The organism is Kaistia adipata DSM 17808 (assembly GCF_000423225.1).
Lineage (GTDB): Bacteria > Pseudomonadota > Alphaproteobacteria > Rhizobiales > Kaistiaceae > Kaistia > Kaistia adipata.
In genome coordinates, this window is the sequence record NZ_AUHO01000010.1 from 340,712 (window position 1) to 395,708 (window position 54,997).

The following is a 54,997-nucleotide window of genomic DNA, read 5'->3' on the forward strand; positions in this document are numbered from 1 at the left end:
CGTAGAAGCGGATCAGCTGGCGCAGGAAGGTGATCGGCAGCAGGTTCTGCCCCTTGTTCTCCTGCTCGAAGATGATCTGCGTCAGCACCGAGCGCGTGATTTCCTCGCCCGACTTGGCGTCGAACACGACGAAATCCTCGCCCGCCTTGACCATGTTGGCCAGATCCTCGAGCGTCACATAGGTCGAGGTACCCGTATTGTAGAGGCGACGATTGGCGTATTTCTTGATCGTCGTCGGTTCTTTTTCCTTGGTCATGTCCGCTCCCCTGACCCCTCTCTCGTGATCGGCTGGCATTTCCGTCGCGCGGGCCTCTTCGCGCCCGGTCTCCGACGAGCTGTCCCTCAAGAACGTCCACGATAGGGGCATTCTTCAATTCCGCCAAACTGATTGTGCGCTGCATGCTGCGAGTCGTGCTGCGCAAACATTGCAGTGCAGCAACGGCGCTGCAACATCGTTGATTGACAGCCTTCCTGCGCCAGTCTCAGATTGCGGCACAAACCGTCGCCGAAGAGGATCGAGGAAACCCATGGCCCAAGAGAACGATATCGTCATCGCCGCCGCCACCCGCACCGCCGTCGGCTCCTTCAACGGCGCCTTCGCCAACGTGCCGGCGCATGAACTGGGCGCCGCCGTCGTCAAGGCTGTGCTCGAGCAGGGCAAGACCGAGCCCGAGGCCGTCGACGAGCTGATCTTCGGCCAGGTGCTGACGGCCGCCCAGGGCCAGAACCCGGCCCGCCAGGCCTCCATGCTCGCCGGCCTGCCGAAGGAGACGACGGCGTGGAGCCTCAACCAGGTCTGCGGCTCCGGCCTGCGCTCGGTGGCGCTCGGCATGCAGCAGATCGCCACCGGCGACGCCTCGATCATCGTCGCGGGCGGCCAGGAATCGATGTCGCTGGCGCCGCACGCCGCCTATCTTCGCGCCGGCACGAAGATGGGCGACCTCGCCATGGTCGACACCATGATCAAGGACGGCCTGTGGGATGCCTTCAATGGCTACCACATGGGCGTCACGGCCGAGAACGTCGCGCGCGAGTTCCAGATCAGCCGCGAGCAGCAGGACGCCTTCGCCACCGCCTCGCAGAACAAGGCCGAGGCGGCGCAGAAGGCTGGCAAGTTCAAGGACGAGATCACGCCCTTCACGATCTCGACCCGCAAGGGCGACATCATCGTCGACCAGGACGAATACATCCGCGCCGGCGCGACGCTGGAGGCGGCGGCCAAGCTGCGCCCGGTCTTCGCCAAGGATGGCACGGTGACCGCCGGCAACGCCTCGGGCCTCAATGATGGCGCCGCGGCGCTGCTCCTGATGACGGCGGCCGAGGCGGCGCGGCGCGGCGTCACCCCGCTCGCCCGCATCGCCTCCTGGGCGACGGCCGGCGTCGATCCGGCGGTCATGGGCACGGGCCCGATCCCGGCCTCGAAGAAGGCGCTCAAGAAGGCCGGCTGGTCGGCCGAGGATCTCGACCTGATCGAGGCGAACGAGGCCTTCGCGGCGCAGGCCTGCGCCGTCAACCAGGGCGTCGACTGGGACGCCGCCCGGGTCAACGTCAATGGCGGCGCCATCGCCATCGGCCATCCGATCGGCGCCTCGGGCGCCCGCATTCTCGTCACGCTGCTGCACGAAATGGTGCGGCGCGACGCAAGGAAGGGATTGGCAACGCTCTGCATTGGCGGTGGAATGGGAATTGCGTTGACCGTGGAGCGCTGACGCGCAGGCGGGACCAATCGGGGCGCCGGGATCAAACCGGCCGGCTGGGGAGGATGGAATGGGGAAAGTCGCCCTCGTGACCGGCGGCACGCGCGGTATCGGCGCGGCCGTCTCCAAGGGGCTGAAGGCCGCGGGCTACAGCGTCGCGGCCAGCTTCGCCGGCAATGCCGAGAAGGCCCAGGCCTTCCAGGCGGAAACCGGCATTCCGGTGTTCCAGTGGGACGTGACCGACGCCGAGGCCTGTGTCGCCGGCGTGCATGCCGTCGAGCTGGCGCTCGGCCCGGTCGACGTCCTCGTGAACAATGCCGGCATCACGCGCGACGGGTGGTTCCACAAGATGGACCAGGCGCAGTGGTCGAGCGTGATTCGAACCAATCTCGATTCGATGTTCACCATGACGCGGCCCGTGATCGAGGGCATGCGCGAGCGCGGCTTCGGCCGCATCGTCAACATCTCCTCGATCAACGCGCAGAAGGGGCAGCTCGGCCAGGTCAACTACGCCACCGCCAAGGCCGGCGTGATCGGCTTCACCAAGGCGCTGGCGCTCGAGAACGCCCGCAAGGGCATCACGGTGAACTGCGTCTGCCCTGGCTATATCGACACCGACATGGTGATGGCGGTGCCGCCCAAGGTGATGGAGGGGATCCTCGGCGCCATTCCCGTCGGCCGCATCGGCAAGGCCGACGAGGTCGCGGCGCTGGTCACCTATCTCGCCTCCGACGCTTCGGCCTTCATGACCGGCGCGGTGCTGTCGATCAATGGCGGCCAGTACATGGCGAACGGCTGAGGCCGGTCGCCGTCAGTTCCATATCCGACGGGAGCGCGGCAGCCAGGGCGTTTCATCGCGATCGATCAAGCGCCCTAACTCTTTGTCTGGTCGCGTTTTCTTCCCGCGAACCGGCATCCGCTTCGCTCGAAAGCGCGCTAGCGGCCGGGCTCTTTGCGATTCTGGCTGTAGGCCGCGAGGATGCGCTGGATCTCGTCGCCGATGTCGTCGTCGGGCTCGGCCGGCTGCGGCTGCGGCGGTTCGGCCGCCGCGATGGGCTCCGGCGCGGGGGGCGGCGCCGGCGCTTTCCGGCCGTCGCCGTCGTCCACCAGCACGTCGACCGCCTGGGCGATCGCCGCCAGGATCGAATTCTCGATCGGGTCCCGGTCTCCCGTCGGCGCCGCCGAGGCGGCGGCGACGCTGCGCCGGATCGGCGGCCGGAGCGCGACGGCGGAGCCACTGCGGGGCGCCGGCGCGGATGCGCGCGGCGGCGCGGTCGGAGCCGGCATCGGGCGCTGCGGCGGTTCGGTCGGCGCCGGCTCGGGGCGCGCCGAGCGGGCGCGCGGCGGCGCGATGTTGGGGCGCGGCGCCGGCGTCTCGGGCTGGGTGTCGGCGAGCCGCGGATCGGGGTCGATCTGGACGCGCGGCGGCGGCGTGGTCGCCGGCTGCGGTGCCTCGTCGGGCGTCGACGACCGGGGCGTCGCCGGCGGGGCGGATTCCGTCGCCGTGGTTAACGGGGGGTTAACGGGTCGGGACGGCGCGGGCTGGCGAACCGGCGCCGGCTGCGGCCGCTCGGCGACGGGCTGCGGCGGCGCTTCCGGCTCGGCGGCCGGGCGAACCGGGATCGGTCGCGCCGGCTGCGGCATGGCGGCCGAGATCGGCTGCAGCGTGATCGGGCGTGCCGCGCGCGGCGCGGGGGGCGCGACCGGCATCGGCGGCGGCGCGGGGATCGGCGCCTGCCGTGGTTCGGGACGCTCGGCGGCGCGTTGAGGGGGCGGCGGCTCGATGAGGGCGGCCGGCGCCGGCGCGGGCAGCGCGCCATTGCGGCCGACGATCCAGGCGCGGATCATCGCCTCCGTGCTCTCGTCGATCTCGATGCCGGCGGCGCGGGCGAGGTAAAGCACCTGTTCCTTGAAGGCCTCGGCCAGCTTCGCCGGGCTGTCGCTCGCCGAGAAGACATGGCCCTTGAGCGCCAGGCCCTTGACGATGAAGGCGATCTGCCGGCGCGAGGCGTTGCGGCCATTGGCCGACAGGCGCGCCGCGACATTCTCGGCCGTGGTCTGGAAATGGTAGCCGTTCTCCGCGACCTCGCGGGTCAGCGTGTGGAACAGCTCGTGATAGCCGCGCGGCGAGAACAGCGGCACGTTGGTGGCCTGGTGGATGCGACGGGCGAGCCCGGCCAGTCCGTCGCGCTCGCCGGCGCCGCGGCCCTGCGCGCTCTCCTCGTCCGGGTCCTCGCTCGCCTCCGGCGCCTCGCCATCGGCCGTCGGCGCCAGCAGGGCGATCAGCGCCTGCTCGTCGAGGACGCCATCGGCGATGGCGCGGTAGCCCGCCGCCGTCGTCGGCGTCGAATAGATGGTGGTGGCGCGGTTGTAGGAGCGCAGCCGGAAGATCACCGGCGTCAGGTCGGAATCCGCCGACAGCAGGATGAATTCCTCGAAGCCGGTCTGGTGCGCCAGCGCGTCGACCGTGTCGAGGACCATGTGGATCTCGGCCGAATTGCGCTCGCGGCCGGGCAGGGGCGGGCAGTCGACGACCTGGAAACCCTGCGCGGTGAAGGCGGCGCGAGCCTTGCCGAGCAGTTTCGGATCGGCGTAGCAGCGCCGCATCAGGATCCGGCGCCGGACGGGATCGTCGCCGCGCGGATCGAGCAGCAGGCCCTGCTCGATCGCTTCGAGCCAGACGCCGGGGCGGAGCGCGAAGCGGCGCGCCATGCCGGGATCGCGGGTACGAAGACTCATATAGAGGCTGTCGTAGTCGACGAAGAGGACGCTCTTGATCGGGGCCGTCATGACCTATCCCCACGGCACATCAATGCTTCCCCCTAGCCTTCAATTGCGGAGTTTTCATGCCGCTACCCCAACGGCGACAGCACCTTAACGGGCGATCATCGATTTGGCGATTCCCGCATTCCGCCTTCTCCACGACCAAGGCGCGTCTTCCTTTGCGTCATGCACGTCGATCGTGCGGCTCCCAGTCCTGCGGGGCGAGCTCGAAGCCCTCGAAACGGAAGCCAGGCGCCACCGTGCAGCCGACCAGCGTCCAGTCGCCGAGGCTGACGGCGGCCTGCCACCAGCCGGTCGGAACGACCAGCTGCGGCCGTTCCCCGGCCCCGAGATCGGGGCCGAGGCGGTGGGTCTCGCTGCTGCGGCCATCCTCGGAAAGCGACAGCGCGATCGGCGCGCCGGCATAGAAGTGCCAGACCTCGACGGCATCGATGCGGTGCCAGTGCGACGACATGCCCCTGGCGAGCAGGTAGTAGATCGCGGTCGAGGCCGGCCGGCCGTCCGGGCCGGCCGCGTCCTCGAAGGTGCGTCGGTAGAAGCCGCCTTCCGGATGGGGCTCGAGCTCCAGCAGGCGGATGATCTCTTCCGCCGTCGTGGCCGCGCTCCCGCTCACTTGAAGTTGTCCTTGGCCGTGCGGATCGCCGCGAACACCTCGGCCGCCGGCGCGTCGGGCATCTTCATGGTGGCGCGGACCGCCGGATCGTCGGCGCGCAGATAGGGGTTGGTCGCCTTCTCGGCGGCGATGGTCGTCGGCACGGTCGGCTTGCCGGCGGCGCGAAGCTTCTTCACCTCCTCGCCGCGCGCGACGAGGGCGGGATTGGCGCCGTCGATCGTGAGGGCGAAGCGCAGGTTCGATTCGGTGTACTCGTGCCCGCAATAGACCACCGTCTCGTCCGGCAGCGCGGCGAGCTTCGTGAGCGACTGCCACATCTGCTCCAGCGTGCCCTCGAAGACGCGGCCGCAGCCGAGCGCGAACATGGTGTCGCCGGCAAAGGCGATGCCGTCTTCCGGCAGGTGGTAGGCGATGTGGCCGAGCGTGTGGCCCGGCGTCCAGATCACATGCACCGGATGGCCGGCGAAGTCGTAGACGTCGCCCTCGCGCAGCTTGCGGTCGATGCCGGGGATCTTGTCGGCCTCGTAGTCCGGGCCGGTGATGGTGCAGCCCGTCGCTGCCTTCAGCGCCAGATTGCCGTCGGTGTGGTCGGGATGGTGGTGCGTGGTCAGGATCTCGGTCAGCGTCCAGCCCTTCTCGGCGAGGGCGGCGGTGACGGCGGCTGCATCGGGCGCGTCGATCGACGCGGTGCGGCCCGTGGCCTCGTCGTGGATCAGCACGCCGTAATTGTCGGACAGGCAGGGAAACTGGAAGATTGCGAGAGCCATGACGAACTCCGATATGGGCACAAGGATGGGGGTGGCGCCGTTTCGGATCGTTACCTAACATCGTCGCGCTGATATATCGACAAGGAGATCGCGCTTGGAACAGGGCAGGACGCTGACGCCCGACGTGCTCGATCTCGCGAATTTCTACGCGGAGCGCCTGGGTGGCGTGGCGCAGGGGCTGATCGCAGCACGCCTCGCGGCGCTTTGGCCGCGCGTGGTGGGCGACCGCGTGCTCGGCCTCGGCTATGCGACGCCTTATCTCGCCCCCTTCCTGCCGCAGGCCGAGCGCGTGATCAATTTCATGCCCGCCGCGCAGGGCGTCATGAACTGGCCCTCCGACGGCGGCAACCTCGCCGCGCTCGTCATCGAGGACGAACTGCCGCTGACCGATTCGTCGATCGATCGCATCCTCGTCGTCCACTGCCTGGAGACGGCGGGCAATGCGCGCGAGACGCTGCGCGAGCTCTGGCGGGTGCTGGTGCCGGGCGGCAAGCTGATCGCCGTCGTGCCGAACCGGCGCGGCATCTGGGCGCGGGTCGAGCACACGCCGTTCGGCTATGGCCGGCCGTTCAGTCGCGGCCAGCTCTCGACGCTGCTGCGCGAGACCGACTTCAGCGAGACCGCCTGGAGCGGCGCCTTGTTCGCGCCGCCCTTCTCCAGCCGCCTGCTGATCCGCAACGGACGCGGCTGGGAGCGGACGGGGGCGGTGCTCTGGCCCGGCTTTTGCGGCGTGCAGATCGTCGAGGCCACCAAGCTGGTCTATCAGGGCCTGCCCGCCCGCAGCCTGAGCCGCCGGCGGCAGCCGGCTTTCCGGCCGGCGCTCGCGCCTCCGGCGTGATCGGGAAGGCGGCCGCGGCTCCGGCCGGCCGCAATGTTTTCTTTGATTTTGCACCGGCGCTTGCCTATGAATCGGCCGCCGTCGGCCAGCCAGGCGCGGCCTTCGATTTTCCCGCCCAGAGCCGACCGACAATGGCCCCGACCGAGACCAAGCTTTCTGCGGCCGAAGCAGACGCGGCGACCCTCGCCCGCATTCGGCAGACCATCGACGAACTCGACGCCGAGATGCATCGCAGCCTGATCGAGCGCGGCATGGCGATCGGCACGCTGATCAAGGTCAAGGGCACCAGCCGTCCCGGCGCCGCGTTCCGGCCTGGTCGCGAGGCCGACATGATGCGGCGCCTGGTGGCGCGGCATGAGGGCGCGCTGCCGCTCTGGACGGTCGAGCATATCTGGCGCGAGATCATCACCACTTTCACGCGCATGCAGGCGCCGTTCGACGTCGCCGTCGATCAGGGCGTCGCGCGCGACGCGATCCGCGATACCGCCCGCTTCCTGTTCGGCTTCACCGTCGCGCTGCATGGCCAGCCCGACGCGTCGGCGACGATCAACCACATCCGCGAGAGCGGCACGGATCTTGGCCTCGTCTCCGTGGATCAGCCCGCCGAAGCGGGCGCTTGGTGGCGGGCGCTCGGCCGTTCGACCGGGCCCCGCATCATGGCGCTCTCGCCCTATATCCGGATTGCCGGTCGGCCGGCCGACCATGCCTCCTTCGTGATCGCGCCGGAACTGGCCGACCCGACGCCGCCGGATCTGGAACTGTTCGCGGTCACCACGATCAGCGGCGATCCCCGTCCGGCGATCGCGGCCGCCGGTGGCGTCGTCCTGGCCGAGGCGGGCCAGGAGAAGCTGATCGCGCTGCCGCAGGGTACGGCCATGGCTTCGCTGGCCGCACGCGCCGGCTTCGAGGATGTGGCGCCGGTCGGCGCGCTGTCGCGCGGCATCGCGATCGGCGAGACCGGCGCCGACCCTGTTCTCTATCAGCGCCTCGACGAGGCGGGAGTTTCATCATGAGCAAGATGTCCGATCCGAAGCCCGCAGACCGGCCCGTTCCGCGGCCGGGCATCCTGGACATCGCTCCCTACGTTCCCGGCCGCTCCAAGGCGACTGGCGGGGCGAAGGTCTACAAGCTGTCCTCGAACGAGACTCCGCTGGGCCCGAGCCCGGCCGCCATCGCGGCCTATCAGGGCGTCGCGTCGAAGCTCGAGATCTATCCGGACGGCTCGGCGACCGAACTGCGCGCGGCGATCGCCGACGCCTATGGCGTCAACGCGGCGCGGGTGATCTGCGGCAATGGCTCGGATGACGTGCTGGCGCTGATCGCCCATGTCTATCTCGGCGCCGGCGACGAGGCGATCTATTCGAAGCACGGCTTCAACGTCTATCCGATCCTGATCCAGGCCGCCGGCGCGACGCCGGTGGTGGCGCCGGAAAAGGATTTCACCTCCTATGTCGACGGCATCCTGGAGCTGGTGACCGACAAGACGCGCATCGTCTTCGTCGCCAACCCCAACAACCCGACCGGGACCTATCTGCCGTTCAGCGAGATCCGCCGCCTGCATGCCGGCCTGCCGCCGCGCGTGCTGCTGGTGCTCGACGCCGCCTATTCGGAATATGTGCGGAAGAACGACTACGAGAGCGGCATCGAGCTCGCCGGCTCCGCGCCGAACGTCATCATGACGCGCACCTTCTCCAAGATTTACGGCCTGGCCGGCGCGCGGCTCGGCTGGGGCTACGGCCCGGCCGAAGTGATCGATGCGCTGAACCGTATCCGCGGACCCTTCAACGTCTCGGCGCCCGCGATGGCCGCGGGTATCGCCGCGCTGAAGGATCGCGCGCATCTCGACGCCGCCATCGCGCACAACGAGGAATGGCTGCCGCGGGTCACCGAGGGCATCCGTGCGCTCGGGCTTGAGGTGACGCCGAGCGTCGGCAATTTCGTGTTGATCCACTTCCCGGACGAAAAGGGCCGCCGCGCCAGCGACGCGGACGAGTATCTCGTCTCGCACGGCATCATCCTGCGCATGATGACGAGCTACCACCTGCCGAACGCGCTCCGGATGACGATCGGCTCCGCCGAGGCGAACGAGGCGACGATCGCGGCGCTGCGCGATTTCCTGCACCGGACCGCGCGCTGATGACCGATCCCCTGTTTCGCCAGCTGGCCCTCGTCGGCATCGGCCATATCGGCGCCTCGATCGCGCTCGCTGCCCGCCGTTCCGGCGCCGTCGAGCGCATCGCCGTCTCGACCCGCAGCCCGGCTACGCTGCAGCGCGCCGAGGAACTCGGCCTCGGCGACGCCTACTACGCCGACGCCGCCGACGCGGTCCGCGACGCTGACCTCGTCATCGTCTGCGTGCCGGTGGGCGCGTCGGGCGACGTCGCCAAGCTGATCGGGCCGCATCTGAAGGCGGGCGCCACCGTGTCGGATGTCGGCTCGGTCAAGGCGTCGGTGATGCGCGCCATGGCACCGCATCTGCCGTCGGCGGTGCATTTCATTCCCGGCCATCCGCTCGCCGGCACCGAGCATTCCGGTCCGGATGCCGGCCTCGTCGACCTGTTCCAGAACCGCTGGTGCGTGCTGACGCCGGCCGAGACCGTCGATCCCGCCGCCGTCGAGCGGCTGATGGCGTTCTGGCGTGCGCTCGGCGCCAATGTCGAGGCGATGAGCGCCGAGCACCATGACCTGGTGCTGGCCATCACCAGCCACCTGCCGCACCTGATCGCCTACAACATCGTCGGCACGGCGGCGGATCTCGAATCGGGCATCCGCTCGGAAGTACTGAAGTTCTCGGCCTCCGGCTTCCGCGACTTCACCCGCATCGCCGCCTCCGACCCGACCATGTGGCGCGACGTCTTCCTGAACAACAAGGAAGCCGTGCTCGAGATGCTCGGCCGATTCAACGAGGACCTGGCGACGTTGACCCGCGCGATCCGGCATGGCGACGGCGACACGCTGTTCGACCTGTTCACGCGCACCCGCGCCATCCGTCGCTCGATCGTGGCGATCGGCCAGGATACGGCCGCGCCCGATTTCGGCCGTCGCGACCACACCAAGCCGCAGGGCTGACTCGTTCCCTCACCATTCCCCGGAAGCGGTGAGGGGATCGACGGCCTGCGCCAGCGAAGTCGCGATCGCGACCGCCTTGCGGATCGCCGCCCGATGCGGATCGACGAGCGGCAGTTCCAGCCGCTCGGCGACCTCGGCGAGGATCGGGATCAGCCCGGCGCCGCCGAGAACGACCCGCACCGCGCCGGTGCGCTCTGCCTCTTCCGTGATCAGCGCGGCGCACAGCGCGGCATCCCCCGCGCCGGCGTCACCGATCGAGAAGAACGACACGATCCGGTCCGACAGACCCATCTGGGCCGCGAGTTCGGAAAGCATCGCGCACCAGGCCTCGCCATTCGTCGCGACCAGGAACGGTCCCGGCTCGGAGGCCGCCTCGAGCAGGCCCGCCTCGGTAAAGCCGGTGACGGGGCGGCCCGTCATCTCCCGCAGCGCCTTGAGTCCCGGATCGCCGAAGCAGCCGATCACGATGGCGTCCGCCTCACCATAGGCCTCGCGCGCCGCCTCGGCGGCATCGAGGACGGCGTGGGCGGCGACGACCGCGCTGGCGCGGTCGGAGATGTAGGGCGCGCCGAAGCGGGCGGAGATGGCGCTGACGGCGGCCGCTCCGCCGGCCTCATCCTCGGCGAGCGCCTTCAGACGCGCCGTGATCGTCTCGGACGTGTTCGGATTGATGATCAGCAGGCGCAGCGGCGCTGCGGGGAGGGCCGGGGTCGGCATGGGCTCTGTCCGTCTTTGCTTCGAATACGGACAGAGCAAGCAAGCGCCGCGCCAGCGGGCCTCAGCGCGTGGCCGGCAGTTTGATGGGCGGGATCCGGCCGAGCGGGATGAAGCCGGCCTGGACCTTGCCGTTCCGGATCGTCAGCGTCGTCTCGCGCCAGGTCTTGCCGTCGACCTCGACCGGCTTCAGGAAGGCGGAGAGCGGGCCGAGGATCTGTGCGACGCGGTCGCGGCTGCCGGGGTAGATCGTCTCGGCCAGGTCGGGCAGGCGGTCGAGCTGGTCGACGCGGATGGCGACGCGACCCGAGATCACGCCGTTGGGCGCGACAGTGAGATCGCCGCTGGCCATCGCCAGGAAGCCGCCAATGTCGATACCGAGGCGCCCGAGCTTGACCTGGCCGCCGGCCGCGAGCCAGGCCGGAAGCGGATCGACCCGGCCGTCATTCAGCTCCGGCAGCGCGCCCGGGAGCGTCGCGTAGAGCTGCGCCGTCAGTGGCGGCAGGGCCGGGGCGCCGGGGATCGTCGTGGTCAGGTTGTCGACCGTGCCGGCAAGGTCGAGCGCCGTGGCGTCGGCGCCGTTCTGCAGCAGGTGGAGTTCCGCATGCTTGGCGCCGACGGCGCTCGGCAAGACCCGACCAGCCGGGGCGGCGATGGTGCTGGAGAGGTCGTCGGCGACGGCCGAGAAGCGCTTCAGGCGCGAGGTGCCGAGCCGGAGGCTCGACTGCAGCGACGACCAGTTGGCCTCGATCCCCAGCCCGTCCGCGGCCTTGAGGCTGAGCGGGCCCTGGGCAGCCGCGAGGACATGGCCGGGATTGTAGATGAGCGCCAACGCCTCGAGACCGCCGACGCGGGCCGAGAGGCCGCGCTCCGGCCAGTCGAGCGAGGCGGGGGCGCAGTCGATCGTGAACTTGAACGGGAAGCCGCCGAGCGACTCCGCGTCGCAGCCGATGACGCCGCCGCGGGCGACGAAATCCGCCTTCAGGGCTGCGATCTTCTGGCTGGCGAGGTGATTCGCGACGAACCAGCCGCCCGTCCAGAGCGCCGCCAGAGCGATGACGACGACGAGCAGGATCTGGAAACGTCGCCGTGTCGAACGGGGACGGGCCTGCCCGGGCGCTTCTTTCCCTGCGGGTGCGTTCATCCGTTCCTCCGTTGAATTGGCGCGCTGCGGCTGTTACGCGGGTGCGTTGCCGATGAGGGGACGCCACTCATGTCTGATTTCTGGGTCTTTGGCTATGGCTCGCTGATGTGGCGACCGGGCTTCGCGTTCGAGGAAGCCGTGCCGGCCCACCTGGAAGGCGAGCGGCGCGCCTTCTGCGTCGAGTCGCAGATCTACCGTGGAACGCCGGAAAGGCCGGGCCTCGTGCTGGGCCTCGATCGCGGCGGATCCTGCCGCGGCATCGCCTTCCACGTCGCCGCGGCGGATCGCGAGACGGTGCTCGCCTATCTGCGCGAGCGCGAGTTGGTGACGCATGCCTATCTCGAGGTCGAGCGCCGGGTCCGGCTGGAGCGCCCCGGCCGGGACTATGTCCGCGCGGTGACCTACGTCGTTGACCGGTCGCATCCTCAATATGCCGGCGAATTGTCGCGCGAGGCCGTGCTGGCGCAAATCAGGGACAGCGCCGGGCAGGCTGGCAGCAACCGCGACTATGTGCTCGCCACGGCCGCGCATCTCGCCGGCCTCGGCATCGAGGATCCGCAGCTGACCTGGCTGGCGGAACAGCTCGGCGCCGATCCTGCCTGATCCGGTCGCCGTTTCGCCAGGGCGCGCTAGAGCGATTCGCTCGCGCGCAGCACGTTGAGCCGCGAGACGGTCTCGGGCGGCAGCGGCGGCGGATTGGGGCTCTCGGCGGCCTCCAGCAGCAGCTTGTCGGTCGCCGGCTCCAGCACGTTGATCAGCGTCGCCAGGAATGTCTTCGAATCGAGACCGGCCGGGATCGGCTCCAGAATGTCGATGACGATCGTGCCGGGGAAGCGCAGGAAGCTCTGCCGCGGCCAGTAGAGGCCGGAATTCATCGCGATCGGCACCACCGGCACCTTGAGCTCGCGATAGAGGTGGATGATGCCGAACTTGTAGTCGGGCGGCGAACCGGCCGTGCGGCGCGTGCCCTCGGGGAACAGGATGACCTGGCGGCCTTCCTCGACGGCCTGCTTCGAATCGGCCGCGAGCTTGCGGAGCGCCTTGGAGCCGCCGGCGCGGTCGACCGGGATCATGCCGGCCTTCCACGTGTACCAGCCGAACAGCGGGATCCACATCAGCTGCCGCTTCATCACATAGGTGGGGTCGTCGAGCAGGTGGAACAGCGCCATCGTCTCGAAGGCGGACTGGTGCTTGGGCGCGATCAGGCCGCCGCCCTTCGGCAGATTCTCGATGCCGCGGATCTCGATCTTCGTGCCGGCGAACACCCGGAGCGCCCACATCGACGCGGCCGTCCAGAACTTCACGACGGCGATCGCGGCGCGGTGCGGCAGGAAGAAGAAGAACGGGAGCGTCACGGCGAGGATGATCGCCATGATCAGGTAGAACGCGACCTGGAAGAGCAAGGAACGAAGGATCAGCATGGGGCGGCTCTACGTCGGCGTCGATGAAACGGCGTCAGCGCAGAACACCCACGTCCGTCGCGGAGGTCGTCGTGTCCGCTGCCATCGCGGTCGCGCTCTCCCCCCGCGGCGTGCCGAAGGCAGACCGCGCTCGTGCGAGCGTATACTTCACGTACTCGCGAAGGAGAAGCTTTACAGATGCGGTGTGTCGCCACCAGTGGTCGAGACCGAGCTGCTTGTTGGTGACGGGATAGGGGATCAGCGTCACGTCCGGCATGGCGCGGGTCAGCTCCACCATGCTGCGGGGCATGTGATAGTCGCTGGTCACGATGATCAGCGAGTGGATGCCCTGCTTCTCGACCCAGGCGCGGGTCTCGTCGGCATTGCCGATCGTGTCGCGCGCCATGTGGCCGAGATCGACGCGCCGGTCGAGCACCGTGTTGGGCGTCTTTTCGACGGCGCGGGCGATGTCGTGCCGGCCGACGGCCGGATTGACGCCGGAGATCAGCAGCTTTTCGGCCCGGTTGTCGCGCAGAAGCGCCAGCGCGCCGTCGATGCGCGCGGTGCCGCCCGTGAGCGCCACGATGCCGTCGGCCGTCACGTTGTGCGGCGGCGTCAGGGAGGCGACCTGCTGCGCGAAGCGGGCGAAGTCGAGACCGACGAGGGACGCCACGATGGCGAGCAGGACCAGCACGGTCACCAAGGGGCGGCGGCCGGGTCCCGGCTGCCGATGCGACTGGCCGGACGCGCGGTCATGCGACGACGCGCCGGCAAAACTCCGTCGGCCGAGATCCGAATCGGTGCGGGCCGCGTCAGTCATTGCGACACGATGACCGTGGATTGCGGCCAAGGCTTGGCATGATTCGGCGGCCATGCCGTGCCTTCCATAGGGTGACGGCAAGGTCATCGACGGCCTCATTCGATCGAGGCCAGATGGCGATAGACGGTCAGGCGCGAGGTGATCGCGGTCATGATGCCGATCAGGAGGGCGATGGCCAGCGCGCCGAGATAGCCCGTCGGCCCGATGGCGAAGCGGCCGAACAGCGCCGATACCTGGTCGCCTTCGGGCGTGGCGATCGAGCGGCTGAGGAAGAAGGAGAGGATGGCGAACAGCGCGGCGGCGCCCGAGGCGCCCAACAGGCCGCCCTTCAGGCCGAGGAACAGGAAGTGGCGCTGGAACTCGCGCGCGATGAAGCTCGCCTCCGCGCCGACATAGTGCAGCACCGAGACGATGTCGCGGTTCGACGCCATCGCGCCGCGCGTCGCGAAGATCACCGACAGCACCGTGGCGACGAAGACGAGGCCGAGGATCGAGACGCCGATGATCACGGTGGCGTTGGCCATGGTCTTCAGCCGGTCGGTCCAGCTGCGGTGATCGTCGAGGCTGGCGCCCTTCACCTCGCCGTTGAGGCGGGCGGTCAGCCCGATCAGGTCGACGGCGTCGGGATCGGCGAGCTCGACGACGATCAGATGCGGGATCGGCAGGTCGGCCATGTCGAGGCCGCTGCCGAGCCAGGGCTCCAGCAGCTTGGCGTTCTCCCAGTCCTCCAGCGCGCGGGCGCTGGCGACGCCTGGCATCGAGGCGGCGATCTCGGTCGCCTTCTTCGCCTCCGCCACGGTATCGACGCCGTCGACGGGCCGGACCTGGATGGTGATCTCGCGGACGATGTCATCCTGCCAGGCGAGCGAGGCGTCGCGCACCAGCGTCACGGCGCCGAGCGTCAGGCAGGCCAGGAAGCTCATGATCGCGATGACGATCATCAGCGAACGCCCGGCGATCGATTGCGCCGGCACGATCGGCGCCATCGCCGGCGCGTTGCGCCGACGCCCGGGAAGGACGCGGCCGAGGATGCGGCCGAGCGGGCCGGGGCGGGCGGGCATGGCGGCGCGGTCAGTCATAGATCGACAACCGCCCTTCATGGAGCACGAGACGGCGCGCGTCGAACTGGTTCATCAGCCCGATGTCGTGCGTGGCGATCACCACCGACGTCCCGAGCCGGTTCAGCTCGACGAACAGGCGCAGCAGCCGCTTGGCGAGCGGCGGGTCGACGTTGCCGGTGGGCTCGTCGGCGAGCAGGATCTCGGGCTGGCCGATCAGGGCGCGGGCGATCGCGGCGCGCTGCTTCTCGCCGCCGGAGAGGATCGGCGGCAGAGCCTGCATGCGGTCGCCGAGGCCGACCCATTTCAGGAGCTCGACGACGTCGGCGCGGTAGCTCGCCTCCTCGCGGCCGAGCACGCGCAGCGGCAGCGCGACATTCTCGAAGGTGGTCAGGTGGTCGAGCAGCCGGAAATCCTGGAAGACGACGCCGACGCGGCGGCGCAGCGCCGGCAACTCGGCCTTGGGCAGGGTGACGACGTCGCGGTCGAACACCGTGATCAGGCCGCGCGTCGGCTTCAGCGACATGCAGAGCAGGCGCAGCAGCGTCGACTTTCCCGCGCCAGACGGACCGGTGAGGAACTGGAATGATTTCGGCGCAATCTGGAAGGAGAGGTCGCGCAGCACCTCGGCTCCCATACCATATCGCAGGCCGACATTTTCGAAGCGGATCACCGTGCTCTGTCCTGTTTCCGCTCTCTTGCTTTCGTCCGCCCGGCCGGAACTGCCGTGCTTCGCGGCGCGCTTTCGACCGCTCCGGGGCGGCGGTCGATTCGCGCAGAATGTCAGGATCAGCGTTAACGATCTGTTAGCGATAGTTTCGCGATCTGAAGTCGGCGCAGCATATGACATCCGATCAAGGCAAAGCAGCGGCATCGGCGCGCAGCGGAATCGGCCTGCCGCGCCGCTTTTCGGTGACATTTTGGCGTGCGGCGACTATGACAGCGGCTTGCTGCGACCCTCGACGGTCCGATCATCGAAGGAAGATATTGATGCCAGTTGTCCGTGGCCGGTCGATCCGGGTCCTCTACGACATTCCCGAAATCGCCGCGCGCAACGCCGAGCTCGCCGCCGAGATCGCCGGCTCCGGCTATCGCGACCTGCTGGTGATCTCGATCCTGAAGGGAAGCTTCGTCTTCGCCGCCGACCTGATCCGCGCCCTGCACGGCGCCGGCATGGCGCCCGAGGTCGAGTTCATCTCGCTGTCGAGCTACGGCACCGGCACCGCCTCCTCGGGCTCGGTCCGCGTCGTCAAGGACATCGAGAGCGAGGTCGCTGGCCGCGACGTGCTGCTGATCGACGACATCCTCGAATCCGGCCGCACGCTCGACTTCGCCCGCAAGCTGATGCTGGAGCGCGGCGCCGCCCGCGTCGGCATCGCCGTGCTGCTGGACAAGCCCGGCAAGCGCGCGACCGAGATCACGGCCGAGCATGTCGGCTTCGATTGCCCCGACCTGTTCGTCGTCGGCTACGGCATGGACGTGGCGCATGCCTTCCGTGAGCTGCCCTTCGTCGGCGTCGTCGAGGAATAACGACGATCCCGCGTCGAGGTCACGATCTGTTTAGGCGTTTCGAGGATGATCCCGGTCTGATCGTTTGAATGATGATCCGGCCGGGACGCCTTCCGTTCCGGGGGATCATGCTCCGGGACGGATTTGATGGCGCGGATTCTGGTGACCGAAGACGACGACGCGGTGCGGATGTTCGTATCGCGGGCGCTCATGCTCGACGGCCATGAGGTGATGACGGCGGAGGACGGCGAGAACGCGCTCGACGTCCTCATCCAGGAGAGGGGCGAATTCGACCTGCTCCTGACGGATATCAAGATGCCGATCATGGACGGCATCGCGCTGACCCATGCGGCGGCGTCGCAATATCGCGACCTGACCATCCTGCTGATGACCGGCTTCGCCGACCAGCGCGAACGCGCCGACGGGCTGATGGAGCTCGTCTACGACGTCGTCAACAAGCCGTTCTCGCTGGCCGAGATCCGCCACGTCGTCAAATGCGCGCTGAACGCCGACATGCCGCGGGCGAAGGTGGCGTAGGCGGCCGATTCGGCCGGCCGTTTCGCAGCCGTCGCTCGCGAGCCGCCGGCGTCGCGCATCGTTCCTGTATGGACGGCGCCACGCGCCCGCCGGCGCTCAGTATTTTTCCAGAAGCCGTTCCAGATAGTCGCGCTCGATCAGCGGCCGTGCCGTGTCGCCGAGCCGCTTGCGGATCATGTCGAGGATCTCGCGGGCGCGCTGCGTGTCGATCGCGTCCGGCACCTTGACCGAGGAGCCGAGATCGGTGCCGCGGCCCTGCTGCTGGCGCCCGAGCGGATCCTGGCCGGACATCGGGCCGCCCTGACGCGTGCCCGGACCGTTCTGCCGCGCCATCTGGTCGGCCAGGTTGCGGGCGCCGTCGCGCAGCGCCTGCAGCGCCTGGCCCTGCGGGCCGACCGCCTGGCCGGGGGCGCCTTCGCCGAGTTGGTCGGCGGCGTCGCCCATGGAGCGCTCGGCCTGGCCGAGCTTGCCGTCGGGCTGCATGCCCTGCTGCTGCATCGACTGCTGCAACTCCCGCAGCATCTTCTGCAGGTCCTGCTGGCCCTGGCGCAGCGATTGCAGCGCCTTCTGCCGTTCCTCCGGCGACATGGGCTGCGCCTCGGCGCCGCTGCCGTCCGTGTCCGGATCCATCTTGAAGGTCTGGTCCATCAGCTGCTGCTGGCGGCGGATCATCTCGCCCAGCTTGTCGAGCGCCTGGTTCATCTCGCTGTTCTGGCTCTGGCCCTGCTGGGCGCGGCTCGCCTCGAGATTCTCCATCATCTGCTGCAACTGGCTCAGCATCTGCTGCGCGGCGTCGCGCGAACCCGTCTTCGCCAGGTTCTCGATCTGGTCCATCATCTTCTGCAGATCTTCCTGCCGCAGCACCTGCGTGTTCGGATCCATCGGTTGCTGGTTCGCCTGCGGATTGCGCTCGGCGTCTCGGGCGAGGGCCTCCAGATAGCGGTCCATTGCCTCGCGAAGGTCGCGCATCGCCTTTTCGAGCTCGGCGTCGGAGGCGTTCTCCGCGATCGCCTTGCGCAGCGCTTCCTGGGCGGCGCGCAGATCCTGCGCTGCCAGCGACAGGTCGCCGTCCTCGATGCCGAGCGCGATCTGCCAGAGGAAGTCGACCGTCTCGAGCAGGTCGGCGTCGCTGCGGGCGCCGGTCAGGCGGTGATAGGCCGCCCGCAGCGCCAGATAGGCGCCGTTCTGCTGGAACTTGTCGGGATCGAGCGTCAGCGCGTCGAGCGCCATGGCGACGGTGGCGGCCTGGTTGGCGTCGAGCGCCAGCACGCGGCGCTGCTCGACGACGGCGCGGGCGAGCGGATTGCTGAAGGGGCGCTGCGGCAGCATGAACTCGACCGGCGCGCTCTCGCCCTTCTGTCCGGCCTCGTCCTCGGCCGTGAGCCGCATCCTGACCATGCCGCCCGCCCAGGGATGGGCGGAGAGGTCGCGAATCGTCTCGCCGGAGCCGTCGCGCATCCGCAGGCGCGGCAGGTTGAGCGGCAGCTCGGGCGCGGCGACCAGCGGGCGGCTGCCCTCGGTCGCGTCGCCGACCGGCTCGATCGCGCCGCGGGCGGCCACGACGCCATAGTCGTCGGCGAGCGTGTAGGCGAGGGAGAGCGCGCCGCTGTTGGTCGCGCTCGGATCGCGGCTCAGGGCGATGGTCGGCGGCGTGTCGGGCTGGACCGTGAAGGTCCAGGCGAACAGGGGCGTGCCGTCGCGGGCGATGCGGAGCGCGCTGTCGCCGGCGAGGGTCAGCTTGCGTTCGTCGGGCGGCGCCCCTTCGCCGGGGCGGCGCGGCTCGGGCGCCGCCGCGTCGAAGGCGATCGATTGGCCGGTTGACGCGACCGCCTCCGCCGCGAGGTCCGGCTGGATCGGCATGCGCAGCGTGACGACGGAGCCTTCGGGAACGCCGATCGGGGCCGCCGGGTTCAGGTTGCCCGTACGGCTGCCGTCGCCGGTCAGGAAGATCGGCGGGCGGCCGGTATAGGCCGGCGGCGTGACCCAGGCGTCGATGCGCGGCGGCGCTTCCGCGACGGCCGTGCCGGGCCGGATTGCATCGAGGATTCGGTCGAGCCGGTCGGGGCCGGCCATCAGGAACGAGACGACGAGGAGCAGCGGAACCAGGAAGCGCAGCGCGTAGGGGTCGTGCCGGGTCATGCCGGGCGCCGGGAAGCCGGTGGCGAGCCGGTCGAGCTTCTCCAGCAGACGCAGCCGGTGCGCCTGCCAGAGCGAACGGGTCAGCGGATCGTCGGTCGGCTGGGAAAGGCGATCGCCGAAGGCGGCGGCCGGCCGGTGCGGCATCGCGCTCGCCGCGGCGACGCGGGCGAGCGCCTCGTCGTCGGTCGGCATCGGCAGCCGCGCCAGCCGCAGCAGCAGCCAGACATAGGCGAGGCCGAACAGGCCGAGCACGCCGTAGCGCACCGGTTCGGCGAGGCGCGGCCAGAGGCCGAGCCAGGAGATGACGAGGAAGAGGCCGGCGAGGCAGAGCAGGGGAACAAGGCGCGGCCAGACGGCTTCCCAGAGCAGCACCAGCCGCGCACGATCGGTCGCGCGGGCGATCCGCTCAGCGGCGGCCTGCTCGATCGCGCTGGGCAGATCCCGTCGGGGCTCTGCCGTGCTTCTGTCCGTGCCGCCCGCGGGCTCGGTCATCGTCGCTCCGTCTCGTCCATCACGCCCGCCGCCCAGACGACTGTAGCAAGAGAGCTGGGGCACGGCGAGCCCGCAGGCAAGTCCCGCCGGTCAAGTCTGGCTGATTGGCAGCCCTGCCGCGTTCCAGTCTTGCCGGGCAACTGCGGCGGGGTCGCGGCGAAGGAGGGCCACCAGACGCGACAGGCCTACCGGCGGCTAGTCGCCGGCGAGCCAGGGCGGCAGGCGGTCCATGCCGATCAGGTCGTCATAGGTCTGGCGCGGGCGGACGACGGCGAATTCGCTGCCGTTGACGAGCACTTCGGCGGCGAGCGGCCGGGTGTTGTAGCTGGAGCCCTGCACCGCGCCATAGGCGCCGGCCGTCATCACGGCGATCCGGTCGCCCGGCTCGACGGCCGCCATGGTGCGGTCGAGCGCCAGATAGTCGCCCGTCTCGCAGACGCCTCCGACGACGTCGGCGAAGATCTCGCGGGTGCCCGGCGCCGGCAGCTTGACCGGCTGGATGTCGTGATGCGCCTCGTAGAGGGTCGGGCGGATCAGGTCGTTCATGCCGGCGTCGACGATGACGAAAGTCTTGGCGGCGCCTTCCTTCACATAGACGACCTCGGAAACCAGGATGCCGGCATTGCCGACGATCAGCCGGCCCGGCTCGAACAGGATCCTGGCGCCGAGATTGCCGAGGCGCTTGCGCACGATTGCCGCATAGGCGGCCGGATCCGGGGGGATGGCGCCTTCGAGGTGGTAGGGGATGCCGAGGCCGCCGCCCGCATCGACATGCTCGATCTCGTGGCCGTCGGCGCGCAGGTCGCGCACGAGGTCGGCGAGCAGGCCATAGGCGGCGTCGAACGGCTCCATGTCGGTGATCTGGCTGCCGATATGCATGTCGACGCCGGAGACCTTGATCCCGGGCAGCGTCGCCGCATGCGCGTAGACCTCGCGGGCGCGCTCATAGGGGATGCCGAACTTGTTCTCGGCCTTGCCGGTGGTGATCTTGGCGTGGGTCTTGGCGTCGACATCCGGATTGATGCGCAGCGAGATGGTCGCCGTCTTGCCGCGCGCCGTCGCGATCTCGGAGATCCGCATCAGTTCCGGCTCGGATTCGACGTTGAAGCAGAGGATGCCGATGTCGAGCGCCAGCGCGATCTCGCGCGCCGTCTTGGCGACGCCGGAGAAGACGATCTTTTCCGGCGGGCAGCCGGCGGCGAGCGCGCGACGCAGCTCGCCCTCGGAGACGACGTCCATGCCGGCGCCCTCGGCGACCAGCGTCTTCAGCACGGCCTGGTTCGAATTCGCCTTCATGGCGTAGCAGACGAGCGTGTCGAGCCCGGCCATGGCCTCGCGAAAGACGCGGAAATGGCGGGTCAGCGTCGCGCTCGAGTAGCAGTAGAACGGCGTGCCCACGGCGTCCGCGATGTCGGCGATCGCCACGTCCTCGGCGTAGAGCGCGCCGTCGCGATATTCGAAATGGTTCATGGCAGGATCATACCTCGGTCGTCATCCCGGGCCCGACCCGGGATCCATGCAGCCGGGATCTTGGCCGGAGACATCTCCCCAGGCCTCGGCTGCATGGATTCCCGCTTTCGCGGGAATGACGGAAATCAAATGGTGGCTTGCAATGTCAGTATGGCTGCCGGGCTTTCCAGCCTAAAGCAGCTTGTCGATGAAGAGCGAGCGATCGGGCTTCGCCGGCTTCGAGACGTCCGGCTTCTTGCCGTCCGGGCCGGCCTGTTCGGCGGAGAGCGCCTGCGGGCCGCCCGGCGGCGGCTCCGGCGGGCCCTTCACGCCGCAACCGGCGAGCGCCAGGGCGGCGGTCAAAAGAAGGATTCGGGCAGCAAGGGCCAAGGCGGCTTCTCCTGAGGGGCATTCGGCGGCGCATCTTATCCGATCGCGCCGCCGCGTCATTGCCAAATTTGGCCGCAGGGCGACGTCAGGCCTTCATCTCGCGCGCCAGCTGGCGCTGCCAACGCTTCGCCTGCGACCGCACGTTCTTCGGCGAGGTGCCGCCATAGGAAGTGCGGCTGCGGACCGACTTGTCGACGGTGAGCACCGAATAGACGGCGTCGGTGATGGCGGGGTGCACGGACTGCATCTCGGCGAGCGTCACCTTGGTCAGGTCGACGCCGCGCTCCGAGGCGATGGCGACGATGCGGCCGGTGACGTGATGCGCCTCGCGGAACGGCATGTTGAGCGCGCGCACCAGCCAGTCGGCGAGATCGGTCGCGGTGGCGAAGCCGGAGCCTGCGGCCTTCTTCAGGTTGGCGGCTTCCGGCTCCATGTCGAGCACCATGCCGGTGGTGGCGGCGATCGCCAGTTCCAGGCTCTCGAACGCGTCGAAGGCCTGTTCCTTGTCCTCCTGCATGTCCTTCTGGTAGGCGAGCGGCAGACCCTTCATGACGATCTGCAGCGCCGTCTGGGCGCCGATGATGCGGCCCGTCTTGGCGCGCACCAGCTCGGCCGCGTCCGGATTGCGCTTCTGCGGCATGATCGACGAGCCGGTGGTGAACTTGTCGGAAAGCTTGATGAAGCGGAACTGCGCCGACGACCAGATCACGATCTCCTCGGCGAAGCGGGAGAGGTGGATGGCGCAGAGGCTGGCCGCCGCCAGCGCCTCGATGACGAAGTCGCGGTCGGAAACGCTGTCGAGCGAGTTGGCCGTCGGGCGGTCGAAGCCGAGCGCGGCGGCCGTCTGGAAGCGGTCGATCGGGAACGAGGTGCCGGCCAGCGCCGCGGCGCCGAGCGGATTCTCGTTCAGCCGCTTGCGGGCGTCCTGGAAGCGGCCGCGGTCGCGGCCGATCATCTCGACATAGGCCAGCATGTGGTGGCCGAAGGTCACCGGCTGGGCGCTCTGCAGATGCGTGAAGCCCGGCATCACCTGGCCGGCATGGGCGAAGGCCTTGTCGGCGAGCGCCACTTGCAGGTCGCGCAGCGCCGCGTCCATCGCGTCGATCGTGTCGCGGACCCACAGCTTGAAGTCGGTCGCCACCTGGTCGTTGCGCGAGCGGGCCGTGTGCAGGCGGCCGGCGGCGTCGCCGATCAGCTCCTTCAGGCGCGATTCGATGTTGAGGTGGATGTCCTCGAGGGCGCGCGAGAACTTGAACTCGCCCGCTTCGATTTCACGCAGGATGGCGTCTAGACCTGCCGTGATCTTTTCGGCATCGTCCGCGCCGATGATGCCCTGACGGGCGAGCATGGCGGCATGGGCCTTCGAGCCGGCAATGTCCTGACGGTAGAGCTTCTGGTCGAAACCGATCGACGCGTTGATCTCTTCCATGATGGCGGCCGGGCCTTCGGAGAAGCGGCCGCCCCACATCGAATTGCTCATGTACCCTCTCTTTGGAGGCAGGACGGAATGAACGAGACGCGCGGTCAATCGCGGCGCTGGACGGTAATCGGCCTTGCCGCGATCGCTGGCATCGCGACGGGAGTCGCGGCGGTATACGTGACGGAGACCCGCAATGGCAACGCCATCGTTGACGCGGCCGGCGTCGACTGCGCCCCGGCGGTCGAGGCGGCCGGTCTGCTGGCGCCGTTCGCCAAGGGCGATGTCGCCGCGTTCCGTGTCGCCACCGAGCCGGCGCGCCTGAGCGAGCTGTCGTTCCAGAACGCCGCCGGCGACAAGGTCTCGATCGCCGATTTCGCCGGCAAGACCGTGCTCCTGAACCTCTGGGCGACCTGGTGCGCGCCGTGCCGGCAGGAGATGCCGGCGCTCGACCGCCTGGACGCGGCGCATGAGGGCAAGGACTTCTCGGTCGTCGCCGTCTCGATCGATACCCAGGATCCGGCCAAGCCGAAGGCATTCCTCGACGAGATCGGTGTCAAGTCGCTCGCCTTCTATGGCGATCCGACGACCGGCATCTTCTCGGGCCTGAAGGGCAAGGGCATGGCGGTCGGCCTGCCGACCACCGTGCTGATCGACGGCAAGGGCTGCGCGCTCGGCGTCATGTCGGGCCCGGCGGAGTGGGATTCCGAGGACGCCAAGGCGCTGGTCAAGGCCGCGCTCGGCGACGCCTGAGGCGGCGGGGCAGCTGGTGGCGCGGCTAGCCGCGCCACTCCGGGCTCAGCGCGTCGGGACGGGATGCTCGCCGCGATAGTCGTAGAAGCCGCGATTGGTCTTGCGGCCGAGCCAGCCGGCCTCGACATATTTCACCAAGAGCGGGCAGGGGCGGTACTTCGAATCCGCCAGGCCCTCATAGAGCACCTGCATGATCGACAGACAGGTGTCGAGGCCGATGAAATCGGCGAGCTGCAGCGGCCCCATCGGATGGTTGGCGCCGAGCTTCATCGCCGTGTCGATCGCGTCGACCGTGCCGACGCCCTCGTAGAGCACGTAGATCGCCTCGTTGATCATCGGCAGCAGGATGCGGTTGACGATGAAGCCGGGGAAGTCCTCGGAGACGGTCGCGGTCTTGTTCAGCCGCGCCACATAGCCCTTGGCTGCCTCGAAGGTCTCGTCCTCGGTGGCGATGCCACGGATCAGCTCGACCAGCTGCATCACCGGGACCGGGTTCATGAAGTGGATGCCGATGAAGCGCTCGGGGCGGTCGGTCGCCGAGGCGAGGCGGGTGATCGAGATCGACGAGGTGTTGGTGGCGAGCATCGCCTCCGGCTTCAGCGCCGGGCAGATGCCGGCGAAGATCTTGCGCTTGGTCTGCTCGTCCTCGGTCGCCGCCTCGATGACGAGGTCGCAGGCGGCGAGCGCGTCGACATCGGTGGCGGCCTTGACGCGGGCGATGGCGGCCTTGCGGTCCTCCTCGCTGATGCGGCCGGAATGGACCTGACGGGCCAGATTGCCGTCGATGGTGGCGAGGCCCTTGCGGATGCGGTCTTCCGCGAGGTCGTGGATCAGGACCTCGTAGCCGGCAAGCGCGCTGACATGGGCGATACCATTGCCCATCTGACCGGCTCCGATGACGCCGATCGTCGTAATGGCGGTGCTCATGCCCCAAGGGCTCCTTTGCGTATCAATGTCGTTCTGAAATGGGTGCGGCCGTGCACGATGACCGAAGGGCAGTCGAGCACGGCCGGCGGGATTGTCAACCGGCGCCGGTAAACGCTTAGTTTGCGAGCGCCTTGGTCAGGGCCGGAACGACCGTGAACAGGTCGTCGACGAGGCCATAATCGGCGACCTGGAAGATCGGCGCGTCGCCGTCCTTGTTGATCGCGACGATGACTTTCGAGTCCTTCATGCCGGCGAGGTGCTGGATCGCGCCGGAAATGCCGATCGCGATGTAGAGCTCCGGCGCGACGACCTTGCCGGTCTGGCCGACCTGCAGGTCGTTGGCGGCATAGCCGGCGTCGACCGCCGCGCGCGAGGCGCCGATCGCCGCCTTGAGCTGGTCGGCAAGCGGGGCGATCACTTCCTGGAACTTGTCGGCGGAACCGAGCGCGCGACCGCCCGAGACGATGACGCGGGCCGAGGCGAGTTCCGGACGGTCGGAGACTGAGAGATCCGCGCCGACGAAGCTCGAAAGGCCCGAATCGGCCGGGGCGGCGATCGTCTCGACCGGCGCGTTGCCGCCCGTCGCGGCCGCCGCGAAGGCGGCGATGCGGACGGTGGCGACGAGGGTCTTGTCGCTCGTCTGCACCGTCTCGATGGCGTTGCCGGCATAGATCGGCCGTTCGAACGTGTCCGGCGCGACCACCTTGGTGATCTCGGAGATCTGCATCACGTCGAGCAGGGCGGCGACGCGCGGGGCGACGTTCTTGCCGGTCGAGGTCGCCGGCGCGAGGATCGCGTCATACTTGCCGGCGAGCGACAGGACGAGGTCGGCGAGCGGCTCGGCGCGACGCTCGGCCAGGCTGTCGCCGTCGGCGAGCAGCACGCTGCGCACGCCGGAAAGCTGCGCCGCCGCGTCGGCCGCGGCCTTCGCCTGCTTGCCGGCGACGAGGATGTCGACCGGCTGGCCCAGCGCCAGCGCGGCGGTGAGGGTCTTCGCCGTCGCGTCGTTCAGATGCGCGTCGTTGTGTTCCGCGATGATCAGCGTCGCCATCTCAGAGTACTCCCGCCTGCTTCAGCTTCGCGACCAGCTCGTCGACCGAGCCGAGCTTGACGCCGGCCGTCCGGGCCGCCGGCTCGACCGTCTTCAGCACGGCGAGGCGCGGCGCCGCGTCGACGCCGAGCGCTTCGGGGCTCGTCTCGTCGAGCGGCTTCTTCTTCGCCTTCATGATGTTCGGCAGCGAGGCATAGCGCGGCTCGTTCAGGCGCAGATCGGTGGTGACGATCGCCGGCAGCTGGAGCCGCAGTGTCTCGAGGCCGCCATCGACCTCGCGGGTGACGTCGACCGAACCGTCGCCGAGCACGACCTTCGAGGCGAAGGTCGCCTGCGGCCAGCCGAGCAGGGCGGCCAGCATCTGGCCGGTCTGGTTCGAATCGTCGTCGATCGCCTGCTTGCCGAGGATGACGAGGCTGGGCTGCTCGGTCGCGATGACCGCCTTGAGCAGCTTGGCGACGGCGAGCGGCTCGACGCGCGCCGCATCGGTCTTCACCAGCACGGCGCGATCGGCGCCCATGGCGAGGCCGGTGCGCAGGGTTTCGGCCGACTTGTCGGAGCCGATCGACACGACGATGACTTCCGTCGCCTTGCCGGCTTCCTTCAGGCGCAACGCTTCTTCGACGGCGATCTCGTCGAAGGGGTTCATCGACATCTTCACGTTGGCGAGGTCGACGCCGGTACCGTCCGGCTTGACGCGGATCTTGACGTTGGTGTCGACCACCCGCTTGACGGGCACGAGGATCTTCATCGCGGTGATTATCCCTTCACGGCAGCGATTTCCGGAGCGCTTGGCGCGGGACCGTACCGGCGGGTTCTCCCCGAGTCAACGCGAGCCCGGCACGCTGGAATCGCTCAAACGACGGGGTCCACCGGTAAGGCTTCGTCGGCCTGTCGGGCCAGGAGCGGCACCCCGGGCCGGCGCAGGAACAGGACCAGGATGGTCCCCATGATGAGGCCACCGAGATGCGCCGCCCAGGAGATTTCGCCGGGCGCGCCAAACACGAAATTGTAGAGCTGCAGCAGGATCCAGAAGCCGAGCACCCAGACGGTCCTGAGCCGGATCGGGATACGGAACAGCAGCAGGATCCAGATTTTTACGCGGGGGTGCAGGAGGAGATAGGCGGCGATCACGCCGGCGACCGAACCCGAGGCGCCGATCAGGGCGATGTCGGAGCCCGGTTCGACGGCGACATGGGCGAGGCCGCCGCCGATCGCGCAGAGGAAATAGAACAGCAGGAAGCGCCAGTGCCCCATCGCGTCCTCGACATTGTCGCCGAACACCCAGAGGAACAGCATGTTCCCGGCCAGGTGCCAGATGTCGCCATGCAGGAAGGACGAGGTGATGAAGGTCAGGTATTCCGGCGCGTGGAAGATGCCGGGCGTGCGGATGTGGATGCCGGCGAGCGTCGAGGGAATGAGGCCGAAGGCCATGACCGACGCCGCCTCGGCGTCCGCATCACCGGCGCGCTGGTAGATCAGGAAGATCAGGCAGTTCAGGACGACGAGGCTGCGCGTAACCCAGGGGAAGCGGATGTAGCGGAGGGGATTCTGGTCGTGGAACGGCACGAACATGTGTCGTCCTCACCGGTTCTGGCCTGGCACCCACAGGACATCCGTGGCGCCGCGATCATTCACAAAGCGCGCCGCCACGAACAGGAAATCCGAGAGGCGATTGATGTAGCGGATCGCCGAGGCGTTGACCGCCTCGCGCGCCGCGAGCTCGACCATGACGCGCTCGGCGCGACGGGCGACGGTCCTGGCGAGATGCAGATGCGCGGCGGCCGGCGAGCCGCCCGGCAGCACGAAGGAGCGCAAGGGGCTGAGCTCGGCGTTGAGCTCGTCGATCTCCGCCTCCAGGCGGTCCGTCTGCGCGTCGACGATGCGCAGCGCCTCGCGGCCCGGCTTGAGGCCGGCCTCCGGCGTCGACAGGTCGGCGCCGAGATCGAAGAGGTCGTTCTGGATCCGCGCCAGCATTGCGTCGACCTTGCCGTCGGCGTAGAGGCGGGCGGCGCCGATATGCGCGTTGGTTTCGTCGATCGTGCCGTAGCTCTCGACGCGCAGGTCCGATTTCGGTCGTCGCTCTCCCGTGACGAGGGCGGTGGTGCCGTCGTCTCCCGTGCGGGTGTAGATGCGGGTGAGCGCGACCATGCTTGCCTCAGCGCGATGCGAAATAGAGGGCGGCCATCATGATGACGATGGCCAGGAACTGCAGCATTACGCGCATGCGCATCAGCTTCTGCGATCGCTCCGCCGAGCCGCCGCGCACCATGTTGAACAGGCCGAGCAGCAGCACGAGGGCGACGGCGCCAAGCGCGATCGGGATCAGGTAGTAGAAGAAGCTGTTCATCGGACTCTGTTTCGGGAATCGGGACGATCCGATGTTATAGGCACGTTCCGTCCCGGCTCGCCACAGCGAGGGGGCGCGGTCAATTGAGCCACCACACCGCCGCGTTGAGCGCCGTCGCGAACGCGACCCAGGCCAGATAGGGCGCCAGCATCCAGGCCGCGCGGCCATCGATGCGGGCGAAGGCGCTCATCGTCGCGATGATGGCGAGGATGAGTGCGACGATATCGACCAGCGCCAGGCCGGGCGCATGCAGGCCGAAGAACGCGCCCGACCAGGCGACATTGAGGATGAGCTGGACGGCGAAGGCGAGTGCCGCCGCCTGCAGCGCCGAACCGCGCCCCAGCATCCAGACCCGCCAGAAGGCGACGGCCATCAGCGCGTAGAGCACCGTCCAGACGGGAGCGAAGATCCAGTTGGGCGGGCTGAAGAAGGGCTTCTCGAGGCCGGCATACCAGGTCGGGATGCTGGGCATCGTCATCAGCGATCCGAGCGCGGCCGCGCCGAAGCAGATGGCGAGGCTCACGACCAGTTTCAGCAGCGAGGCCGGAGAAAGCCAGGAATGCTGCGGGGCGCCGGCGTCGTGTGGAATGGAGCTCATGATCTTCCTGTCCGCATGGTCTTTCGACAGGAACGTGCGGGCCGCGGCTCGGTTCCGGGCGCCTCACGAATTGCGTGCGATCAGCCGGTCCATCAACCGCGCCGGGAGCAGGCGGGTCATCAGCGCCGCCGCCTTGGTCAGCAGCGTCACCCGGTAGCGCAGCCGCGGCCGGGGGCTTTCGAGCGCATGCAGCAGCGCCGCCGTCACGGCTTCCGGCCCGAGCTTGAAGCGCGACGGGCGCCGGCTCCCGGTCAGGCGCGCCAGCTGGGCCTGGTAGTCCGTGCGGTGGACCGAGCGTTCGACGTCGACGGTTTCGCGAAAATTGGCGAGGGCGTTCTGGGTGAAGCGGGTGGCGATCGGGCCCGGCTCGATCAGCACGACCGCGATGCCGCTGCCGGCGAGCTCGATCCGCAGCGTGTCGGTCAGCCCCTCCAGCGCGTATTTCGAGGCGACATAGGCGCCACGGTATTTGCCCGCGACGAAACCGAGGATCGACGAGCACTGGACGATCCGGCCATGTCCCTGCGCCCGCATGGCGGGGAGCAGGCGCAGCGTCAGCGTGTGCCAGCCGAACAGATTGGTCTCGAATTGCCGGCGGAGCACGGCCGTCGTCAGGTCCTCGACCGCGCCGACCTGGCCATAGGCGCCATTGTTGAACAGCGCGTCGAGCGTGCCGCCGGTCGCCGCGAGCACGGCGTCGGCGCAGGCATGGATCGACGCCTCGTCCGTATAGTCGAGGAACAGGGCTTCCAGGCCGGTCTGCCGCAGCGCCTCGATGTCCTCCGCCTTGCGCGCCGTGGCGAAGACGCGCCATCCGCGCGCCTTCAGCGTAAGCGCGGCGTCGCGGCCGATGCCGGAGGAGGCGCCGGTGACGAGGATCGATCGGGCGTTCATGCTGTTCCCTATGCTTCGGGGCGGGTCGCGCCCGGACTATAGAGCGCCAGGGCGACCAGCCAAGCGCCAATGCGTCCGGCAACCGGGTCGGCGCGGTTGACCGGCCCGGGCGCTATTCCTACTGTCGGCCGGCCTTATCACGCCATCTCCCGGTCCCGCCCCGATGCCCTGCCGTGCCTTGACCGCGCTCGTCCCGAGAGGACGCGGCGCATGCTGATGATCGGCCGTCTCGCCGAGATCGCCTTCATCGTCCTGCCGATCTTCGGCATGATCACGATCGGCTACATTGCCGGCTGGACCAAGCATCTCGGCGACCGCGCCGCCGACGGGCTGTCGGAATATGTGTTCGGCATCGCCGTGCCGGTGCTGATCTTCAAGACGTTGTCCGAGGCCAAGATGCCGGAGGGTGGCCAGCCCTGGGGCTACTGGATCGCCTATTTCGCCGGCGCCTTCATCGTGTTCGGCATCGGCTTCCTGATCGCGCGTCGGATCTTCGGCCGACCGCATGTCGAGGCCGTCATGCAGGGCTTCGCCAGCGGCCAGTCCAACACCGTCTTCGTCGGCGTGCCGGTCATCCTGAACGCGTTCGGCAGCGAAGGCGCGGTGCCGCTGTTCCTGCTGATCGCCATCCACCTGCCGGTGATGACGACGGCGGCGACGCTGTTTGCGGAAGGTTCGGAAACCGGCATTTCGCGCGCCACGCTGATGCGCCTCGCGAAGGCGCTGGCGCGCAACCCGATCCTGATCGGCATCTATGCCGGCGCCATCGGCCAGATCCTCGGCGTCCAGCCATCCGGGCCGGCGGGCGAGGTCGTGCGCATGCTGGCCGCCTCGTCGGTGCCCTGCGCGCTGATCTCGATGGGTCTGGCGTTGCGCCGCTACGGCTTCGCCGGCGACATCAACGCTTCGCTCTTCATCAGCACGCTGAAGCTGCTCGTGCATCCGCTGATCGTGCTGGCGCTGGTGCAGGTCCTGCCGATGCCGCCGGTCTGGGCCGGCGTCTGCGTCGTGTTCGCCGCCATGCCCTGCGGCGTCAACGCCTACCTGCTTGCCAATCACTACAAGGCGGGCGTCGCCAGCACGGCGAGCGCCGTGTCGCTCTCGACCATGATCAGCCTCTTCACGGTGACGATCTGGCTCTATGTGCTGGGCGTCGGCTAGGGAACTCCGGCTTCCGGCAGGCCGACCATGCGACGGATATCCGCTGGCGTCGCGCCGGCGGCACGCAGCGCCGATAGCCCGGTCGAGCCCTCGGATTTCGACAGCTTGCGGCCGGCCGGGTCGAGGATCAGGCCGTGATGGCGGTAGACCGGGGCAGGGAGGCCGAGCAGCGTCTGTAGCAGGCGGTGCACGCCGGTGGCGTGGAAGAGGTCCGCGCCGCGCACGACATGGGTGACGCCCTGGTCCGCGTCGTCGACGACGACCGAGAGATGGTAGCTGGTCGGGGTCTCCTTTCGCGCCAGCACGACGTCGCCCCAGCGGGAGGGATCGGCGAGGATCGTTCCCGTCTCGCCATCCGGTCCGCTGCCGAGTTCGGTAAATTCCAGCGGTCCGGCGCGGCCGATCGCGGCGTCCATCTTCAGCCGCCAGGCGAAGGGTGCGCCGCCGGCGACCCGCCGCGCCGCCTCGCCGGGATCGAGATCGCGGTCGAGCGCCGGATAGAGCGGCGCGCCGTCCGGATCACGTGGCCAGTCCGGAGCGGCCGTGGCGGCCTTGATCTCGGCGCGACTCATGAAGCTCGGATAGACGAGGTCCATTGCCTGCAGCCGGTCGAGCGCCGCCGTATAGGCGTCGAAATGCTCCGATTGCCGCCGCACCGGTTTTTCCCAGTCGAGCCCGAGCCAGGCGAGATCGTCGAGGATCGCCGCCTCGAATTCCGGCCGGCAGCGCGTCGGGTCGATGTCCTCGATGCGGATCAGTAGTCGCCCGCCACTCGCGCGCGCGCGGTCGCCGTTCAACAGCGCCGAATAGGCGTGGCCGAGATGCAGGTCGCCATTCGGGCTGGGGGCAAAGCGGAAGGTCGGGATCATGGCGGGGCGGCGCGACGTCGTGCGGGATGGCGGGGCAGGGTTCACCCTTGCTAGCATGCGCCAGATTCGTCCGCCTGCCTGCAATTGGGATTTTTCCATGCTCGATGGTCCGCGCCTCGCTCCGCTTTCCGGCGGCAAGCCCAAGAAACTGGTCGTCCTGCTGCATGGCGTCGGCGCCGACGGGCACGACCTGATCGATATCGGCAAGCATTGGGCCCCGGCATTTCCGGACGTCGCCTTCGTCGCCCCCGACGCGCCCGATCCGTGCGACTGGGCGCCGATGGGCCGGCAGTGGTTCCCGCTGACCGTGCGCGATGCGCATGAATACTGGCAGGGCGCCTCCGCCGCGGCGCCGAAGCTCGACGCCTTCCTCGACGCGGAACTGGAGCGGCAGGGTCTGACCGACGCCGACCTGGCGCTGGTCGGCTTCAGCCAGGGCACGATGATGGCGCTGCAGGTCGGTCCGCGCCGGCCGCGCGAAATGGCCGGTATCGTTGCCTATTCCGGCCGCATCGCCGGACCGGAGCGGCTCGCCGCGGAGGTGAAGAGCCGGCCGCCGGTGCTCCTGGTACATGGCGCGCTCGACGAGGTGATCCCGATCGCGGCGCTCCAGGAAACGGAGAAGGCGCTGCGCGACGCAGGCTTCCCCGTCGCGGCGATCGAGCGGCCGGGCCTCGGCCACGGCATCGATCCGCAGGGCCTCGCCGCCGGCGCCAGCTTCCTGGCGCGCATTTTTGCCACAGCCGAGATCTGATCGCCGCGCACGGAAACGTCAGCGTCCCATTGTCTTCACAAGGATGACACAGACCCTGTAGACTATTTCGGCAATCTCGAGGTTTCGGCGCGTCTCAACAGAGGAAGCCATGTCTTGACGATAGCCGTGTCGCCCGGCGCACATCCCGCCCTTGTTCTCAACGCCGACTATCGGCCGCTGAGCTACTACCCCTTGTCGCTCTGGTCCTGGCAGGACACGATCAAGGCTGTCTTCCTCGACCGGGTGAACATCGTCTCCGAATATGATGTCGACATCCGCAGCCCGTCCTTCCGCATGCGGCTGCCCAGCGTCGTCTCGCTGAAAAGCTATGTGACGCCGACCCGCAATCCGGCCTTCACGCGCTTCAACGTCTTCCTGCGCGACCGCTTCCAGTGCCAATACTGCACGTCGCGGGAGGAACTGACCTTCGACCACGTCATCCCGCGTGCACGCGGCGGCCAGACGACGTGGGAAAATGTCGTGGCCGCCTGCTCGCCCTGCAATCTGCGCAAGGGCAGCCTCACCTCCGCCGATGCCCGCATGTGGCCGCGGCAGAAGCCCTATCAGCCGAGCGTGTCCGACCTGCACAACAACGGCCGGCAGTTTCCGCCCAACTATCTGCACGACAGCTGGCTCGATTATCTCTACTGGGATACGGAACTGGATCCCTAGAGCGTTTTCGAGCGAAGTGGGGACCGGATCGCGTCAAGAAAACGCGACCCAACAAATCATCCGTCAGCCCCCGTCGAGCTCTTGCCGCTTCTCCTCCCCGTCACCGATCCCGCCGATCCGCGCATTTCCTGCTATCGCGACGTCCGCGAGCGCGACCTCGTCGGCCGCGACGACCACTTCATCGCCGAGGGCGAGGTGGTGCTGCAGACGCTGGTGCAGTCGCCGCGCCATCGCCTGGTCTCGCTGCTGATCGACGAAAAGCGCGCCGCCGGCCTCGCTCCTGTCACCGACCAACTGCCCGACGACGTGCCGGTCTATGTCGCCAGCCAGCAAGTGCTCGACGGCATCGTCGGTTTCCATATCCATCGCGGCATCCTGGCCCTCGGCCATCGCGCGCCGCCGCCGTCGGCGGATCAGCTGCTCGCCGGCATTGGCGGACGGGCGCTGGTCGTCGTGCTGATGGGGATCTCGAACCATGACAATCTCGGCGGCATCTTCCGCAACGCCGCCGCCTTCGGCGCCGATGCCGTGCTGCTCGACGCGCATTGCTGCGATCCGTTCTATCGCAAGGCGATCCGCGTCTCGGTCGGCAACACGCTGACCCTGCCGCAGGCCCGTCTCGCGCCCGGCGAGGACGTCGTCGATCTCTTCGCGCGGCATGGCTTCACGGCCGTTTCGCTGAGCCCGCAGGGCGCGTTCCGCCTGGCCGAACTGAAGCGCCCGCGCCGCGTCGCCGTGCTGCTCGGGACGGAGGGACCCGGTCTCGACGAGGCGGTGCTTGCCCGCACGCGGACGGTGAGCATTCCGATGGCCGCCGGTGTCGATTCGCTCAATGTCGCGACGACCAGCGGCATCGTGCTGCACCAGCTGGTCGAGGCGGCGGCCGACGAGGACGTCGGCTGAGCCCTAGGCCTTGCGGAAGGCCGCCCAGAAGGCGGCAAGCGCGATAACGACCGAGACGAGCGCGTTCCAGCCGGCGAAGGAGAGCCCGAGCACGCGCAGCGCCGCTTCCGTGCAGCTGACCACGCGGGTCTTGCCGATCTGCGCCAGCAGGTCGCCGGCATTGCTGGTGGTCGCGACGCCGCCGCCGCAATCGGCGGGGCCAGGCCAGAACTGCCATTCGGCGCCGGCGTGGTAGATGGCGAGGCCGAGGCCGGCCAGGAAGATCAGCCCGACGAGGACGAGAAGAAGCCGCGCGAAGGCTTCCGACTTGCGGAGGCCGAGCAGCAGGATGGCGACCAGCAGGACCGGCAGGCCGAGATAGTAGGGAATGCGCTGCTCGAGGCAGAGCTTGCAGGGGGCATAGCCGGCGAAGATCTGGAAGCCCCAGGCGCCGAGAATGGCCGCGAGGCCGATCACGAAGCTGAAGAGGGCGAGCGGCAGGCGGGAGGCGGAACGGTCGACCATGGAGATCTCGCTTTGATCGGGGCGACTGCTTTTAGCGCGGCGACCTCGGCCGTGTCGATGCGGCGCCGATGCGCATGGGGTGGCGGCGTGTCGCGGCTGGGAACTTCCTGCAATCGGTCGTTGCTTCTGCCGCGAGCCTGATTATAGTCGCGCCGTCGCGGGCCTCGGACCCGCGCGTTGCGGGCGTGGTGGAACTGGTAGACGCGCCGGACTCAAAAAGTGGTTTGTCTACCAATCCACAGAAAATCACGACGAGTTGAAACCGTCGTATTTTCAACGGGCTGACAGAGTGGCAAAGGCGAGTAGGAAAATCGCCGAAAATAGTCTAGGAGCCGGCTAGGAGCCGAAACCTGGGGTAGGATCGGCGGTGGTGTGCGGGCGTGGCGGAATTGGTAGACGCAGTGGATTCAAAATCCACCATCTTCACGGATATGTCGGTTCGAGTCCGACCGCCCGCACCATCTTTGATCCCGGCTCCGATTCACAACATCCAGCAGATTGGCGCGAACGGGCCGACCCAGCTCGACCGACGGCTTGTATCGGCTGAGACATTGGATCTCGCGCCATTGGGTCTCGGCCACTAAGCCAGCGAGGTGATTGACCGCGGCCGCGGCCATCATCTGGAACGAGTGATGCTGCTCGTCAGCCGAACGGCGGCATCGCCTATGAACCAGAAGCTCTTCCCGGATGAATCGTACCGCCCGTCGGGAGCCACCGTGACCATCTGAGGCATCCGGCGTTTCCTGTTAGCCCGAAGCCGCTCGATGCCATTGCGCTCCTCGCGCCAATCCTCCGGATAGCTCTCGATCTCACCAGTGAAGGCGTAGTCGGGATCCCCGTCTCCCGTAGCGGTCAGATAACCCGCGGCGTCCCCCCTCCTGATCATCGAGGGGCGCATCGTCGATGTTTCTCGGCAGAAGCAGGATGCCGTCAGCGTCCTCAGTCTTGGTGACGACGTGGACCTCATGTCCGCATTCCCGGCAGAATCTGGTCGGATATCCGAAAAAACCGGCATGGTGCCGGTGAACTGGCGCGCGATGGAAACCGAGGAGCTGGGTTCGGTCTATGAATCTCTGCTCGAACTCCAGCCGCAGCTTGGCGACGACGGCAAGACGCTCACCTTCGCCTCGGAAGCCACTGAGCAGAAGGGTAACCAGCGCAAAACCACCGGCTCCTACTACACGCCGGACAGCCTCGTGCAGGCACTCCTCGACACAGCGCTCGATCCTATTCGCGACAAGACAGAGGCGGAAGCCGCCGACCCAGCCCAAGCCTTGTTGAAGCTCAGCGTCATCGACCCCGCCTGCGGATCGGGCCACTTCCTGCTAGCCGCTGCCCGCCGAATCGCTACTCGTCTTGCCCGCATTCGAGCGGAGGGCACACCCTCGCTTGCAGATTTCCGACATGCGCTGCGTGATGTCACCCGCTGCTGCATCTATGGTGTCGATCGCAACCCGATGGCGGTTGAACTCACCAAGGTCGCTCTCTGGATCGAGACGGTGGACCCTGGCCTTCTGCTTGGCTTCTTCGATGCGCAGATCCGTTGCGGCGACTCTCTTTTTGGCGTGTTCGATTTAAAGGTGCTGGAGCAGGGTATTCCGGATGCTGCGTTCAAGGAGCTCGCCGGCGACAACAAAGAGGTAGCAAGATACTACGCCCGAAAGAACAACCTGGAGAAAGCAGAAAAAGATCGTATCGCCGAAGGCTCCGGTTTCAGCCGTGCAAGAGACGTCACGCGCGATTTCGAGGCGCTTCGCGCTATGCCGGAAAATACCGTCGACGAGATTGAAGCCAAGTCTGCAAGACTACGTGCGCTGACCAAGCAAGGTGCAGTCGCATGGCAACTTGAAACGGCATGCGATCTCAACGTGTCGGCGTTTCTGTTGCCGAAGACGAAAGGTGGGCCGTATGCGGGGCCTGACGGGGATCTCCGACCCGGCGCTGCTGCGAGCCTCGCACATCGTGCCGTGGAGCGCGTGCGAAAGCGACGCCGAGCGGCGCTGTGGGATGCTGCCTTCGACCGTGCGCTCGTCACATTTGACGACCAGGGCAGGCCCGAGTTCTCGGCCAGCCTCAGCGAGCAAGCGCGTGCCGAACTGCGCTGGCATTCCCCCATTCCGCTAACAGATGGCCATCGTCGACGGTTAGCCCGACATCGCGAGTGCATGCGAGCCGAGCAAAGCTGATTTGCGTGTTTGATGTCTTAGCCAGCCCGAGTTCACACCAAACAGCTTTGTCGACGGTCTCCGGCTCGCTACATTCCAACCCTTTGTTCGCGGCCGCCATTCAGAGGACGATCATTCGATGGTGGCGCTTTCTCCCAGAACGGACCGGTTTTCGCCTTTTCATAACCGTACTCATAAAGAGACCGCATATAGCCTGTATCAAAGTCAGGCGAGGCAGGTGACGGAACATTCCCGTCGATGTAGGTCAGGTTGAACCCAAGCTTGTTGTGCCGGGCGAAGTCAAAGGTGTCGTATAGAATAGACCGAGTTTGCCTCTTTGTGAGCGAGGCAGAACTCCGCGCAGCGATATCCGCAGTGTTGTTCCGCACCACTTGAAAATCTGGGTCAACCTTGTTGTTGATCAAGATATAGATGTCTATATGTAGATTTCGGCTGAAGTTTCCATTCCGTAAGAGGAATGCATCCGGTAACGTCAGTACGGGCGTCATCACGGCCCCATCCGCATGCATCTCCTCAAAACGACGCCCATTTGCCTCAACGTCGATTAGGATAGGTGGGAATACCACCGGGATGCTTGCCGATGCGGCAATGACGTCCCGAAACAGGTTCAAAGCCTGAGTTGATCCAATCGAAGCAATTCGCCCCATGTCCCAGATCACCGTGCGTTGCGTATCGAGATTGGTGGTTACAATGAAAAGCCTTCTGCCCCTAGCGTGCTCGGCAGAAATTGCTGCGAGCATACGCTGGTCAACATAATGAGCGACGAGCTCGCGCAGACGCGTATTTCCAAACACGCCCGATCTAAAAAGGGCATTCGTAATACTTGGCGATCCGAGAAGGCTCTCCGCTATGCCGCTGGTGTATATTTCTTTCAGCGTGGCATCGTAGGTAGACCCAAGAAATGCAAACGGCGCAATCAATGCGCCGGTACTCACCCCCGAAACAACTGAAAACTGCGGGCGAGTGCCGGCTGCGGCCCAGCCGCTCAAGACGCCGGCACCGTAGGCACCGTCGGCACCGCCTCCGGATAGCGCAAGATAGCTATGCGAGCCAGCACGAAGGGGCATGCGCGCTTCATTGGAGAACGTCGATACTGGCTCGTCCGCATATTTCCGCAGATCGTTGAGGTCGAGCACACGCGAGGATAGCGCGTCATTGGCGGTGTACTGTGTCCGCGGAAGAGAACTGCAGGCGGCAAGGATCGTCATGGCGATGACGACGAACGATAGACGGCCGAGCGCACGGAAAATGTTGCTCATTCCCACTCCTAATTGCCCGGAGCATCAAGTTGGTGTCCAGGACTGCGCACGTCGCAGGGCGCGAAGGTCGTCGCGTCCGTTGCGCGCGCGACCGGCTCCACATGAGGCAGCGCCTTGTCATTGCGATAGGTGATTGCAAGTTCCGCCCCCACCGACGAAAGACATGAGCGCAGCCGGAGGCGATGCTCTGTGCATTGGCGATGCCGATGATGAGCCCGCGTTTGCCCGAGAGGTCGACGATGGGGGACATCACAAGCGTTCTACAGCGGCGCTGTCAGGTCGCAGAACCGACAGCGCCTCGTCGGCGATGACGCTCTCTTCGTCCGTCGCGATGACCAGTATTTTGACGCGCGCGCCTGCGGCGCCAATCGACCGGGCATTGACGGCGTTTGCGGCCTCGTCCAGCTCGAGCCCGAGCCAGCTGAGACGACGCGCGACCGCGGCGCGCACCGGCGGCTGATTTTCGCCCACGCCCGCCGTGAAGACGACAGCGTCGAGCCCGCCGAGCGTGGCCGCGAGTCGGGCGATTTCGCCGGCGATGCGAAAGCAGAAGAGTTCAAGCGCCTCGGCGGCTTCGGGGGCAGCGCTTTCGATCAATTCGCGACTGTCGGCGCTGATCCCGGAGATGCCGAGGAGCCCGGAGCGACGATAGAGCAGATCCTCGACATCGGCCGGGCTCATGCCTTTCTGCATAATGAAATGTAGAACAGCGCCAGGATCCAGCGCGCCGCAGCGGGTCGCCATCGGAACCCCATCCAGGGCGGAGAAGCCCATACTGGTGTCGCAGCTGCGGCCGCCCGCCAATCCGCACAAACTGGCGCCACTGCCAAGATGGGCGACCACGACGCGCGCGCCGGCGAGTTCGGGCTCGCTTTTCGCAATTTCGCTTGCGATAAACTTGTAGGAAAGTCCATGGAAACCGTAGCGTTTCACACCTTCGTCATGCAGGGCGCGCGGGATCGCGAAGCGACGAACGAGGTCCGTCTGGGTGCGATGGAAAGCTGTGTCGAAAGAGGCCGCTTGCGGCAGCCCGGGTCGCAAGCGGCTGATCGCGCGGACGAGCCGCAACCCCTGCGGCTGATGCAGCGGCGCGAGCGGCGTCAGGGCTTGTAAGGTTTCGAACGCCGTGTCGTCGAGCCGGATCGGTCCGGCGAAGGTGTCGCCGCCATGAACGATGCGATGGCCGGCGGCGGTGATCTGATCCATATCGTAGTGCCAGGACAGCCGGCGGAAGGCCTCGCCGAGCACTTCATGCAGTTCGGCGGCAGGGTCGGATTCAAGCGCCACATCGAACCTGTCCTGTCCCTCGAGAAGACGAAACTGAAGGGGCGGCTTGTGGAAGTCGATCATTCCCTTCCCGATGCGCCGCGCCCCATCCCCTTCGAGGGCGAACAGGCCGAGCTTCACCGTGGACGATCCCGCGTTGAACGTGACAAGCATGCGCTGGCTCATGCGGGTTTTACTTCCTGAGACCGGCGAAATGCGACGAGCTTGGCAAGGGCAGCGGAGGCGATGCGGGTGCGCAAGGAATCGGCTCGGCTCGTCAGGATGATCGGCACGCGGGCGCCGAGCACGAGCCCGGCTGCGTCCGCGCCGCCGAAATAGATCAGTTGCTTCGCCAGCATGTTTCCGGCCTCGAGATCCGGTACGAGCAGAATATCTGCCTGACCGGCGACCGGCGAGATTATACCCTTGGTGCGCGCTGCGTCGGAGTTGATGGCGTTGTCGAAGGCGAGCGGCCCATCGACGCGTGCGCCCGTGATCTGGCCGCGAGCCGCCATGACAGTCAGCGCGGCGGCGTCGAGCGTCGATGGCATGCGGGAGTTGACGGTCTCGACGGCAGTAAGGACGGCAACGAGCGGTTCGACGACGCCGAGCGTGTGCAGAAGGTCGACTGCATTCTGGCAGATGTCGCGCTTGTGATCGAGAGTCGGCTGAATGTTGATCGCCGCATCGGTAACGACAAGCGGCTTCGAGTAGGCGGGCACGCTCATCGCATAGACATGGCTGACGCGACGATCTGTCCGCAGTCCGGAATTCTCGGCGATAACCGCTCCGAGCAGTTCGTCGGTATGCAGACTACCCTTCATGAGCGTGGCGACGCGACCGCCGGCGGCAAGCTCGACGGCGCGGGCAGCAGCCGCGTGGCTGTGCTCGACGGCTTCGATCGGGATACCATCAAGCGAGACGCCGGCCTCCTCAGCCGCAGCCCTGATTTTGGCCTCGGGCCCGACGAGAAGCGGCTCGAGCAAACCCTCGTTACGGAGCTCCACCGCGGCAAGTATGGCATCAGGCGAGCAAGGATGGACGATCGCTGCCTTGAGCACTGGCAGGGCGCGAGCCTCGTTGACGAAATGCTCGTATCGGTGACGCCGTACCAGTGCAACGTCGGGGAGCTTCGCGCGCGGCCATTCGACGGTGCGGTCCGGAGCTATCACGGTCGCCGAGCCGTTCAATACCTCCTCGCCGCGCTGGTTCGCGCAGCGCGTGTCGAGTACGACGATGCGCTGCTCCGGCCACTTCTCCCGGACGATGACGGTGACAGTGATCGTATCTCCGGGGGAGACCGGTTTGCGGAAGCGTAGATCCTGCTCGAGATAGATCGTGCCCGGGCCCGGCAGCTTCGTGCCGAGCACGGCCGAGACCAGCGCGCCGGTCCACATCCCATGAGCGACGATATGTCCGAAAATATCGGTCGACGCGAAGACGGGATCGAGATGAGCGGGATTTACATCGCCGGACACGGTGGCGAAAAGATCGATGTCGTCGCGGCCAACGACGCGCACGAGGGAAGCACTCTCGCCGATCGTGAGGTCGTCGAAGGTGCGATTCCTGAGTAGAGATTGATCCAAGTCTGCCTCAGTGTTGATGAACACAGGTTCCCGATGCGCCAGCTCTGCGGTTAAAGCGTAGCTTCCCCGCGTATCAGTACATGTGCTGACCGCCGTTCATGGCGACGTTGCTGCCGGTCATGAAGGCAGCGGCATCACTCGTGATGAATGCTACCATCGCTGCGATCTCATCCGGCTGACCAAGGCGGCCGACTGGTATCGCATCGATGATCTTCTGGCGTACGTCCTCGCGCACCGCCATCACCATCTCGGTGGCCAGGTAGCCAGGCGAGACGGTGTTGACCGTCACGCCCTTGCGCGCCACCTCTTGCGCCAACGCCTTGGTGAATCCATGCACGCCGGCCTTGGCAGCCGAGTAATTGGTCTGGCCAAACTGGCCCTTGCTGCCATTGATCGAAGAAATGTTTACGATGCGTCCCCAACCTCGCTCCACCATCGGATCAATGAATGGCTTGGTGACATTGAACAGGGAGTCCAGGTTGGTGCGCAGCACGGCATCCCAGCCGGCCTTGTCGAGCTTGCGCAGCGTGGCATCGCGGGTGATGCCGGCGTTGTTCACCAGAATGTCGATCCGATCACCATCGGCGTGGATGCGCCGCGCCAGTTGCTGCGTCGATTCGTATTCGGACACATCCACCCCGTAGGCGGCGAATGTATAACCCTGTGTTGCTTGCGCTTGCTGCCACTGGTCAATCGTGGTGTTGCCCGGCGTATGTGTCACGATTACGCGGTGGCCGACGTCGTGCAGAGCACGGGCGATCGCGGCGCCCAATCCCCGGTTGCCTCCGGTCACCAGGGCTGTTCGCTGAGAGGTACTCATGGCGACCTCCTCACTTTTCGGCCTTGCTCTTGGGCGTGGCGGCTGGTGCAGACCAGGGCTGTGTCCATGGCTGAAAAAGCTGCGCAAAAGAAGCAGCGTCACCACTAGCACCAAGTGTCTCGGAGACAGACGCCTGCCAGGTCGCGAGCGCCTGGCGCAGGCCATCGACAAAGGCGGCCTGGCCCCTGGTGGCGGTTTGAGCGATTGCTTGGGCATCGCCAACGCGGCCCTGATACAGGCACCGGAACGCCTCGGATGGCAAGGTCGCGAGCGCCTGCCAGTCTGCCGCCTGCTGAAGCCTCTGGATGCGCGCAGTGGTTTCCTCTACGCCGCCAGCGCTGAGCTGTTGCATGGCTTCTAGCCAGCGATGTCCGCTTTCTTGCAGCAAACGAGTGATCTGTAGCTGTAGCTCGGCGTTGGCTTTGTAGAGTTGGATGGGCAGTTCGCTGTTCATTGCAGTGCTCCACGGTCACGTTGTGCCCCATTGGGGGCGGCTATGGACCATTCCTTGCGAGGTGACCCGATTGAACCGCGGCGGCTCTGTCTCCGCCGCGGATGGCCATGTCACGTCATTGCCACGTATGTCCCGGGCGCGTCGCCAAGTGGTGTGTACGTGCTGCCGCCCATGGCAGGTGGCGCTACGCGCCCGGCCGAGCGCTGCGCCAACCACTGCTGCCAGGCCGGCCACCAGGAACCCTCGTGCAAAGGCGTCTCGGCGCGCCACATCTGCGGATCGACGTAGCGCTTGCCGGCGGCACGGGTGGCAATCTGGAAGCTGCGCCGGGGATGCCCCGGCTCGCTGACCACGCCGGCGTTGTGCCCACCGCTGGTGAGCACGAAGGTCAACTCCGCATCACTGAGCAGGTGCATCTTGTACACAGAGGGCCAAGGCGCGACGTGATCGCGCACCGTGCCGACGATGAACATGGACACGTCGATGTCGGCGAGCGCCACCGGCCTCCCGTCGACCTGATAGCGTCCCTCTGCCAGATCGTTGCTCAGATACAGTTGCCGCAGGTACTCGCTGTGCATGCGATACGGCATGCGGGTCACGTCGGCATTCCAGGCCATCAGATCGTTGAAGACTTGCCGCTCACCCAACAGGTATTCGCGAACCTGTCGTGACCAGATCAGGTCACGCGAATTGAGCATCTGGAACGCGCCAGCCATCTGCCTGCCGTCAAGATAGCCCTTGTCCCACATGCCGGCCTCGAGCCACGCCAGTTGGCTCTCGTCGATGAAAAGCGCGATCTCGCCAGATTCACGAAAGTCGGTCTCAGACGCTAGCAGCGTCAAACTTTGCAGATGTTCGTCACCATCGCGCGCCATCGCAGCAGCAGCGATCGCCAACAAGGTACCGCCCAGGCAATAGCCGACGGCTTGCACCTTGCGCTCAGGCACGATGGCCGTGACCGCGTCCAACGCGTCCATGACCCCCAAACGCCGGTAGTCGTCCAGGCTGAGGTCGCGATCGGCTGCGGTCGGGTTCTTCCATGAAATAATGAAAACCGTATGCCCCTGGTCGACCAGATACTTCACCATCGAGTTGTGCGGCGACAGGTCGAGGATGTAGTACTTCATGATCCAGGATGGCACGATCAGGACCGGCTCGGCATACACATCAGGTGTCGTGGGTGTGTATTGGATCAGTTCGATCAGGTGGTTGCGGTACACGACCTTTCCTGGTGTGACCGCCACGTCCTTGCCAACCTCGAACCCTTCGACCCCTGCTGGCGCATCGTTCAGCGCGAGACGCCGCGCATCATCGAGGAAGTTCATCGCACCGCGCCACAGGTTGGCGCCACCGCTATCCGCGATGGCGCGCAGCACCTCGGGGTTGGTCCAAATGAAATTCGCAGGCGACCACATGTCCAGCCACTGCCGCCCGGCGAAAGTGACCAATCTCTCGTGATGGCGGGACACGCCGCGCACGCCGGTGGTGGCATTGTGCCACCACTGCTGCTGCAGCAAGAAGCCCTGGTGAATCACGTTGAAGGGCCATTGCTGCCAAGCAGAATCGGCGAAGCGCCGATCCTGCTCCAGCGGCTCAATGCAAGTCGGGCAGTCGTGCGCACTTGCCGCGCGCACTGCATAACGCGCGAGTCGCTGCTGCTTGTGCAGCCCCTTTTCCAGCAGGTTGCGCTGCTTGCCCGGTGAAAGACTCAGGTGCAGCGCCCAGTCATACCACGCCAACAAGCCCGCCGCCGGCGACAACCCGCCAGTGCCACGTGCCCGCAAGGCGTTAGCAACCGCATCCAAGGCATCGGGGGGCGCGCTTTCAAGCGATGCCGACGCGGGCTTGTCAATCATGGCAGCAGTGGTCATCACCAGCCCCGTTTAGTAAGTGACATATTACTATCTAATCGTCTTTGCGCGAATGTGCAACCCACGTCGCCGACGACAGTTCTTCTGGGGCATCGGCACGCGCGGGTTTCTGGCTGACGCCGCCGAGTCGCGCTCAGCGACTTTCCACGCAAGTGACGTCGCAACGCATCGAACCAAGCCGAACCAGACCACCGTTACCTATGATCACAGCCTCGCTCGTTCTGTCCCGAATCGTCAGATTGACCTTCTTCCGGGAAGACATTTGACGATTATTGAAGTAATACATCACTCACTATGTGGAGATCTGAACAGTGAACGAACGCCCTCAATACCTGCGCGCCGAAGAACGGCGAGCCGCCACCGTACAGGCCGTTGTGGATCTGGCGGCCGAGCAAAACCCGGCCGAGATTACGACCACCGCAATTGCGGATCGAATGGGCTTGACGCAGGGCGCGCTGTTTCGCCACTTCCCCACCAAGGACGCGATCCTGGAAGCAACCATGTCCTGGGTCAGTGAACGCCTGCTGGCCCGCGTGGACAAGGCGGCCGAAGGCGCGGCGACCCCAGCGGCGGCCCTCGAAGCCATGTTCATGACGCACATCGATTTCGTGGCAAGGCACCCGGGTGTGCCAAGAATGCTGTTCGGGGAGTTGCAACGACCGGGCGAGACCCTTCCGAAGCGAATGGTCCAGACCTTGATCCGTCAGTACGAACAGCGGCTGCGTCGCCTGATGGAAGCAGGCAAGGCGCAAGGCGAACTGAATGCGGAACTGAATGTGGATGCCGCGGCCGTGTTGTTCATCGGCACCATTCAGGGATTGGTCATGCAGTCATTGTTGGCCGGCAAGGTTAGTCGGATTCGCCGTGACGCCCCAGCCGTGTATGCCATCTATCGCCGTGGCATTGAAGCTGCGCAATGAAAGCTCTCTGCTTCCGGGGTTAAGGCGCACCAGCGTCAACCTTTACTCGGCAACGCCCTTTGCGTCCGGTCTCGGGCTGCCGCTGATCCTCTCTTTGCTACTGCCATAGAAGGCTAGGGCAGGAGAGCTTTCCTGCTCCGGACTGGGCACACTTGACAAATCGCGCCGTCATTAGATAGTAATAAGTTACTTTCTAATGACGGCATATATGGTCCGTCGGCAAGCTCGTCTTCGCCCGGGTGACCGACGTGAAGCGACGGTCCAAACCGTCGTTGACCTTGCCCGCAAACAAGATTCTACGGATCTCACGACCGAAGCTGTCGCCAAACGGTTGGGAGTTATCCAAGGACGCTTTGATCGACCGCCCAAGGAATCGTGGGTTGGCGTGAGTGTAGAGCGCCATGCTGACGATGGGCCTCTGCAACCTCTGGAGTAGATATAAATGAAGGACGCCCTGATTAATTATCGCCGAAGCGGTCAAGTAAATCGCTTCGTGCTACTAATTTCAGTGTTCACAACATTTGTGATGGGGATTTCGGTTGCCCCTGTAATGGCAGAGCAGATGTCGCCTGCCTACAATATTACGGACGGGCGTCCGTGGAAGATGACGATGGACGATGGCCGCGTTACCACCCTTGTCCTTTTTGAAAACGGCAAAGGCAAGATGACCGGCGGGCCTGTGGAATTGTCTCCGAAATGGAGAGCGACGCCAGATGGCCTATGCCTCAAACCCGGCACCCTGCTTCCCGAGCGGTGCGTGCAATTGGTGCGATCCAACAATGGATATATCGGCATGAGGGCTGGCGAGCAGCTCTTCAAGTTGGAACGATAGGCTACGCTTCACAAGAGCGAATGGGGCGAGGTCGATGTCTAAACATAGAATAAATGTGGCTATAAAAGCCTCCGGTGTAGCGGCAATTCTATTTGGAATAGCCACGGTCGTTTCGGGTGGAAACGCTATTCTCGGTCTTCATGGGATAATCGAATCTAGCGAGAAAATTGTACCATTCGTCTTATATTTTAATTTTCTTGCTGGATTTACATACATCATCATCGGGATTGGTTTGATGTTGCGAAGCAGATGGGCGCCTGCATCCGCGGTCTCTGTAGCTGTTGCTACTGTCATAGTCTTTGCTGGCTTTGGTGTGTGGATCTTCCAGGGTGGCGCTTACGAAATGCGAACTCTCGTTGCCATGAGCCTGCGGACCACATTTTGGTGTATCGTGAGCATTGTCGCATTGGTCGCGCGCAGTGCTTATTCAACTTCGCCAATTACGGAAACTGGTTCGAGATCAAATAATCCCGATTGTCCTGGGAAGGAGATGCCGCGTCACGGCAACGACAATATACTGTAGAATGGTAGCCGACAATACATCGCTGCCCAAAAGTCGACCACCGAACCTGTTACGAAATGGGGGTGGATGAGGTTACTTCGGCCGCACTCCAGCCGCCTCCGATCGCTTTGTACAATGCTACCAACTGAACGGCAGCTGTCGTCTGCGCACGCACATTTGCAATTTCGGCCTCGTGCAGGAGACGCTGGGCCGCAAGCCATTCAACTCGCGCGATGTCGCCGGCAGTAAAGCGCGTTTCAGCATGACGAAAGCTGCGGCGTGACGCCTCCAGCGCCGCTTGACGAAGTGCAAGCGCATCCAGTCCCGCTTCATAGTCGCCCAAAGTGCGCTCCGCATCGCCCAGCGCTGTCAGTACGGCCTGCTCATAGCCCAGCGCGGCCTGCCGCTGAGCAGCCTCCCGGGCACGGATCTCTGCGCGCACACGGCCTCCATCGAACAATCGCCACGAAATGAGTGGGAGGATGGAGAAGCGGCTGCTGGATGAGTCGAACCAGTCGCCGGGACTGAGCGCCTGGAATCCGCCCCCAGCGCCAATGGACAGCTTGGGGAACAGCTCCGCGGTAGTCACGCCGATATCGGCGGTGCTGGCGGCCAGCCGCCGTTCGGCTGCCAGAATATCGGGGCGGCGACGCAATATGTCGGCACGTTCGCCCACGGGCAGCGCCGGCAGTGTAAGGGTCGACGCGGCGGTATCGAGCAGCTTTAGTTCCCGTTCCGGCGGTGAGCCGAGCAGGGCGCCAAGACCGAGCACCGCCCCGCGCTGTCGAGCCTCGATGCCTGGTAGCATGGCACTGGCCGCGGCCCATCGCTCATAGGCTGCATCCACGTCGGCACCGGAAACGTCGCCGAGAGCGGCACGGCTGCGCATGAGGTCCAGGGTCTGTTGCAGGGTTGCGACCGTCGCCTGCTGCGTACGCAATTCCTCTCTGGCGCCGGTCGCCTCGAACCACGTGCGGGCGACTTCGGCCGCGATCCGCATGCGAACGCCCAGCGCTTCGGCTTCCGTTGCCTGCAAGCGGGCGCTTGCGCCTTCCAACGCCCGCCGATTGGCGCCGAACAGGTCGAGTTCCCAGGCCGCGTCAAAACCGGCATCGTAGATTGTCTGCGACGCTTCGAGGCCGGGAATGACGCCAATGGGCAGCGGGCCATTTTCACTTTGCCGACGCCGGTTCACGCTAGCGCCCGCGGAAACAGCGGGCAGTTGCTGACCAGCGGCCCGATCCCGCAGCGTGCGCGCTTCGTCGATACGCGCCGCCGCCTGGCGGATATCCAGGTTTTCAGCGAGGGCGGTGTCGACCAATCGCTCCAATTCAGGATCGCCAAGTGTTGTCCACCAGCGCGTAAGGTCCGTTGGCGCAGGCGCCTTCGGAACGGGCCGGATCCAGCCGATGCCCGTATCAATGGAAGGTGGCACGCGATAGTCGGGACCGACGACGCAGACGGTCAACGAGGTGCAGCCGAAGATCAATACTGTGAAATTCGGCCATCGAGAGGAAGGTCCGCCCGGATCCGCCAAAGATTCTGACTGGCGATAGTGGATCAAACTCATTGCAGACGTCCTCGAACGAAGATGATGGCCATGGTCAGCGACACCAGGGCGATCAGCGCCAATGGCCAAAGGCTGGCAAGAATATCGCCGGGCGACATTGCCTTGAGAAAGCTGCCTTCCACGATGATCAGGAAATGGGTGAGTGGAATCGCCTGCGCCAGCCATTGCAGCACTGTGGGCATGTTCTCGACCGGCGTGGCGAAGCCCGACATCAGAACGGCGGGCACGCCGATGGCGAAGGCGCCAAGGATGGCCTGCTGCTGGGTCGCGCTGATCGCGGAAATCATCAAGCCGATGCCCACCACCGACAGGATGAACAGGACCAGGCTGACAAAAAGCAACCCAAACGAGCCGTTAAACGGAATCTGGAACGGCCCGGCCGCTGCCGCCATCATCAGAAGTCCGAGCATGGTGCCGATGACCAGCGCCGGCAGCGACTTGGACACGATGATTTCCGGCGTGGAGGTCGGTGACACCAGCAACTGGTCGAATGTACCCAGTTCGCGTTCGCGGGCGATCGACAGCGAGGTAATAAGCAGCGCGCTGAAGAAGGCCAATATGCCGGAGAGACCGGGTACGATGAACCAGCGGTACGTCAGATTGGGATTGAACCAGTTGCGCACCGCCGCTGGCGTTGCGGGACCGGCGTCGGCGTTGGCCTCCGCTCCAACCTCGGCAGCGATGGCAGAGAGATAACCGGTGGTGATCTGCCCTGAATTGCTCCGCCGGCCATCGATCAGCACCTGGATGCGACCGTTGTCGCCGGCAGCAATGGAGCGCGAAAAGTCTGGCTGGATATCGAGCGCCGCGATCACCTTGCCCTGGTCGATAAGCTGGCGCAACGCCTGGCTGTCGGTCACGTGATGGACTTTGGCAATGAACTCGGCCCGGTCCAGCCGTGTGATCAGTTCATACGACCAGCGGCCCGCATCCTGATTGTGCACGGCGATATCGACATTGCGCACTTCAAGCGTGGCGGCGAAAGCAAACACCAGCAATTGCAACAGCGGCGGCACGAACACGACCATCCGGCTGCGCGGGTCGCGCAGGATGCTCAGGACTTCCTTGATGAACTGCGCCCGCAGTCGGGTGAAAGCGAAATAGCTATTGTGTTGCGCCACGGCCGCTCACTCCAGATTCTTGCGCGTGGCGCGTTTCGCCAGGAGGAAAAACAGGATTCCGATTCCGGCCATCGCCAAGAGGTTCGGCACAAAGACCGCCCAGATGTCTCCGGCCAGAAAGATGGTCTTCAGCGAAGACACGAAATAACGTGCCGGGATCAGCCAGGTGATGGCCCGGATCGGCGCTGGCATGGCGTCGATCTCATAGAGAAAGCCCGACAGCATGAATGCCGGAAGAAAGCCGGAGAACAGTGCAATCTGTGCAGCCAGAAACTGATTGCGCGTAACAGAGGAGATCAGCAACCCTTGGCCGAGCGCAGGAACCATGAACGTGGCCGAAAGCAAAAGAAGAGCAGCCAGCGATCCGCGCAGTGGCACGTCGAACACGAAGACCGCCAGCACCGTGGCGCCAAGCGTGGACAACATACCAAGCGCAAAATAGGGCAAGAGCTTTCCAATGAGGATTTCAACGACAGAAGCGGGCGTTGAAAGCACCGCTTCCATCGTGCCCCGTTCCCATTCGCGTGCGACCACGAGGGCGGTCAGCATGGTGCCAATGATGGTCATGACGATGGCGATGGCGCCGGGTACGAGCGAACGGCGGCTTTCCAGCTCTGCGTTGAACCAGTAGCGGGGTTCCAGTGTTACGCCTGCCGGGGATGCCTCGACACCAAGGCCGTTCCGCCAGGTCTGCACGACGCCCTGCGCATAGTTCGTGACATAGTTGGCGGTATTGGGTTGCGAGCCATCGGTGATGATCTGCACGAGAGGCTGAGCTCCACGATTGGCCAGCCGTTGCTCAAAATCCTGCGGAATCACGACAAAGCCGCGCAGGCTGCCGGAGACGACCCGGTCAGCGACCTCGCGCCGGTCATGGGCGAAGGTGACGTCCAGATAGCGTGTGCCGGCGAATGCGGCGGCCAGTGATTGAGCTGACGCGGATTCGGATTCCTGCACGACGCCAATGCGCACCGCACGCACGTCCAGCGACACGGCATAGGCAAACAGAAATAACAGTACGACCGGAAGGACGAAGGCGATCAACAGCGTGGATGGATCGCGCATCGCTTGCAGGCTTTCCTTGAGCACCAGAGCCCAAAGACGCTTTGGGTCGAAGCGGCGCATGGCCTCAAGAGGCACCCGGTGATGCGGGCGCGGTTCGTTCACGCCGTTCATGCGGTCGTCCCGCTGCGAGGGTCGTCAGCGAGATCTTCGGCTTCGACCAGATGAATGAACGCGTCTTCCATGGTCGGGTCCGGCCGAAGATCACTGACAGCGCCGCGCTTGAGAGCGTCCGGCGTATCGAGCGCGATCAGCCGGGCGCGATAAAGCATCGCAACCCGATCGCAATATTCTGCCTCGTCCATGAAATGGGTGGTGACCATCACCGTCACGCCCTTGCGGGCAAGACCGTTGATATGGGTCCAGAATTCGCGCCTAGTGATGGGATCGACGCCTGAAGTCGGCTCATCCAGGAACAGCACGGGCGGGCGATGCATCACCGCGCAGGCCAGTGCTAGGCGTTGCTTATATCCGAGCGGCAGCGAATCCGGCGCCGCCGACAACCAGGTCTGCAGACCGAAGATTTCGACCATCTCCGCGATCCGCGCCTGCCGCGCGGCGCCTTCCAGGCCATATACGCCTGCGGAGAACTCCAGATTTTGCCGCACGGATAGCAAACCATAGAGCGAGAACTTCTGCGCCATATAGCCAAGCTGGCCCTTGGCCGCGCCGGTCGCCCGGCGCAGATCGAGGCCCACCACATGCGCCTCTCCGCTGGTGGGTTTGAGCAGGCCGCACAGCATTTTGAACGTCGTCGATTTGCCAGCGCCGTTCGGCCCGAGCAGACCAAAGATTTCTCCCTTGCGGACCTCGAAGCTCACAGTGTCGGTGGCTGTGAAAACACCAAAGCGCTTCGTCAGATCGCGGCAGGAAACGGCGACGTCCGAAGCAAGCTCGACAGGAGGCAACCCCTCGGCGAGCGCCGATGTGCCGCCGGGGCCGCCGCCAAGAAGGTCGATGAAGGCGTCTTCGAAGCGGGCGGGCACCGCCCTGAGATGCGCCTCGACCCGATCGGCAAGCGCGGTTATCTGTTCGGTTCCCGAATGCGCACGCAACACCATGCGTACGCCGGCACCCTGGATTACCCCATCGCTGACGCTTTCCAGATTCAGTGCTTCGGCAAGCACGGCCCGGCGGCTATCGCCGACCTGCTCCAGGCGAAAGCTTCGGTCTGTAAGGCGCGCCGTCAACTCTCCGGGCGGTCCGTCGTAAGCGAGTTGCCCTTCGTTGAGCAGCAATACGCTGTCGCAGCGCTCGGCTTCGTCGAGGTAGGCGGTCGACCAGACCACAGCCATTCCTTCGTCGGTCAACGCCTGCACCATGCGCCACAGGTCCTGACGGCTGACCGGGTCGACGCCGACGCCGGGTTCATCAAGCAACAGTACGGCAGGCCGGGCCATCAGGGCGCAGGCGAGACCCAGCTTTTGCTTCATGCCGCCGGAGAGCTTGCCCGCCAGGCGTTCGGTAAAGGGGGCAAGGCGCGTGAAGTCGAGCAATTCCGCGAAAAGATCAGCGTTCCTGTCGGCATCCATGCCGCGCAACTGCGCATAGAGCCGCATATTCTCCATGACCGACAAGTCTTCGTAGAGACCAAAGCGCTGCGGCATGTAGCCGGTTGCGACGTGGATGGCGTCATTGTCGCCCACCACATCGAAACCCGCCACCGTGGCGTGGCCACTGTCCGGTGTCAGCAGACCTGTCAGGATGCGCATCAAGGTGGTCTTGCCTGCGCCGTCCGGTCCAACCAGCCCGGTAAGGCAGCCGTATCGGATATGTGCGTTCAAGCCCTGCAATGCATGCACGCTGCCAAAATGCTTGTTCACCCCGTCGATGACGACCGCGACCTCACTATTAGGGTCGCGAGGCGGGTCCGATGTTACGCTACCCGACACGTTAATGGCCTGTGGTGCGCGCGTTGGAGGCTTTCCCGTCATCGACCTCAATGGTCACCGGCATGCCCTGGCGCAGCGCTGCATCTGCATTGATCACCACGATCCGCAGGCGATAGACGAGATCCGTGCGCAGATCCGCGGTCTCTACCGTTTTTGGCGTGAACTCGGCGCGCGGGGAAATGAACCCGATCTGACCTTGATAGAGTTTGTCGGAGGAGTCGCTCCGAACGCGCACTCGCATCCCGGGCGCAATGCGCCCCAGATCCGGTTCACCGATGTAAGCGCGCACATAAACCGGTGCGTCAAGACTGACACTGTAGACCGGGCTCTGGCTGACAACCATGCTGCCGGGTTCGCGCACTCGGGCGATTATCGTGCCAGTGCTTGGCGCGAGCAGCACGGTGTCTGCAAGGGCGGTGGCAGCTTGTGCTCGTGCCGCTTGTGTGGCGGCCAGGCGGGCTTGCCCCGCTGCGATATCTTCTTTGCGGAAGCCCTCTGCAGCTTGCGAATGGGCTGCCCGGGCCGCATTGACGCTGGCCACGGCCTGATCGCGCGCGGTGCGAGCAGTATCGGCCGCTTTTTGACTCGTGGCCCCCGACGTGAGCAACTGGCTCTGACGATCGAAATTGCGCTCCGCCTCCCTGGCGACGGCCAATGCCTGATTGAGGACCTCTTGCGTCTGTGCGATCTCTTGCGGTCGCAGGCCGCGGCGCAATTTGTCGAGTTCCGCCTGTGAAACATCCACAGACGCGTCTGCAGCCGCGAGTGCTTCCTCGAATGGCTGTGCGTCGAGGCTTGCCAAGCGCGCGCCCGCTTCGACGTGATCTCCTTCATCGAAGTGCATCCGCACTACACGGCCCGACTGACGGAAGGCCAATTGAACTTCCCGAATGTCGACATTGCCATACAGGCGCAGTGCATTGTCGTCGCGGTCGCCGCTCTGCATCCACAGCCATCCAGCACCAATTATCGTGATGACGGCGGCAACAATGATGCCCCGCTTTGCGACGCTGGATAGGCGGATACTCTTCATTGCACCGTTCCGATACCGCGCAGATAAATGGCAAATACGCCGGGCGCATCGCCACGGATGCGTGTGACATCGCCCGCCAGCATAGATCGCATGACGAGTCCCTGGACCGTGCCGATGAACAGGGTAGCTGCGGCGTCTGGATCGAGATCTGCATGCAGTTCGCTCCGTGTCTTCCCTGCTTCGAGCAAGCCACGAAGCCGCTCGCCGTTGTGGCGGATCAACGTCTGGGCCATCCGCTTCGGAAGAGTCTCCCCCGGACGTTGCAACTCCCCAAAGAGCATTCTTGGCACCCCCGGGTGTTCAGACACGAAATCGATATGCGTCACGAAGACCGCCTCAAGGGCTGCGATTGGAGACGTGGCTCCTTCTGCGGCCTCATCCACACGGGCGAGCAAGCGCTCGGCCACCCAGGACATGACTGCCTCCAGGATGGCATCCTTGGTCGGGAAGTGGCGGAACAGCGCCCCCTGGGTCAGCCCCATTCGCTGCGCGATGGCCGTCGTTGTGATGTCGCTCGGATTCTGTTCTGCAGCCAGATCGACCACAGCCTCCACGGTTGCCGCCCGTCGCTCGTCAGCGGGAAGATGCTTGGGATGTCCACTCATGGCTTGCACTCGCAGAAGAAAGTAATTTATTACTATCTATCTGCTATGGGTGCATACCACAAGAGGGAACCGCGAGGGGGTAATTGTCATCGACAGCAAGGCCGTTATCCCGGTCGCCCGGTACTGGTCGATCCTATGTGAATGGAAACGAGGGCGCCTGCTTTCTCCCTGTGGGAGGGGCCGGTTACGTCATGAACTCAGCGGGATATAAGTGGAGCTACGCCACCTCCGATATTTCGTTGCCGCGGCGGAACATGGCAGTTTTCGCAAGGCTGCGTCGGCGCTTGGCATCCGAGAGTCAGCGGTCAGCCGTCGAATCCGCGATCTTGAGGATGACTTGGGCGCCTCGCTCTTTCAGCGGCACAATGGCGGTGTCATTCTGACGCTGGCCGGGCAGCGCTTCGTGCGGCACGCGCGAAAGGCACTTCGGCAGATCGAGTATGGTGCAAAGGACGTCGCGACGATCGGACGCTCCGAAGACGGTAGGATCAAGATCGGGATATTCTCCTCGCTCGCCTCGGGCTTCCTGTCGGAGTTGCTGCGTGCTTATGATAAGGGTCACGCGCAGGTTCGAATCGAGCTGATAGACGGCGATCCGGCGGATCATGTTTCGGCGATTCGTCAGTTGCGACTTGATGTTGCGTTCATCACCGGTACGTCGCAGTGGCCCGATTGCGAAGTCGATCAGCTTTGGTGGGAGCGGGTATTTGTTGTCCTTCCCGCTAACCACTCGCTCTGCGGCAAGGCGGAACTCAACTGGCGCGACCTCGTCGGCGAGCGGTTCATTGTAAGCGACGGGGCGCCGGGGCCGGAGATTCACGACTACTTGGTGCAGCGCCTCGCTGATCTTGGACGGCATCCGGAAGTTGACACACAATATGTCGGTCGAGACAATCTTCTCTCGCTCGTAGCGGTCGGCCGAGGTCTAACGCTGACAAGCGAAGCAACTACGGTCGCACAGTTCCCAGGAATCACATATCGACCGATCGCGAACGAAGTTCTGCCCTTCAGCGCAGTGTGGTCGCCCCGGAACGATAATCCGGCCTGCCGTCGATTGCTCAGTCTCGCGCGTACATTATCCCGATCAACAAGAGCAACAATCATTACTGCGATGCTTTTGACTTCCTCGCTTTCACAAATCCCCGATCCGTGGCTATGAATCGCTCCAGCATAGGAACAATGAGACGGACCGGATCGGCCGATGCCTGTCCCGACTCGCGGCCGAGGATCTCGGCATAGGCCATGAGGTCGCGATGGAGCGCGGCAGGCAGCTCCAGCGCGACCTTGACGGGTTTATCGTCCGCAATGGGGCCGAGTTTCAGCTTGGTCATGGTCAGCTCCTGTAAGGTTCGAGCACCAAATCCTTGGTGACGATGACGCGGATCGGGAAACCGGGCCGGATGGTCAGGGTCGGCGCGACCTGCAACTGACGCTGGACGATCTGCTGACCGGCCTGGTTGATCGTGTCCTGCGCGCCGTCGCGGATGGCTCGGATCAGGCGGTCATTGTCATCGGTGGCGAGTTCCGCTCCGACGCCGAGCAGGGTCGAGAGCGCGGCCGCCTTGGCGAGATCCCACCAATGGTAATCGACGCCATCCTCCAGGCCGGCATAGCCCTGCGTATCCGCGCCCGGCTGGCGCTCGAGAACGATCGAGCGGCCGTTCGGCATGATGAGGCGGTTCCAGACGAGCAAAACGCGGCGCTGGCCGAACTGCACGGCGTTGTCGTACTGACCGATAAGGCGC

General features: G+C 65.8%; 58 protein-coding genes, 1 tRNA gene and 1 pseudogene (2 of these 60 cut by a window edge). 20 read left to right on the plus strand and 40 right to left on the minus strand.

Translation table 11 applies throughout. The annotated features are described in order from the left end of the window. On the minus strand, positions 1-256 hold the 5' end (the start) of the coding sequence (gene phaR, locus G539_RS0110435) for a polyhydroxyalkanoate synthesis repressor PhaR (protein ID WP_029075153.1). Its footprint begins 350 nt before the window's first position; the window shows 256 of its 606 coding nt (coding positions 1-256); its start codon is at positions 254-256; its stop codon lies off the left edge, out of view. Between the two features lie 271 nt (positions 257-527). Here phaR and G539_RS0110440 point away from each other — a divergent pair, with 271 nt between their 5' ends. Continuing rightward, positions 528-1,709: an acetyl-CoA C-acetyltransferase gene (locus G539_RS0110440; protein WP_029075154.1), complete on the plus strand. Its 1,182-nt coding sequence runs from the start codon at positions 528-530 to the stop codon at positions 1,707-1,709. Positions 1,710-1,767: 58 nt separating this feature from the next. Next, a complete protein-coding gene (phbB, locus tag G539_RS0110445) occupies positions 1,768-2,496 on the plus strand; it encodes an acetoacetyl-CoA reductase (protein ID WP_029075155.1) in 729 nt (242 codons plus the stop codon). Between the two features lie 137 nt (positions 2,497-2,633). Here phbB (G539_RS0110445) and G539_RS26180 read toward each other — a convergent pair whose 3' ends face one another. From G539_RS26180 to gloB, 3 genes are all read right to left on the minus strand, one after another. After that, positions 2,634-4,487 carry an NYN domain-containing protein gene (locus G539_RS26180; RefSeq protein ID WP_029075156.1) on the minus strand — a complete coding sequence of 618 codons (1,854 nt, stop codon included), beginning with the start codon at positions 4,485-4,487 and terminating at the stop codon, positions 2,634-2,636. 157 nt (positions 4,488-4,644) lie between these two features. Next, positions 4,645-5,094 (minus strand): cupin domain-containing protein, encoded by a 450-nt coding sequence (locus G539_RS0110455; RefSeq protein ID WP_029075157.1) that lies wholly within the window; start codon positions 5,092-5,094, stop codon positions 4,645-4,647. Next, complete coding sequence (gloB, locus tag G539_RS0110460; RefSeq protein ID WP_035830958.1) at positions 5,091-5,861, minus strand: hydroxyacylglutathione hydrolase; 771 nt, start codon at positions 5,859-5,861, stop codon at positions 5,091-5,093. The genes G539_RS0110455 and gloB overlap by 4 nt, the downstream gene beginning before the upstream one ends. A gap of 94 nt (positions 5,862-5,955) precedes the next feature. Here gloB and G539_RS0110465 point away from each other — a divergent pair, with 94 nt between their 5' ends. The 4 genes from G539_RS0110465 (at position 5,956) to G539_RS0110480 (ending at position 9,768) form a co-directional block, all read left to right on the plus strand. Then, on the plus strand, positions 5,956-6,699 hold the full coding sequence (locus tag G539_RS0110465) for a class I SAM-dependent methyltransferase (RefSeq protein WP_029075159.1): 744 nt from the start codon (positions 5,956-5,958) through the stop codon (positions 6,697-6,699). Positions 6,700-6,830: 131 nt separating this feature from the next. Then, a complete protein-coding gene (locus G539_RS24375; RefSeq protein WP_035831096.1) occupies positions 6,831-7,712 on the plus strand; it encodes a chorismate mutase in 882 nt (293 codons plus the stop codon). Next, entirely contained in the window at positions 7,709-8,836 is a 1,128-nt protein-coding gene (hisC, locus tag G539_RS0110475; protein WP_029075160.1) for a histidinol-phosphate transaminase, read from the plus strand. The genes G539_RS24375 and hisC overlap by 4 nt, the downstream gene beginning before the upstream one ends. Further along, positions 8,836-9,768 (plus strand): prephenate/arogenate dehydrogenase family protein, encoded by a 933-nt coding sequence (locus tag G539_RS0110480; protein WP_029075161.1) that lies wholly within the window; start codon positions 8,836-8,838, stop codon positions 9,766-9,768. Before hisC ends, G539_RS0110480 begins: the two co-directional genes overlap by 1 nt. A gap of 9 nt (positions 9,769-9,777) precedes the next feature. On the opposite strand, the gene G539_RS24380 is transcribed toward G539_RS0110480, so the two are convergent. Further along, the gene (locus G539_RS24380; protein ID WP_051231279.1) at positions 9,778-10,485 is read right to left on the minus strand and encodes an aspartate/glutamate racemase family protein; all 708 of its coding nucleotides are present in this window, start codon (positions 10,483-10,485) and stop codon (positions 9,778-9,780) included. Between the two features lie 61 nt (positions 10,486-10,546). Continuing rightward, on the minus strand, positions 10,547-11,626 hold the full coding sequence (locus G539_RS0110490; RefSeq protein ID WP_029075162.1) for a DUF2125 domain-containing protein: 1,080 nt from the start codon (positions 11,624-11,626) through the stop codon (positions 10,547-10,549). Positions 11,627-11,695: 69 nt separating this feature from the next. Here G539_RS0110490 and G539_RS0110495 point away from each other — a divergent pair, with 69 nt between their 5' ends. Further along, positions 11,696-12,229, plus strand: coding sequence for a gamma-glutamylcyclotransferase (locus G539_RS0110495; RefSeq protein ID WP_156911929.1), 534 nt, complete (start codon positions 11,696-11,698; stop codon positions 12,227-12,229). 26 nt (positions 12,230-12,255) lie between these two features. Here G539_RS0110495 and G539_RS0110500 read toward each other — a convergent pair whose 3' ends face one another. From G539_RS0110500 to ftsE, 4 genes are all read right to left on the minus strand, one after another. Continuing rightward, complete coding sequence (locus G539_RS0110500; protein ID WP_029075164.1) at positions 12,256-13,047, minus strand: lysophospholipid acyltransferase family protein; 792 nt, start codon at positions 13,045-13,047, stop codon at positions 12,256-12,258. A 34-nt stretch (positions 13,048-13,081) separates the two neighbouring features. Further along, positions 13,082-13,846, minus strand: coding sequence for a YdcF family protein (locus G539_RS24385; RefSeq protein WP_051231280.1), 765 nt, complete (start codon positions 13,844-13,846; stop codon positions 13,082-13,084). A 95-nt stretch (positions 13,847-13,941) separates the two neighbouring features. Next, positions 13,942-14,925: a cell division protein FtsX gene (locus G539_RS0110510; RefSeq protein WP_029075165.1), complete on the minus strand. Its 984-nt coding sequence runs from the start codon at positions 14,923-14,925 to the stop codon at positions 13,942-13,944. Continuing rightward, entirely contained in the window at positions 14,918-15,577 is a 660-nt protein-coding gene (gene ftsE, locus G539_RS0110515; protein ID WP_029075166.1) for a cell division ATP-binding protein FtsE, read from the minus strand. Before ftsE ends, G539_RS0110510 begins: the two co-directional genes overlap by 8 nt. A 317-nt stretch (positions 15,578-15,894) precedes the next feature. Between ftsE and hpt the strand changes: the two genes are divergently transcribed. Next, on the plus strand, positions 15,895-16,434 hold the full coding sequence (gene hpt / locus G539_RS0110520; RefSeq protein WP_029075167.1) for a hypoxanthine phosphoribosyltransferase: 540 nt from the start codon (positions 15,895-15,897) through the stop codon (positions 16,432-16,434). A gap of 126 nt (positions 16,435-16,560) precedes the next feature. Continuing rightward, positions 16,561-16,950, plus strand: coding sequence for a response regulator (locus G539_RS0110525; protein WP_029075168.1), 390 nt, complete (start codon positions 16,561-16,563; stop codon positions 16,948-16,950). A 96-nt stretch (positions 16,951-17,046) separates the two neighbouring features. Here G539_RS0110525 and G539_RS0110530 read toward each other — a convergent pair whose 3' ends face one another. The 4 genes from G539_RS0110530 to argH form a co-directional block, all read right to left on the minus strand. After that, positions 17,047-19,581 (minus strand): TIGR02302 family protein, encoded by a 2,535-nt coding sequence (locus G539_RS0110530; protein WP_051231281.1) that lies wholly within the window; start codon positions 19,579-19,581, stop codon positions 17,047-17,049. Positions 19,582-19,776: 195 nt separating this feature from the next. Next, entirely contained in the window at positions 19,777-21,051 is a 1,275-nt protein-coding gene (gene lysA, locus G539_RS0110535) for a diaminopimelate decarboxylase (protein WP_029075170.1), read from the minus strand. A gap of 171 nt (positions 21,052-21,222) precedes the next feature. Next, the gene (gene lptM / locus G539_RS26185; RefSeq protein ID WP_029075171.1) at positions 21,223-21,420 is read right to left on the minus strand and encodes an LPS translocon maturation chaperone LptM; all 198 of its coding nucleotides are present in this window, start codon (positions 21,418-21,420) and stop codon (positions 21,223-21,225) included. Between the two features lie 85 nt (positions 21,421-21,505). Continuing rightward, a complete protein-coding gene (gene argH, locus G539_RS0110545; protein ID WP_029075172.1) occupies positions 21,506-22,900 on the minus strand; it encodes an argininosuccinate lyase in 1,395 nt (464 codons plus the stop codon). 27 nt (positions 22,901-22,927) lie between these two features. Between argH and tlpA the strand changes: the two genes are divergently transcribed. Further along, positions 22,928-23,590 carry a thiol:disulfide interchange protein TlpA gene (gene tlpA / locus G539_RS0110550; RefSeq protein WP_029075173.1) on the plus strand — a complete coding sequence of 221 codons (663 nt, stop codon included), beginning with the start codon at positions 22,928-22,930 and terminating at the stop codon, positions 23,588-23,590. Between the two features lie 45 nt (positions 23,591-23,635). Here the strand turns inward: tlpA and G539_RS0110555 are convergent, their stop codons facing one another. The 8 genes from G539_RS0110555 to G539_RS0110590 all read right to left on the minus strand — a co-directional run bounded on the left by G539_RS0110555 (position 23,636) and on the right by G539_RS0110590 (position 29,410). After that, on the minus strand, positions 23,636-24,517 hold the full coding sequence (locus G539_RS0110555) for a 3-hydroxybutyryl-CoA dehydrogenase (RefSeq protein ID WP_029075174.1): 882 nt from the start codon (positions 24,515-24,517) through the stop codon (positions 23,636-23,638). Positions 24,518-24,632: 115 nt separating this feature from the next. Then, complete coding sequence (locus tag G539_RS0110560; protein WP_029075175.1) at positions 24,633-25,568, minus strand: electron transfer flavoprotein subunit alpha/FixB family protein; 936 nt, start codon at positions 25,566-25,568, stop codon at positions 24,633-24,635. Between the two features lies 1 nt (position 25,569). After that, positions 25,570-26,319 (minus strand): electron transfer flavoprotein subunit beta/FixA family protein, encoded by a 750-nt coding sequence (locus tag G539_RS0110565; RefSeq protein WP_029075176.1) that lies wholly within the window; start codon positions 26,317-26,319, stop codon positions 25,570-25,572. A 104-nt stretch (positions 26,320-26,423) separates the two neighbouring features. Continuing rightward, positions 26,424-27,143 carry a rhomboid family intramembrane serine protease gene (locus G539_RS0110570; protein ID WP_029075177.1) on the minus strand — a complete coding sequence of 240 codons (720 nt, stop codon included), beginning with the start codon at positions 27,141-27,143 and terminating at the stop codon, positions 26,424-26,426. 9 nt (positions 27,144-27,152) lie between these two features. Then, entirely contained in the window at positions 27,153-27,719 is a 567-nt protein-coding gene (locus G539_RS0110575) for a cob(I)yrinic acid a,c-diamide adenosyltransferase (RefSeq protein ID WP_029075178.1), read from the minus strand. Between the two features lie 7 nt (positions 27,720-27,726). Beyond that, on the minus strand, positions 27,727-27,918 hold the full coding sequence (locus G539_RS0110580) for a twin transmembrane helix small protein (RefSeq protein ID WP_029075179.1): 192 nt from the start codon (positions 27,916-27,918) through the stop codon (positions 27,727-27,729). Positions 27,919-27,997: 79 nt separating this feature from the next. Further along, positions 27,998-28,516, minus strand: coding sequence for a TspO/MBR family protein (locus G539_RS0110585; protein ID WP_051231282.1), 519 nt, complete (start codon positions 28,514-28,516; stop codon positions 27,998-28,000). A 63-nt stretch (positions 28,517-28,579) separates the two neighbouring features. After that, positions 28,580-29,410 carry an SDR family oxidoreductase gene (locus tag G539_RS0110590; protein WP_035830959.1) on the minus strand — a complete coding sequence of 277 codons (831 nt, stop codon included), beginning with the start codon at positions 29,408-29,410 and terminating at the stop codon, positions 28,580-28,582. Between the two features lie 210 nt (positions 29,411-29,620). Here G539_RS0110590 and G539_RS0110595 point away from each other — a divergent pair, with 210 nt between their 5' ends. Continuing rightward, the gene (locus G539_RS0110595; protein ID WP_342665063.1) at positions 29,621-30,571 is read left to right on the plus strand and encodes an AEC family transporter; all 951 of its coding nucleotides are present in this window, start codon (positions 29,621-29,623) and stop codon (positions 30,569-30,571) included. Here the strand turns inward: G539_RS0110595 and gluQRS are convergent. Then, positions 30,568-31,440: a tRNA glutamyl-Q(34) synthetase GluQRS gene (gluQRS, locus tag G539_RS0110600; protein WP_029075183.1), complete on the minus strand. Its 873-nt coding sequence runs from the start codon at positions 31,438-31,440 to the stop codon at positions 30,568-30,570. The genes G539_RS0110595 and gluQRS overlap by 4 nt on opposite strands. 97 nt (positions 31,441-31,537) lie before the next feature. On the opposite strand from gluQRS, the gene G539_RS0110605 reads away from it, so the two are divergent. From G539_RS0110605 to G539_RS0110615, 3 genes are all read left to right on the plus strand, one after another. After that, positions 31,538-32,194 carry an alpha/beta hydrolase gene (locus G539_RS0110605; RefSeq protein WP_029075184.1) on the plus strand — a complete coding sequence of 219 codons (657 nt, stop codon included), beginning with the start codon at positions 31,538-31,540 and terminating at the stop codon, positions 32,192-32,194. 114 nt (positions 32,195-32,308) lie between these two features. Continuing rightward, the gene (locus G539_RS0110610; RefSeq protein ID WP_029075185.1) at positions 32,309-32,866 is read left to right on the plus strand and encodes an HNH endonuclease; all 558 of its coding nucleotides are present in this window, start codon (positions 32,309-32,311) and stop codon (positions 32,864-32,866) included. Between the two features lie 81 nt (positions 32,867-32,947). Continuing rightward, a complete protein-coding gene (locus G539_RS0110615) occupies positions 32,948-33,769 on the plus strand; it encodes a TrmH family RNA methyltransferase (protein ID WP_029075186.1) in 822 nt (273 codons plus the stop codon). 3 nt (positions 33,770-33,772) lie between these two features. Here the strand turns inward: G539_RS0110615 and G539_RS0110620 are convergent, their stop codons facing one another. Next, positions 33,773-34,273, minus strand: a complete 501-nt coding sequence (locus G539_RS0110620) for a disulfide bond formation protein B (RefSeq protein ID WP_035830961.1) — start codon at positions 34,271-34,273, stop codon at positions 33,773-33,775. A gap of 374 nt (positions 34,274-34,647) precedes the next feature. Here G539_RS0110620 and G539_RS0110625 point away from each other — a divergent pair. Further along, positions 34,648-34,734, plus strand: a tRNA-Leu gene (locus tag G539_RS0110625). A gap of 155 nt (positions 34,735-34,889) precedes the next feature. Here G539_RS0110625 and G539_RS27415 read toward each other — a convergent pair. Further along, the gene (locus G539_RS27415; RefSeq protein WP_245576852.1) at positions 34,890-35,240 is read right to left on the minus strand and encodes a hypothetical protein; all 351 of its coding nucleotides are present in this window, start codon (positions 35,238-35,240) and stop codon (positions 34,890-34,892) included. On the opposite strand from G539_RS27415, the gene G539_RS27750 reads away from it, so the two are divergent. Then, positions 35,239-36,459: an N-6 DNA methylase gene (locus G539_RS27750; RefSeq protein ID WP_245576853.1), complete on the plus strand. Its 1,221-nt coding sequence runs from the start codon at positions 35,239-35,241 to the stop codon at positions 36,457-36,459. The genes G539_RS27415 and G539_RS27750 overlap by 2 nt on opposite strands. Positions 36,460-36,527: 68 nt before the next feature. Here the strand turns inward: G539_RS27750 and G539_RS26650 are convergent, their stop codons facing one another. The 7 genes and pseudogenes from G539_RS26650 to G539_RS0110660 all read right to left on the minus strand — a co-directional run bounded on the left by G539_RS26650 (position 36,528) and on the right by G539_RS0110660 (position 43,715). After that, positions 36,528-37,718: a patatin-like phospholipase family protein gene (locus G539_RS26650; protein WP_084639931.1), complete on the minus strand. Its 1,191-nt coding sequence runs from the start codon at positions 37,716-37,718 to the stop codon at positions 36,528-36,530. Between the two features lie 20 nt (positions 37,719-37,738). After that, a pseudogene (locus G539_RS27555) lies at positions 37,739-37,968 on the minus strand (SDR family oxidoreductase); the annotation flags it as partial. After that, positions 37,968-39,170, minus strand: coding sequence for an acetate/propionate family kinase (locus tag G539_RS0110640; protein ID WP_029075190.1), 1,203 nt, complete (start codon positions 39,168-39,170; stop codon positions 37,968-37,970). The pseudogene G539_RS27555 and the gene G539_RS0110640, both read right to left, overlap by 1 nt. Next, positions 39,167-40,594: a bifunctional enoyl-CoA hydratase/phosphate acetyltransferase gene (locus tag G539_RS0110645; protein WP_035830963.1), complete on the minus strand. Its 1,428-nt coding sequence runs from the start codon at positions 40,592-40,594 to the stop codon at positions 39,167-39,169. The genes G539_RS0110640 and G539_RS0110645 overlap by 4 nt, the downstream gene beginning before the upstream one ends. A 49-nt stretch (positions 40,595-40,643) precedes the next feature. Continuing rightward, positions 40,644-41,390, minus strand: coding sequence for an acetoacetyl-CoA reductase (phbB, locus tag G539_RS0110650; RefSeq protein ID WP_029075192.1), 747 nt, complete (start codon positions 41,388-41,390; stop codon positions 40,644-40,646). Between the two features lie 10 nt (positions 41,391-41,400). After that, positions 41,401-41,844, minus strand: a complete 444-nt coding sequence (locus G539_RS0110655; protein ID WP_029075193.1) for a phasin family protein — start codon at positions 41,842-41,844, stop codon at positions 41,401-41,403. A 110-nt stretch (positions 41,845-41,954) separates the two neighbouring features. Then, positions 41,955-43,715 carry a PHA/PHB synthase family protein gene (locus G539_RS0110660; protein ID WP_029075194.1) on the minus strand — a complete coding sequence of 587 codons (1,761 nt, stop codon included), beginning with the start codon at positions 43,713-43,715 and terminating at the stop codon, positions 41,955-41,957. Between the two features lie 311 nt (positions 43,716-44,026). On the opposite strand from G539_RS0110660, the gene G539_RS0110665 reads away from it, so the two are divergent. The 3 genes from G539_RS0110665 (at position 44,027) to G539_RS26660 (ending at position 45,990) form a co-directional block, all read left to right on the plus strand. After that, a complete protein-coding gene (locus G539_RS0110665; RefSeq protein WP_029075195.1) occupies positions 44,027-44,635 on the plus strand; it encodes a TetR/AcrR family transcriptional regulator in 609 nt (202 codons plus the stop codon). 442 nt (positions 44,636-45,077) lie between these two features. Then, complete coding sequence (locus G539_RS0110670) at positions 45,078-45,467, plus strand: hypothetical protein (RefSeq protein WP_029075196.1); 390 nt, start codon at positions 45,078-45,080, stop codon at positions 45,465-45,467. Between the two features lie 34 nt (positions 45,468-45,501). Continuing rightward, complete coding sequence (locus G539_RS26660; RefSeq protein ID WP_210162806.1) at positions 45,502-45,990, plus strand: hypothetical protein; 489 nt, start codon at positions 45,502-45,504, stop codon at positions 45,988-45,990. Positions 45,991-46,039: 49 nt separating this feature from the next. Here the strand turns inward: G539_RS26660 and G539_RS24390 are convergent, their stop codons facing one another. The 6 genes from G539_RS24390 to G539_RS0110700 are packed head-to-tail and all read right to left on the minus strand — an operon-like array spanning position 46,040 to position 53,252. Continuing rightward, positions 46,040-47,539, minus strand: coding sequence for an efflux transporter outer membrane subunit (locus G539_RS24390; protein ID WP_084639932.1), 1,500 nt, complete (start codon positions 47,537-47,539; stop codon positions 46,040-46,042). Continuing rightward, on the minus strand, positions 47,536-48,660 hold the full coding sequence (locus G539_RS0110680) for an ABC transporter permease (RefSeq protein WP_029075197.1): 1,125 nt from the start codon (positions 48,658-48,660) through the stop codon (positions 47,536-47,538). Before G539_RS0110680 ends, G539_RS24390 begins: the two co-directional genes overlap by 4 nt. A 6-nt stretch (positions 48,661-48,666) precedes the next feature. After that, positions 48,667-49,785, minus strand: coding sequence for an ABC transporter permease (locus tag G539_RS0110685; protein WP_245407713.1), 1,119 nt, complete (start codon positions 49,783-49,785; stop codon positions 48,667-48,669). Between the two features lie 47 nt (positions 49,786-49,832). Further along, positions 49,833-51,656: an ATP-binding cassette domain-containing protein gene (locus G539_RS0110690; RefSeq protein WP_210162807.1), complete on the minus strand. Its 1,824-nt coding sequence runs from the start codon at positions 51,654-51,656 to the stop codon at positions 49,833-49,835. Further along, the gene (hlyD, locus tag G539_RS0110695) at positions 51,616-52,647 is read right to left on the minus strand and encodes a secretion protein HlyD (RefSeq protein ID WP_029075200.1); all 1,032 of its coding nucleotides are present in this window, start codon (positions 52,645-52,647) and stop codon (positions 51,616-51,618) included. Before hlyD ends, G539_RS0110690 begins: the two co-directional genes overlap by 41 nt. Continuing rightward, positions 52,644-53,252, minus strand: coding sequence for a TetR/AcrR family transcriptional regulator (locus G539_RS0110700; protein ID WP_029075201.1), 609 nt, complete (start codon positions 53,250-53,252; stop codon positions 52,644-52,646). Before G539_RS0110700 ends, hlyD begins: the two co-directional genes overlap by 4 nt. A gap of 211 nt (positions 53,253-53,463) precedes the next feature. On the opposite strand from G539_RS0110700, the gene G539_RS26665 reads away from it, so the two are divergent. Continuing rightward, the gene (locus G539_RS26665) at positions 53,464-54,411 is read left to right on the plus strand and encodes a LysR family transcriptional regulator (RefSeq protein ID WP_084639933.1); all 948 of its coding nucleotides are present in this window, start codon (positions 53,464-53,466) and stop codon (positions 54,409-54,411) included. On the opposite strand, the gene G539_RS0110710 is transcribed toward G539_RS26665, so the two are convergent. Both G539_RS0110710 and G539_RS0110715 read right to left on the minus strand, forming a co-directional pair. Beyond that, positions 54,356-54,583, minus strand: coding sequence for a DUF2274 domain-containing protein (locus tag G539_RS0110710; RefSeq protein WP_029075203.1), 228 nt, complete (start codon positions 54,581-54,583; stop codon positions 54,356-54,358). The genes G539_RS26665 and G539_RS0110710 overlap by 56 nt on opposite strands. A gap of 2 nt (positions 54,584-54,585) precedes the next feature. Further along, a protein-coding gene (locus G539_RS0110715) for a TraB/TrbI/VirB10 family type IV secretion system protein (RefSeq protein WP_029075204.1) crosses the window boundary here: on the minus strand, positions 54,586-54,997 show its end. It continues 731 nt past the right edge of the window; only the last 412 of its 1,143 coding nucleotides appear in the window; its start codon lies beyond the right edge, outside the window; its stop codon occupies positions 54,586-54,588.

Excerpts from the sequence above, each read along its gene's own strand:
- G539_RS0110440 (WP_029075154.1), top strand. The coding sequence starts at position 528 with ATGGCCCAAGAGAACGATATCGTCATCGCCGCCGCCACCCGCACCGCC.
- phbB (WP_029075155.1), top strand. The coding sequence starts at position 1,768 with ATGGGGAAAGTCGCCCTCGTGACCGGCGGCACGCGCGGTATCGGCGCG.
- G539_RS26180 (WP_029075156.1), bottom strand. The coding sequence starts at position 4,487 with ATGACGGCCCCGATCAAGAGCGTCCTCTTCGTCGACTACGACAGCCTC.
- gloB (WP_035830958.1), bottom strand. The coding sequence starts at position 5,861 with ATGGCTCTCGCAATCTTCCAGTTTCCCTGCCTGTCCGACAATTACGGC.
- G539_RS24375 (WP_035831096.1), top strand. The coding sequence starts at position 6,831 with ATGGCCCCGACCGAGACCAAGCTTTCTGCGGCCGAAGCAGACGCGGCG.
- hisC (WP_029075160.1), top strand. The coding sequence starts at position 7,709 with ATGAGCAAGATGTCCGATCCGAAGCCCGCAGACCGGCCCGTTCCGCGG.
- G539_RS0110480 (WP_029075161.1), top strand. The coding sequence starts at position 8,836 with ATGACCGATCCCCTGTTTCGCCAGCTGGCCCTCGTCGGCATCGGCCAT.
- G539_RS24380 (WP_051231279.1), bottom strand. The coding sequence starts at position 10,485 with ATGCCGACCCCGGCCCTCCCCGCAGCGCCGCTGCGCCTGCTGATCATC.
- G539_RS0110490 (WP_029075162.1), bottom strand. The coding sequence starts at position 11,626 with ATGAACGCACCCGCAGGGAAAGAAGCGCCCGGGCAGGCCCGTCCCCGT.
- G539_RS0110495 (WP_156911929.1), top strand. The coding sequence starts at position 11,696 with ATGTCTGATTTCTGGGTCTTTGGCTATGGCTCGCTGATGTGGCGACCG.
- G539_RS0110500 (WP_029075164.1), bottom strand. The coding sequence starts at position 13,047 with ATGCTGATCCTTCGTTCCTTGCTCTTCCAGGTCGCGTTCTACCTGATC.
- G539_RS24385 (WP_051231280.1), bottom strand. The coding sequence starts at position 13,846 with ATGACTGACGCGGCCCGCACCGATTCGGATCTCGGCCGACGGAGTTTT.
- G539_RS0110510 (WP_029075165.1), bottom strand. The coding sequence starts at position 14,925 with ATGACTGACCGCGCCGCCATGCCCGCCCGCCCCGGCCCGCTCGGCCGC.
- hpt (WP_029075167.1), top strand. The coding sequence starts at position 15,895 with ATGCCAGTTGTCCGTGGCCGGTCGATCCGGGTCCTCTACGACATTCCC.
- G539_RS0110525 (WP_029075168.1), top strand. The coding sequence starts at position 16,561 with ATGGCGCGGATTCTGGTGACCGAAGACGACGACGCGGTGCGGATGTTC.
- G539_RS0110530 (WP_051231281.1), bottom strand. The coding sequence starts at position 19,581 with ATGACCGAGCCCGCGGGCGGCACGGACAGAAGCACGGCAGAGCCCCGA.
- lysA (WP_029075170.1), bottom strand. The coding sequence starts at position 21,051 with ATGAACCATTTCGAATATCGCGACGGCGCGCTCTACGCCGAGGACGTG.
- argH (WP_029075172.1), bottom strand. The coding sequence starts at position 22,900 with ATGAGCAATTCGATGTGGGGCGGCCGCTTCTCCGAAGGCCCGGCCGCC.
- tlpA (WP_029075173.1), top strand. The coding sequence starts at position 22,928 with ATGAACGAGACGCGCGGTCAATCGCGGCGCTGGACGGTAATCGGCCTT.
- G539_RS0110555 (WP_029075174.1), bottom strand. The coding sequence starts at position 24,517 with ATGAGCACCGCCATTACGACGATCGGCGTCATCGGAGCCGGTCAGATG.
- G539_RS0110560 (WP_029075175.1), bottom strand. The coding sequence starts at position 25,568 with ATGGCGACGCTGATCATCGCGGAACACAACGACGCGCATCTGAACGAC.
- G539_RS0110565 (WP_029075176.1), bottom strand. The coding sequence starts at position 26,319 with ATGAAGATCCTCGTGCCCGTCAAGCGGGTGGTCGACACCAACGTCAAG.
- G539_RS0110570 (WP_029075177.1), bottom strand. The coding sequence starts at position 27,143 with ATGTTCGTGCCGTTCCACGACCAGAATCCCCTCCGCTACATCCGCTTC.
- G539_RS0110575 (WP_029075178.1), bottom strand. The coding sequence starts at position 27,719 with ATGGTCGCGCTCACCCGCATCTACACCCGCACGGGAGACGACGGCACC.
- G539_RS0110580 (WP_029075179.1), bottom strand. The coding sequence starts at position 27,918 with ATGAACAGCTTCTTCTACTACCTGATCCCGATCGCGCTTGGCGCCGTC.
- G539_RS0110585 (WP_051231282.1), bottom strand. The coding sequence starts at position 28,516 with ATGAGCTCCATTCCACACGACGCCGGCGCCCCGCAGCATTCCTGGCTT.
- G539_RS0110590 (WP_035830959.1), bottom strand. The coding sequence starts at position 29,410 with ATGAACGCCCGATCGATCCTCGTCACCGGCGCCTCCTCCGGCATCGGC.
- G539_RS0110595 (WP_342665063.1), top strand. The coding sequence starts at position 29,621 with ATGCTGATGATCGGCCGTCTCGCCGAGATCGCCTTCATCGTCCTGCCG.
- gluQRS (WP_029075183.1), bottom strand. The coding sequence starts at position 31,440 with ATGATCCCGACCTTCCGCTTTGCCCCCAGCCCGAATGGCGACCTGCAT.
- G539_RS0110605 (WP_029075184.1), top strand. The coding sequence starts at position 31,538 with ATGCTCGATGGTCCGCGCCTCGCTCCGCTTTCCGGCGGCAAGCCCAAG.
- G539_RS0110620 (WP_035830961.1), bottom strand. The coding sequence starts at position 34,273 with ATGGTCGACCGTTCCGCCTCCCGCCTGCCGCTCGCCCTCTTCAGCTTC.
- G539_RS27750 (WP_245576853.1), top strand. The coding sequence starts at position 35,239 with ATGTCCGCATTCCCGGCAGAATCTGGTCGGATATCCGAAAAAACCGGC.
- G539_RS27415 (WP_245576852.1), bottom strand. The coding sequence starts at position 35,240 with ATGAGGTCCACGTCGTCACCAAGACTGAGGACGCTGACGGCATCCTGC.
- G539_RS26650 (WP_084639931.1), bottom strand. The coding sequence starts at position 37,718 with ATGAGCAACATTTTCCGTGCGCTCGGCCGTCTATCGTTCGTCGTCATC.
- G539_RS0110640 (WP_029075190.1), bottom strand. The coding sequence starts at position 39,170 with ATGAGCCAGCGCATGCTTGTCACGTTCAACGCGGGATCGTCCACGGTG.
- phbB (WP_029075192.1), bottom strand. The coding sequence starts at position 41,390 with ATGAGTACCTCTCAGCGAACAGCCCTGGTGACCGGAGGCAACCGGGGA.
- G539_RS0110655 (WP_029075193.1), bottom strand. The coding sequence starts at position 41,844 with ATGAACAGCGAACTGCCCATCCAACTCTACAAAGCCAACGCCGAGCTA.
- G539_RS0110660 (WP_029075194.1), bottom strand. The coding sequence starts at position 43,715 with ATGACCACTGCTGCCATGATTGACAAGCCCGCGTCGGCATCGCTTGAA.
- G539_RS0110670 (WP_029075196.1), top strand. The coding sequence starts at position 45,078 with ATGAAGGACGCCCTGATTAATTATCGCCGAAGCGGTCAAGTAAATCGC.
- G539_RS26660 (WP_210162806.1), top strand. The coding sequence starts at position 45,502 with ATGTCTAAACATAGAATAAATGTGGCTATAAAAGCCTCCGGTGTAGCG.
- G539_RS24390 (WP_084639932.1), bottom strand. The coding sequence starts at position 47,539 with ATGAGTTTGATCCACTATCGCCAGTCAGAATCTTTGGCGGATCCGGGC.
- G539_RS0110685 (WP_245407713.1), bottom strand. The coding sequence starts at position 49,785 with ATGCGCCGCTTCGACCCAAAGCGTCTTTGGGCTCTGGTGCTCAAGGAA.
- G539_RS0110690 (WP_210162807.1), bottom strand. The coding sequence starts at position 51,656 with ATGACGGGAAAGCCTCCAACGCGCGCACCACAGGCCATTAACGTGTCG.
- hlyD (WP_029075200.1), bottom strand. The coding sequence starts at position 52,647 with ATGAAGAGTATCCGCCTATCCAGCGTCGCAAAGCGGGGCATCATTGTT.
- G539_RS0110700 (WP_029075201.1), bottom strand. The coding sequence starts at position 53,252 with ATGAGTGGACATCCCAAGCATCTTCCCGCTGACGAGCGACGGGCGGCA.
- G539_RS0110710 (WP_029075203.1), bottom strand. The coding sequence starts at position 54,583 with ATGACCAAGCTGAAACTCGGCCCCATTGCGGACGATAAACCCGTCAAG.